Source organism: Micromonospora sp. C97, from assembly GCF_018070385.1.
GTDB lineage: Bacteria > Actinomycetota > Actinomycetes > Mycobacteriales > Micromonosporaceae > Micromonospora > Micromonospora parva.
The window spans coordinates 54,925-97,243 of the sequence record NZ_JAGPXU010000026.1; the positions used below are offsets into that span (position 1 = coordinate 54,925).

The window sequence follows — 42,319 nt, forward strand, 5'->3', positions numbered from 1 at the left end:
AGGTCGGCGACCGCCTCGTACTCGTTGTCGCCGTACGTGCCGACCAGTTGGGTGGAGCGGGGCACGTCGGCGTTCGGCACGTACTCCTGATCAGGGGAGAGACCCGGCACCGCGGCCAACAGGTGCCGCCACTGCGGACCCACCATCCGCAGCCACCCGCGCTGCTCGGCCTGGTAGGTGTACAGCACCACCTCCACCCCCTCCGCCGGGTAGGCGATGAGGGCGGCGTTCGCCGGCATCGGCAGGTCGGCGAAGTCCCTGGTGATGAACTCCGGGATGAGCTGACCGTTGCTGGGCGTGAAGCCGGTGCCCAGCACGGGAGCGCCGACCCGGTCCCGCGAGGCCAGCGCGGTCAGGCCCCGGTGCGCGGGCCCGGCCGGCACGTCGTAGTCACCACTGTCGGACGCGCGCCAGCGCAACACGTACGCCACGTCCGGGCCGTCCCGGCCAGCGTCACCATCGGTACGCAGCACCTTCGTCGTCACCGGCGTACGCAGGTGCGCCACATCGTGCTCGCGGTAGCAGAAGCCGTGCGGCAGCCAACCCCGCAGGTGACCGGCGACCTGCTGGGCCGAGAGCACCTTCACCATCCGGGTGCCCCGCCGGACCACCGCCGACGCACGCGCCATCGCCAGCACCGGGTCGCCCGCCGCCGCCGGCTGCTGGCTGAGCTGGTGCAGGTACGCCCAACCCCGCTCGCGATGGGCGGGCATCAGCAGCGGCGTCTCCGGCTCGTCGGCCGGTTCCGTCGCCCCGTGCACCGCTGTCACCTCGGTGACGTGCACGAAACGCCGCCACGGCAGGGCGCTGCCCGGGCGGGGCGCCCACTCGAAGCCGGCCACCTCGTCGGCGCTGAACAACTCGTACGCGGCACCTCGGGCGATCTCCTCGGCCGGGTACACGGCGCCGCCGAACGCCACGTGCAGTCCGGTCCGTTCGCTGGCCGTGCCGCCGGCCTGGGGGGTGACGCTCATGCCGTCGCCTCCCTGCTCGCTGGGATGGGGTCCGCACGCTGTCGCGTCCGCTCGTTGGCGACCGTAGAGTCGCGCGGCGTAGCCGAGGTGAACGTCGGGTGGCGGGCAGATGGACAGCCCCGGTGTGTGATGCTGTCGCTGATGAGCGAGCCCAGAGAATCCCGCCGTGACCGTGCCGCCCGGCGGGCCGGAGAGTTCCCGCCAGCCCCCGAGTCGTTGCCCCGGGCGGTGCTGGACAGCCACACCCACCTGGACATCACCGTCAGCGAGGCCGGGGTGCCCGGCGGGCCGGCCGACGACCCGGTGGCCGTGGCCATCGCGGTGGCCACGAAGGTCGGCGTGGACCGGCTGGTCCAGGTGGGCGTGGACGTCGCCTCCTCCCGGTGGGGCGCGGACACCGCCGACCGGTATCCCGCCGTGCTGGCCACCGTGGCGCTGCACCCCAACGAGGCGCCCCGGCTCAGTGACCTCGACGAGGCGTTGCGGGAGATCGAGTCACTCGCCGCCCGCGATCGGGTCCGGGGGATCGGCGAGACCGGAATGGACTTCTTCCGCACCGGCGACGAGGGGCGGGCCGCGCAGGAGGAGAGTTTCCGGGCGCACATCGCCATCGCCAAGCGGTACGACAAGACGTTGGTCATCCACGACCGCGACGCGCACGCCGACGTGCTGCGGATCCTCGACGACGAGGGCGCCCCGGACCGGGTGGTGCTGCACTGCTTCTCCGGCGACGCCGACTTCGCCCGCGAGTGTGTCCGCCGCGGCTATCTGCTGAGCTTCGCCGGCACCGTCACCTTCGGCAGCGCGACGGCGCTGCGCGAGGCCGCCGCGCTCACCCCGGTGGACCAGATGCTCGTGGAGACCGACGCGCCGTACCTCACCCCGATGCCGTACCGCGGCCGGCCGAACGCGTCGTACCTGATTCCGCTCACCGTCCGGGCGCTCGCCGTGACCACCGGCAGCGACCTGGACGAGCTGTGCGCGGCCATCTCCGCCACCGGCGACCGGGTCTTCGGCCCGTGGTGAGCCCGGCCCGACGGTCGGCACCGACCCCGTCGCTACGCTGCCAGCCATGACCGGTCTCCTCGGCCCGGCGGAGATCCGGGAACTCGCCGCCCGGCTGGGCGTCGCGCCCACCAAGAAGCTCGGCCAGAACTTCGTGCACGACCCGAACACGGTGCGTCGGATCGTCACCGCCGCCGGCCTGACCCCCGACGACGTGGCACTGGAGGTGGGGCCCGGGCTCGGCTCGCTGACCCTGGGGCTGCTGCCGATCGCCGGGCACGTGCACGCCGTGGAGATCGACCCGGTGCTCGCCGGGGCGCTGCCGGAGACCGTCGCGCGGCACGCCGGGGCCGATGCCGCCCGGCTCACCGTGCACCGCGCGGACGCGCTGCGCATCACCGCCGCCGAGCTGGCCGACCCGCCGCCGACCGCGTTGGTGGCGAACCTGCCCTACAACGTCGCGGTGCCCGTGGTGCTGCACCTGCTCGCCGTGCTGCCCACCCTGCGGCACGGCCTGGTGATGGTGCAGAAGGAGGTCGCCGACCGGCTCGTCGCCGGTCCCGGCTCCAAGGTGTACGGCATTCCGTCGGTGAAGCTCGCCTGGTACGCCCAGGCCCGCGGTGCCGGCAAGGTGCCGCCGAACGTGTTCTGGCCGGTGCCCAACGTCGACTCCGGCCTGGTCGCCTTCACCTGTCACCAGCCGCCCCGCGCCGACGTACCCCGGGAGCGGGTCTTCGCCGTGGTGGACGCGGCGTTCGCGCAGCGCCGCAAGACGCTGCGGGCCGCGTTGGCCGGCTGGGCCGGTGGCCCGGACCGGGCCGCCGCGGCGCTCACCGCGGCCGGCGTCGACCCCGGCGCCCGTGGGGAGTCGCTGACCGTCGAGCAGTTCGCTGCCATCGCCGCGTCGGCTCCGGTCGGTACGCCGGCCGCGAAGTAGGCTGACGCCGTGCCCGCCGAGGAGGTGTACGAGTGACCGCGCAGCCGATCGAGCCCACCGCCCACGGGATGTGGAGTCCGGATCCCGTCCGGCAGCGGCTGGCCAACCACACCATCGAGGACGTGCTGGCCCTGCCCGACGACGCCCCCCGCGTCGAGCTACGTGACGGCGTCCTCGTCGTGCTCCCTTCCCCGACCTTTGGCCATCAGAACATCGGCAACCTGTTGTGGATGTGGCTGCGGCAGCACGCTCCGGCCGAGTTGACGCCGGCCACCGCCGTCGGGGTGGCGATCAACTATCGGAACACTCTCGAACCCGACGTCGTCCTGCTGCGGCGTCCGGTGGCGGCCGACCACCACTACTTCGAGGCTGATCAAGTTGTGCTCGCCGTCGAAGTCGTCTCGCCCGGGACCCGTCGTCGGGACCGGCTGGAGAAGCCGGCCGACTACGCGGACGCCGGCATCCCGCACTACTGGCGGATCGAGCAGGACCCGCTGCACGTGTACGCGTACGAACTGGTCGGCGGCCGGTACGAGCTGGCCGCCGACTCCGCCGAGGAGCTGATCGTGGCCAAGCCGTTCGACATCCGCCTGCGCCTGCGGGACATCACCCCGTGACCGAGGCCTGGCGACCGGACGACGAGGACGAGCGACGTGGGGCCGCCGGCCCGGTGCGGGTGCGGGTGCCCGCGAAGGTCAACCTGCACCTCGGGGTGGGCCCGCTGCGCCGGGACGGCTACCACGAGCTGAACACGGTCTACCACGCCATCTCCATCTACGACGAGCTGACCGCCCGGCGCGGCGACACGTTGGCGTTGACCATGGAGGGCGAGGGCACCGGCGAGCTGGCTCTGGACGACACCAACCTGATCATCCGTGCCGCGCACGCCCTCGCCGGGTACGCGGGTGTGCTGCCGCACGCCCGCCTGCACCTGCGCAAGCAGATCCCGCTCGCCGGTGGCCTGGCCGGTGGCAGCGCCGACGCGGCCGCCGCGCTGGTGGCCTGCGACGCGCTCTGGGGCACCGGGTTGTCCCGCGACGAGCTGGCCGGCATCGCCGCCGACCTCGGCTCCGACGTGCCGTTCCTGATCTACGGCGGCACCGCGCTGGGCACCGGCCGGGGCGAGGCGGTCAGCCCGGTGCTGGTCCGCCCCACCACGTGGCACTGGGTGGTGGCGATCGCCGACGGCGGCCTGTCCACCCCGGCCGCGTACCGGGAACTGGACCGGCTGCGCGACTCCGGTGCCGCCGGGGCCCCGCTGGGCAGCACCGACGCCCTGCTGGGCGCGTTGCGTCAGAGGGACCCACGGGTGCTCGCCCGGACGCTCGGCAACGACCTGCAGGACGCCGCACTGGCCATGCGCCCGACGCTGGCCGACACCCTCAAGGCCGGCGAGGCGGCCGGTGCGCTCACCGGCATCGTCTCCGGCTCCGGCCCGACCTGCGTGTTCCTCGCCGCCGACGCGGCCAGCGCGGAGCGGATCGCCGCCGAGCTGACCACCGCTGGCGTCTGCCGGCAGGCACGGGTCGCGCACGGTCCGGTCGCCGGCGCCCGGATCAGCTGACCACGCGTCCCGCGAGCGGCTGGCACGCGGCGCGGGCCTTCGGGGCGTCCGCGTACCCTGGGGAGAGGCGTCCAGGTGCCCGCCGGCACCGGGACGCCTTGACATTGAAGGGTGGAACGTGGCGAACATCGTCAATCTGGACCGGGTGTCCAAGGGGTACGGCGCCGCCGGGCGGCTGCTCACGGACGTCTCGCTCGGCCTGGACGACGCCGACCGGATCGGCGTGGTCGGCCTCAACGGCGCCGGCAAGTCCACCCTGCTGCGGCTGCTCACCAAGCAGGAGGACCCGGACGACGGCCGGGTGACGCACCGCCGCGACCTGCGGGTGCTGTGGCTGCCGCAGCAGCTCACCCTCGCCCCCGACGCCACCGTCCGGGACGTGGTGCTCGGCACCGCCTGGCTCGACGAGGGGATGGGCGCCGAGCACGAGTGGGCCGGCGACGCCGGGGTGCGCGCCATCCTCGACGGCCTCGGCATGCCGCACCTCGGCCTCGACCAGCCGGTCGGCCCGATGTCCGGCGGCGAGCGACGGCGGGTGGCGCTCGCCGCGCTGCTCGTCCGCGACTCCGACCTGCTCATCCTCGACGAGCCCACCAACCACCTGGACGTCGGCGGTGTCGACTGGTTGGCCCGGCACCTCACCGGCCGCAAGGGCGCCCTGGTCGTGGTCACCCACGACCGGTGGTTCCTGGACGCGGTCTGCACCACCACCTGGGAGGTCGCCGACCAGACGGTCCGCGCGTACGAGGGTGGCTTCGCCGCCTGGACCCTCGCCCGCGCCGAGCGGGAACGCGTCGCCGCCGCGACCGAGGCCCGCCGGCAGAACCTGCTCCGCAAGGAGATCGCCTGGCTGCGCCGTGGCCCACCGGCCCGTACCTCCAAGCCGCAGTTCCGCATCGACGCCGCGAACGCGTTGATCGCCGACGTGCCGCCGGCCCGCGACACCATGTCGTTGCAGCGGATGGCGGTGTCGCGCCTCGGCAAGCAGGTGTACGAGCTGGACAACGTCGAGCTGCACGCCGGGCCGAAGGAGATCCTGCGCGACGTCAGCTGGCTGGTCGGCCCCGGCGACCGGATCGCCATCCTCGGGGCCAACGGCGCCGGCAAGTCCACTCTGCTGCGGATGCTCGCCGGCATCACCCGCCCCGACGGTGGCCGCCTCAACACCGGCTCCACGGTGCGGCCGGCGTTCCTCTCCCAGGAGCTTGCCGAGCTGCCCGGGCAGCTGCGGGTGCTGGAAGCGGTGGAGGAGGTCGCCCGCCGGGTGCAGCTCGGCGACCGGGAGGTCTCCGCCTCCCAGCTCGCCGAGGTGTTCGGCTTCGACGACCGGCGGCTCTGGACCCCGGTCAGTGACCTCTCCGGTGGGGAGCGCCGCCGGTTGCAGATGCTGCGGCTGCTGGCTGGCGAGCCCAACGTGCTGCTCTTCGACGAGCCCACCAACGACCTGGACACGGACACCCTCGCCGCGCTGGAGGACCTGCTCGACTCGTGGCCCGGCACGATCATCGTGGCCAGCCACGACCGGTACCTCATCGAGCGGGTCACCGACACGGCGTACGGGATGTTCGGTGACGGTCGGCTGGTGCACCTGCCGGGCGGTGTGGACGAGTATCTCGCCCGGACCGCCGAGCGGGCCGGGACCAGTCGCGCCGGTGGCACCCCGACCGCCGCGGCCACCGGGGCGACCGCGAGTGGCATGTCCGCCGCCGAGGTCCGGCAGGCCCGCAAGGAGCTGACCCGGTTGGAGCGGCAACTCGGCAAGCTCGACCAGCGGGAGACCACGCTGCTCGACCAGCTCGCGGCGGACGCCACCGACTACGCCCGGGTCGCCGAGTTGGACACCCAGCTCAAGGATCTGCGCGCCGAGCGGGAGCGGATCGAGGAGAGCTGGATGACGCTCGCCGAGGACCTGCCCGAGAGCTGACGGGCGGGGCACACCGGCACGGCCCCCGTGTGCGGCGTCACACCGCCACATGCGAGACAATCGTCCGCGACACCTCACCTCACGGCGTTGGAGACACAGACATGGCCCACACCCCCGTCAACCACCCCGCGCGGCCGATCTACCGGGCGATCGGCGGGCTGACCGGTCTGTACCTGGTCGTCTTCGGGGTGCTCGGCATCATCGCGAGCACCGGCAACGAGATCCTCGCCCAGGACGACACCCGGGTCCTCGGTCAGGGCACCAACCTCGGCTTCTCGCTGCTCAGCGTGCTGCTCGGGATCGTCGTGCTGATCGGCACCGTGCTCGGCCGCAACATCGACGTGGCGATCAACCAGTGGCTGGCGTACGGCCTCATGGTGATCAGCCTGGCCGGTCTCGCGTTCATCCGGACCGACGCCAACATCTTCAACTTCAGCATCACCACCGTGATCGTGGTGATGACTGCCGCACTGGTGCTGCTGATGGTCGGCATGTACGGCAAGGTCGGCACGGAGGACGAGGCGGAGGCGTTCCAGAAGGCTCGGCTCGTTCTCTGATCCTGTCTGTGGTTGCTGCTCTTTGGTTGCTGCTCTTTGGTTGCGGCCGTGGGTTTTCGCCGGAGCCCGAGCTGCTCCGGGCGGTCAGGCTTGATCCCTGCGCAGCTCGGGCTCCGGCGAAAACCTGACCTGGTCCAGCCTTTCGGCGGACCCTGCCGGCATTGTGGTTCTGCGGACAGTCGGCGCTGCTCTGGGCGACAATTCCCCTGAAACGGTCACATCAGGGGGTCTGGGCATGCCGCATTTTCCGGTCAATCATCCGGCTCGGCCGCTCTACCGGGTCCTCTCCGGGCTGATCGGCGTCTACATCCTGGTCTTCGGCGTCTGGGGCGTCGCCGAGACGATCGGCGACCCGCTCTTCGCCCGCAACAGCACCTGGGCCCTCGGACTCCGGACCAACCTGGCCTTCTCGCTCGCCTCGCTGATCTTCGGGGTCTTCCTGATCATCGGGGCCTCGCGGCGCACCAACCTCGGCCACTACATGAACCTCACCGCCGGTGTGGTGTTCCTGGTGACCAGCATCCTGATGATGTCGGTGCTGCAGACCGAGGCGAACTTCCTCAACTTCTCGATGTCGACGGTGGTCGTGTCGATGCTGTTCGGGCTGATCCTGCTCGGCACCGGCCTGTACGACAAGGTGGGCCCGCCGGAGTCCGCCGAGGCGGAGTTGGAGCACCGCAAGCACCCGGTGGCCGACGTGCACCGCCCCTGACCGGGGTCAGCCGCGCCGGGCGGTGATCAACGTCGGCTTCGCCTCCAGGTGCGACAACCCGTTCCAGGCGAGGTTGACGAGGTGCGCCGCCACCGTCTCCTTGCGCGGCTTGCGCACCTCCAGCCACCAACTGCCGGTCAGCGCCACCATGCCGACCAGCGCCTGCGAGTACAGCTCGGCGAGCTTGGGGTCGTACCCCCGGCTCTTGAACTCGGCGCCCAGGATGTGCTCGACCTGGTGCGCCACGTCGTTCATCACGCTGCTGAAGGTGCCCGTCGCGGACATCAGCGGCGACTCACGGACCAGCACCCGGAAACCGCTGGTCTCCTCCTCGATGTAGCCCAGCAGGGCCAGCGCCGCCTGTTCCAGCAGCTCGCGTGGATGCCCGGCGGTCAACGCCGTGGTGATCCGGTCCAGCAGGGCCCGGACCTCCCGGTCCACCACCACCGCGTAGAGCCCCTCCTTGCCGCCGAAGTGCTCGTAGACCACCGGCTTGGAGACCTTGGCGCGGGACGCCACCTCCTCGATGGAGGTGGCGTCGAAACCCCGCTCGGCGAAGAGTTGCCGGCCGGTCGCTATCAACTGCTCCCGCCGTTGGGCCGCCGACATGCGAACCCGGGAGGTGGTCTTCGGTTTTGGTGCCGGGGCCGGCGTCGACCGCCGGCCCTCGGTACCATCCTTGCTCTCGGGCATATCGCCGCCTCGCTGGCGTTCGATGACGCCCTGCCGTGGGATGGTGTCTCCGCTGTGCCCGTTCACGTCGTCGCCTCACTGGCCGGCGGTCCGACCGCCCTGCCGCGCCGTCCGACCGAACCCGGGTCAGGGCCCGGCTGCCCGGTTGCCGAGTCGTCCGGTCCCCCCGCGTCGCTCGGTCATCCGAACATCCTGCCAGGCGGCATCCCCGAGCACCGCCCGGTTTCAGTGGGGTGCGACCGGCTTCACGAGCTTGGCGGCGATGCGTTCCGGCTTTGGCCAGCGCACCTGCGTCGCCGCACCGGTCTTCTCGAACAACCAGATCACGCGGGCGGAGATGTCCACCTGACCGCGCAGCACGCCGTGCCGGGCGCTGGTCGGGTCGGCGTGGTGCAGGTTGTGCCAGCTCTCGCCGAACGACAGGATCGCCAGCGGCCAGAAGTTCGACGCGCGGTCGCCCTGGCGCATCGCGAACGGACGCTCGCCGTAGACGTGGCACACCGAGTTGATCGCCCAGGTGACGTGGTGCAGCAGGCCGATCCGGACCAGCCCGGCCCAGAAGAACGCGGTCAGCGCGCCCTGCCAGGACCAGGTCACCAGGCCGCCGATCAGCGCCGGTCCGAGCAGCGAGATGACCACCAGCGCGGGGAAGAGCCGATCGACGCGGCTGATGTCCCGGTCGGCGATGAGGTCCGGTGCGAAACGCTCCCGGTTGGACAGCTCCCGGCGGAACAGCCAGCCCACGTGGGCGTGGAACAGGCCGCGGGTCAACGCCCAGAAGCTGGTGCCGAAGCGCCACGGTGAGTGCGGGTCGCCCTCCAGGTCGGAGAAGGCGTGGTGCCGTCGGTGGTCGGCGACCCACTGGATGATCTCGCCCTGCACCGCCAGTGAACCCGCGACGGCCAGAGTCACCCGCAGCCACCGCTTGGCCTTGAACGAGCCGTGGGTGAAGTAGCGGTGGAAGCCGACGGTGATGCCGAGCCCGGAGACGACGTACCAGACCAGGCCGATGATCACGTCGGTCCAGCCCAGCCAGCCGCCCCAGGCCACCGGCACGGCGACCAGCAGGGCGACGAAGGGGATGACCACGAAGGCCCAGAGGGCGGCCAGGATGCCGGGGGACTGGCTGCCGTCGGTGAGTGGTTTGGGGCCGGGGCCAGCGGTGTGGGGATCGAGCAGAGCGGTGGACATGGGACCTCGCAGGGGGAAGATGACGATCACTAACTTACGCCTACGTCACCGTAACTTACGGCTCCGTAGATCGCACGGGGAAGTTTCGAATCACCCTCGCGAAACTGATCAAAGACGCAGGTCAGCCGAGGATTGTGGCGGGGTACGTGGGTACTCCGGCAGGCAGGCGGCCGGGGTGCGGGTCGGCCGCCCCGACGTGCCGAGCGGGTCGGTCGCCAGCCGTGCGGCGGGATGAGCGATGGCGCCCGGCGGCCGGGGCGCTAAGGTGTAGCGGCGGGATGTCCATCCCTCAAGCGACGTGCTCGCGTCGCTGATCGGCCGTGGTGTAATTGGCAACACCCGGGTCTTTGGTACCCGTATTTCAGGTTCGAACCCTGGCGGCCGAGCTGCACACCTAGGTCCGTTTTGGGGCCCAGTAGGGGTAAGCGGGGAAGGTGCCGGGCCGCGCGGCTAGCATGGCCGCGAGAGTGTCCGCCGTCCCGACGGGAGCCACATCGTGCCCCAGCCCCACCTCCGTACCGTCGTCGTGCTCGCCGCCGGTGAGGGCAAGCGGATGAAGTCGACACTGCCCAAGGTGCTGCACCCCCTGCTCGGTCGCACGCTGCTCGGTCACGTGCTGAGCGCCGCCGCCCCGCTGGGCGCGGACCGCACCGTCGTCGTGGTGGGACACGGCGCCGACCAGGTCCGGGCGCACCTGTCCGAGGTCGCCCCGGACGCCACGCCGGTGCTCCAGGCCGAGCAGCTCGGGACCGGGCACGCCGTCCGCATCGCGCTGGACGCGGTGCCGGAGGGCGCCGGCACGGTCGTCGTGATCAACGGGGACGTGCCGCTGCTGCGACCCGAGACCGTCGGCGCGCTGGTGACCGCGCACGAGGAAGCCGCCGCGGCGGCCACCGTGCTGGCCGCCGAGGTGCCCGACCCCACCGGCCTCGGCCGGATCGTCCGGGACGCCGACGGCCGCCTGGAGCAGATCGTCGAGGAACGTGACGCCGACGCGACGCAGCGCGCGATCCGGGAGATCAACGCCGGCATCTACGCGTTCGACGCGGTGCGGCTGCGCGAGGCGCTGGGCAAGCTCTCCACCGACAACGACCAGGGCGAGGAATACCTCACGGACGTCTTCGGCCTGCTGCGCTCGGCCGGTGAGCCGGTGGCGGTGCACGTCGCCGTGGACCACGTCGAGACGTTGGGCTGCAACGACCGGGTGGAGCTGGCGTCGCTGCGCCGGCTGCTGCGCGACCGGATCAACGAGGCGTGGATGCGCACCGGGGTGAGCCTGCTCGACCCCGTCACCACCTGGATCGACGTGACCGTGGCGCTGGACCGCGACGCCGTGGTCGACCAGAACACCCAGTTGCGCGGCAGCACGGTGGTCGGCGCGAGCGCGGTGATCGGCCCGGACGTCACCCTGATCGACACGGTCGTCGGCCCGGGCGCGTCGGTGATCCGCAGTCACGCCGACGGCGCCGAGGTGGGCGCGGGCGCCACCGTCGGGCCGTACGCGTACCTGCGGCCGGCCGCCCGACTGGCCGAGAAGTCGAAGGTCGGCACGTTCGTCGAGGTGAAGAACACCGAGATCGGTCCGGGTGCGAAGGTTCCGCACCTCAGCTACGTCGGTGACGCCACGATCGGCGCGAAGGCCAACATCGGCGCGGCGACCATCTTCGTGAACTACGACGGGGTGAACAAGAACCGCACGATCGTCGGTGAGGGTGCCTTCGTCGGCTGCGACACGAGCCTGATCGCGCCGGTCGAGGTCGGTGCCGGTGCCTACGTGGCGGCGGGTAGCGCGATCGCGCAGGACGTCCCACCGGGCGCGCTCGGGGTCACCCGGGCACCGCAGCGCAACATCGAGGGCTGGGTGCAGCGCAAGCGCCCCGGAACGGTCTCCGCGGCGGCTGCCGAGCGGGCGCAACGCGCCGCCGAGGGTGCGTCGGGTGTGGCCGGTGCCGCAAGCGACAGTGAGGCAATGCACGGGGGAGCCAAGAGAGTGGGCGGCACATCCGGCCCGGGAGATACTGCAACCGAATAGTCCCTGACCCACCACCACCGGGTCGGGTACCGCCGACAAAACGGGAGCAGACGGGCCCATGGGCAGCATCGTCGCCGAAAACCGCAAAAGCCTGATGCTCTTTTCCGGACGTGGCTTTCCGGAGTTGGCCAAGGAGATCGGCGAGGTGCTCGGCGTCGCGCCGACTCCGGCCGACGCCTACGAGTTCGCCAACGGCGAGATCTTCGTACGCTTCAAGGACTCGGTACGTGGTTCGGACGCCTTCGTGGTGCAGTCCGTCACGCACGGGGTGAACACCTGGGTCATGGAGACCCTGATCATGGTCGACGCGCTGAAGCGGGGGTCGGCCAAGCGGATCACCGTGGTGCTGCCGTTCTACCCGTACGCCCGCCAGGACAAGAAGCACCGCGGCCGGGAGCCGATCTCGGCCCGCCTGGTGGCGGACCTGCTGAAGACCGCCGGCGCCAACCGCATCCTCACCGTCGACCTGCACACCGCGCAGATCCAGGGCTTCTTCGACGGCCCGGTGGACCACCTCTTCGCGATGGACATCCTGGCCGAGTACGTGGAGCACAAGTACGCCGGCCGGCCGATGACAGTGGTGGCACCGGACTCCGGCCGGGTGCGGGTGGCCGAGCGGTGGACCGACCGGCTGGGCGGCTGCCCGCTGGCGTTCATCCACAAGACCCGTGACCCGATGAAGCCGAACCAGGTCGTGGCGAACCGGGTGGTCGGTGAGGTCGAGGGTCGGGTCTGCCTGATCGTCGACGACATGATCGACACCGGGGGCACGATCGCCAAGGCCGCCGACATCCTCAAGGAGTCGGGTGCCGCGGAGATCGTTGTCGCGTCCACCCACGCGCTGCTGTCCGACCCGGCCACCGAGCGGCTGAAGAACAGCTCGATCAGCGAGATCGTGGTGACGAACACGCTGCCGCTCCCGCCGGAGAAGCAGTTGGACAAGCTCACCGTGCTGTCGATCGCGCCGCTGCTGGCGCGGGCGATCCGGGAGGTCTTCGACGACGGCTCGGTGACCACCCTCTTCGGTGGCCTGAGCTGACCCCGAGCCCCGTTTCCGCCACCTGACACGCTGGCGGGGCGGGGCTGGCAAACTGGCGGAAACGGGGCCGGCGCGCTGGTGGAAGCACCACCGGCGGGCCGGTCTTGAGCCGTGATCGGGGACTGCCGGAAACCCTGGAAACAGCTCGGGTAGACTGGTGCGGTTGCCACGGCGAGGGTGCCCGGCGGGCCGCTGAAAAGCGCCGCACGGAGGCACCGTCATCGACGCGGTGCTCCGGGCAGTCGTTCATGACGCATGAGCCCCAGCGAGCCCCTCGCCCCAGCACCGTTAGACGACAAGCCGCCGCAGCGAAAAGCATCAGGAGTTTCCCCGTGTCCGAGGTAAAGATCAGCGCCGAGCCCCGTACCGAGTTCGGCAAGGGTGGTGCCCGCCGTACCCGCCGGGCCGGCAAGGTGCCCGCCGTGCTGTACGGCCACGGCGAGAAGCCCAAGCACATCGCGCTGCCGTCGCGGGAGTTCGCCGCGGCGATCCGCAAGGGCGGTGCCAACCAGCTCTTCGCGATCGACATCACCGACGGCACCCAGGTGCTGGCGCTGCCGAAGGCGATCCAGCGTGACCCGATCCGCGACACCTTCGAGCACGTCGACCTGATCCTGGTCCGCCGGGGCGAGAAGGTCACCGTCGAGGTCCCGGTCCAGCTGACCGGTGAGGCCGCCCGGGACACCCTGATCGTGCACGACCACGACACCCTCTCGGTGACCGCGGACGCCACCAAGGTCCCCGACCACCTCGAGGCCTCGATCGAGGGCCTGGAGGCGGGCAGCCAGGTGACCGCCAGCGACGTCCAGCTGCCGGCCGGCGTCGAGCTGGCTGCCGACTCGGAGATGACCGTCGCCTCGGTGACCGCCGCCCCGACCGCCGAGCAGCTCGAGGCGACGCTGCCCGAGGTCGAGGTTGCCACCGACGAGGCCGAGGCCGAGGTCGGCGAGACCACCGAGGGCTCCGAGGGCGCGGACGCCGCCCCGGCCGCCGAGGGCGACGAGAACGCCGAGGCGCGCACCGAGGCCTGATCGGTTCAAGCTCTGCGACAGGCGTCCCCGGATGTTCGGGGGCGCCTGTCGGCATATCGGGAGTCGCTGGGATGGGCGTCGGAAGGGACGGGTCGTGACGGACGAGGCGGGGCCGTGGCTGGTGGTCGGCCTGGGCAACCCCGGTCGGGAGTACGCCGGGAACCGGCACAACGTCGGGTTCATGGTGGCCGACCTGCTGGCCGGTCGGGTGGGTGCCCGCTTCGGCCGGCACAAGCGGGCGGTGGCCGAGGTGGCCGAGGCGCGACTCGGGTTCGGTGGGCCGAAGCTGGTGCTGGTCAAGCCACTGACGTACATGAACCTCTCCGGTGGGCCGGTCGCGGCGCTGGCCCAGTTCTACAAGGTGCCGACGACGCAGGTGATCGCGGTGCACGACGAGCTGGACATCGGGTTCGGTCAGGTGCGGGTCAAGTTCGGCGGCGGTGAGGGCGGGCACAACGGCCTGCGCTCGATGTCGAAGTCCCTGGGGACGAAGGACTACGCCCGGGTGCGGTTCGGCGTCGGTCGACCGCCGGGGCGGCAGGACCCGGCGGATTATGTGCTGTCGGATTTCGGCACGGCAGAACGCAAGGAGCTGGATTTCCTGGTGGACCGGGCCGCCGACGTGGTGGAGTCGGTGATCACCAAGGGCGTGGAGCCGACGCAGAACCTCTACCACGGCACCTGAGCCGGGCGGGGCGTACCGACTCGGAAACGACGGCCCGGTAGTCTGCGCCTTTCGGCGTGCCGCGACCGGCGACGCGAGTCGCGGCGGATCGGCCCGTGCGGGCAGCGCGGCGAGGCGACGGGAGCGGGCAGATGAGCAGTCCTCCGATGATCGATGGCGCGTTCGCCCGATGGTTGGCGTCCCGGGCCGGGCAGGCGCTGCTCGACCTGCGCACCGAGATGGGTTTCGCCGACACCGGCGCGCTGAAGTCGGCCGGGGACAAGGTGTCGCACGACCTGATCCGCACGGAGTTGGCGAAGTGGCGTCCGGGTGACGCGGTGCTCTCCGAGGAGGACGAGGGGTCGCGGTTGGCCTGGGCCGCGGAGGTGAACACCGGGGCGGTGTCGCGGTTGACCGCGGACCGGGTGTGGATCGTCGACCCGTTGGACGGCACCCGGGAGTTCTCCGAGGAGGGCCGCTCGGACTGGGCGGTGCACGTGGCACTTTGGGCACGCAGCGCGCCGAGTCCGCACGGGCTGGTCGCCGGGGCGGTGGGGTTGCCGGCGCAGCACCGGGTGCTGGGCACCGACTACCCGCCGGCGTACCCGCCGATGACAGTGGAGGCGGCGACTGCCGGCGAGCGGAAGATCCGCCTGGCGGCGAGCCGGAGCCGGCCGCCGGTCTTCCTGACCGACCTGGCCGAGGACGTCGGCGCGCACCTGGTGCCGATGGGTTCGGCCGGAGCGAAAATCGCCGCCGTGGTCACCGGCGAGGTGGACGCGTACATCCATGCAGGTGGGCAGTACGAGTGGGATTCGGCGGCCCCGGTCGCTGTGGCGACGGCCACCGGACTGCACGCTTCCCGGATCGACGGTTCTGCGCTGAAATACAACGAGGCGGATCCGCGACTGCCCGACCTCCTGGTCTGTCGCAAGGATCTCGCCACCCGGTTGCTTGCAGCGCTGCAGAAACATTCCGGGTAGCCTGAGCGCACTTTCTTGACATGCCCGACCGGAAAGGTCTGGAAATCGGATGAGCGAGCGAATCGAGCCGGTGTCATGACCACCCCCGCGGCGTACCAGGTCTCCCACCTGGACGCCCTCGAAGCGGAGAGCATCTTCGTGATGCGCGAGGTGGTCGCCGAGATGGAACGGCCGGTGCTGCTCTTCTCCGGTGGCAAGGACTCGATCGTCATGCTGCGGCTGGCGCAGAAGGCGTTCGCCCCGGCCAACGTCCCCTTCCCGGTCATGCACGTCGACACCGGGCACAACTTCCCCGAGGTCCTGGAATACCGCGACCAGCGGGTCGCCGAGCTGGGGTTGCAACTCGTCGTGGCGAGCGTGCCGGAGGCCCTGGCCAGCGGCATGGTCCGGGAGTCCGCCGACGGCATGCGCAACCGGATCCAGACGCCGGTGCTGCTGGACGCGGTGGAGAAGCACCGCTTCGACGCGCTGTTCGGTGGCGCCCGCCGGGACGAGGAGAAGGCCCGGGCGAAGGAACGGGTGTTCAGCTTCCGCGACGAGTTCGGTCAGTGGGACCCGAAGAACCAGCGGCCGGAGCTGTGGTCGCTGTACAACGGCCGGCACCACCCGGGCGAGTCGATCCGGGTCTTCCCACTGTCCAACTGGACCGAGCTGGACGTCTGGCACTACATCGCCCGGGAACGCATCCCGCTGCCGTCGATCTACTACGCGCACGAGCGCGAGGTGGTCGAACGGGACGGCATGTTCTACGCCGTCAACGAGTTCTTCCGCCCCCGCGCGGGTGAGGAGCGGTTCAAGGCCCAGGTGCGCTACCGCACCGTCGGCGACGCCTCCTGCACCGCCGCGGTCCGCTCTGATGCGGACACCGTGGAGAAGGTCATCGAGGAGGTGGCGGCCACCCGGATCACCGAGCGCGGTGCCACCCGTGGTGACGACCGGGTCAGTGAGGCCGCCATGGAGGACCGCAAGCGGGAGGGCTACTTCTGATGAGCACCGAGATCATGGCCTCCGCGGACGCGGATGGCCGGGCTGTTGCCGGGGCCGGGCCGGAGGCCCGGGCCATGGACCTGCTGCGGTTCGCCACCGCCGGCAGCGTCGACGACGGGAAGTCGACCCTGATCGGGCGACTGCTCTACGACACCAAGTCGCTCTTCACCGACCAGTTGGCGGCCGTGGAGGCGGTCAGCGCGGCCCGCGGCGACGAATACACCAACCTGGCGTTGCTCACCGACGGCCTGCGTGCCGAGCGGGAGCAGGGCATCACCATCGACGTGGCGTACCGCTACTTCGCCACCCCCCGGCGCAAGTTCATCATCGCCGACACCCCCGGCCACATCCAGTACACCCGCAACATGGTCACCGGAGCATCGACGGCGGACCTGGCGTTGATCCTGGTGGACGCGCGCAAGGGCCTGGTCGAGCAGTCCCGCCGGCACGCGTTCCTCTGCTCCCTGCTGCGGGTGCCGCACCTGGTCCTCTGTGTCAACAAGATGGACCTGGTCGACTGGTCGCAGGAGGTCTACGAGCGGATCGCCGACGAGTTCACCGCGTTCGCGGCGAAGCTCGACGTACCGGACCTGACCGTGGTGCCGGTCTCCGCGCTGCGTGGCGACAACATCGTGTCCCGGTCGGAGAACATGCAGTGGTACGAAGGCCCCTCGCTGCTGCACCACCTGGAGCGGGTGCACATCGCGAGCGACCGTAACCTGGTCGACGTCAGGTTCCCGGTGCAGTACGTGATCCGTCCGCAGTCCACCACCGTCACCGACTACCGCGGCTACGCCGGTCAGGTCGCCTCCGGGGTGCTGAAGCCGGGTGACGAGGTGATGGTGCTGCCCTCCGGCTTCACCAGCCGGATCGCCGCCGTGGAGACCGCCGACGGGCCGGTCGCGGAGGCGTTCCCGCCGATGTCGGTCACGGTACGACTGGCCGACGAGATCGACATCTCAAGAGGGGACCTGATCTGCCGGCCGAACAACGCGCCGGCGGTGGCCCAGGACATCGAGGCGATGGTCTGCTGGATGGACGAGACGGCCCCCCTGCGGGTTGGCGGTCGGTACGCGATCAAGCACACCACCCGGTCGGCTCGGGCGATCGTGCGCGGGCTGCACTACCGGCTGGACATCAACTCGCTGCACCGCGACGAGTCGGCCGACGAGCTGCGGCTCAACGAGATCGGTCGAGTGCGGCTGCGTACGACGGTGCCGCTGCTGGCCGACGAGTACCGCCGCAACCGCACCACCGGCGGCTTCGTCATCATCGACGAGGCAACCAACCGCACGGTAGGCGCCGCCATGATCGTCGAAGCCAGTTAACCCCTCTCGACCCCCACCCCACCAACGGCCCACGAACGCCCGCGCTGTCGCGCCCGCCCCAAGATCGCGCTCGATCCATGAAGTAGTGGCCTCGCCCACCGGGCAAGGCCACTACTTCCTTGAACAAGCACGATCTCCATCCCTACAACCCCCGGCCCAGCCCGGCCCAGCCCGGCCCAGCCCGGCCCCGGCCCAGCCCGGCCCAGCCCGGCCCAGCCCGGCCCAGCCCGGTGATCAAGAAGTTTGCGTCAGGATGCGGGCTGAAAGTGACGCAAACTTCTTGGTCAACCGGGGGGTGTGGGGTGTGGGGGTTAGCGGAGGCGGGTGGCGCCGGGGGAGGGGAGGACCGTCACGGTGGTGGGGGCGGTGAAACCCTGCGCCGCGTACGCGTCGGTCACGGCGGCGGCGACCTCGTCGGCGCGGTCGGCCTCGATCAGGGCGAGCACGCATCCGCCGAAGCCGCCACCGGTCATCCGGGCGCCCAGCGCGCCGGCCGCCAACGCCGCCTCGACGGCGGTGTCGATCTCCGGCACGGTGATCTCGAAGTCGTCGCGCATCGAGACGTGGGAGGCCGTCAGCAGCGGGCCGATGTCGCGGACCCGGGCGGCACGCAGCAGCGCCACCGTGTCGAGTACACGCTGGTCCTCGGTGACCACGTGTCGGACGCGACGCCGGGTCTCCTCGTCGTCGAGCTGAGCCAACGCGGCGTCGAGCTGGTCGATGCCCACATCCCGCAGCGCGGCAACCCCGAGCGCGCTGGCGCCGGCCTCGCAGGAACGGCGGCGGGCCGCGTACTCCCCGTCGGCGTGGCGGTGCGGTGCCCGGCTGTCGATGACCAGCACGGCCAGGCCGGCAGCGTCCAGGTCGAACGGGATGTGCTCGACCGACTCGTCGCGGCAGTCGAGGAAGAGGGCGTGTCCGGCCCGGCAACGGATCGCCGCCGACTGGTCCATGATGCCGGTCGGCGCACCCACGTAGACGTTCTCCGCCCGCTGTGCCAGCCGGGGTTGCAGTTCCGGGGCCAGCTCCAGCCCGCCGAGGTCGAGCAGGGCAGCCAGTACGGCTGACTCCAGCGCGGCCGAGGAGGAGAGCCCGGAACCCAGCGGCACGTCGGAAGCGATCGCCAGCCGGGCACCCGGCACGGGATGACCCGCCTCGCGCAGCGCCCAGACCACACCCGCGACGTACGCGCCCCAGCCGGTGACCCGGCCCGGCTCGGCGACGTCGTCCGCGCCGAAGGTGATCGTCTCGCCGGAGAGCTCGGACCAGACCGTCCAGTGCTCCCCGTCCTGCCGATCGGCGGCGACGACGGTGCGCATCGGCAGGGCGAACGGCAGCACGAAGCCTTCGTTGTAATCGGTGTGCTCGCCGATCAGGTTGACCCGACCCGGGGCCGCCCAGCGCCCGGATGCCTGCCCGCCGAACTGTGCGGAGAAGCCGGCCGCCGCCCGCTCGGCGACATCATCGGCCGGGTGGGTCACGGCGTCTCCCTTCGTTCGCGGCTGCGGGGCTCGCAAACCCGGCTCACTCCTCGCACTCACTGTTGTCTCCTTGTTCGCGGCTGCGGGGCTCGCAGACCCGGCTCACTCCTCGCACTCACTGTTGGCCCAGGATGTGCGTGCGGTAGAACGCCCAGGCATCCCCGACCATGTCGTGCAGGGTCGGCTTCTGCGGCACCCAGCCCAGCTCCTCGCGGGCCAGCGTGGACGACGCGACCAACTCGGCCGGGTCGCCCTCGCGGCGCGGGGCGACCTCGACGGGCAGTTGGTGCCCGGTGACCTCGCGGACCACGTCGACGACCTGCCGGTTGGTGAAGCCGTTGCCGTTGCCCAGGTTGTAGATCCGGTGCTGGCCGCTGGTGGCCGCGTCCAGCGCCAGCAGGTGCGCGCGGGCCAGGTCGGCGACGTGGATGTAGTCGCGGACGCAGGTGCCGTCGACGGTGGGGTAGTCGTCCCCGAAGAGTTGGAGTTTCTCCCGCCGGCCGGCGGCGACGTCCAGCGCGATCGGGATCAGGTGCGTCTCCGGGTCGTGCCGCTCGCCGAGCGCGATGTCGCCGGCAAGGTGGGCGCCGGCCACGTTGAAGTAGCGCAGTGACACGGCGGCCAGCCCGTGCGCGATCGCCTCGGAGGTGAGTGCCATGTCGACGGCGAGTTTGGTGGCGCCGTACGTGTTGGTGGGCGCCTTCACCGCGTTTTCGGTGATGGGCAGCTCGGTGGGGTTGCCGTAGACGGCGGCGGTGGAGGAGAAGACCATCCGGGGCACCCCGGCCGCCCGGACGGCGTCGATCAGGGCGAGCGTGCCGACGGTGTTGTTCCGCCAGTACAACTCTGGCTTGATCATCGACTCGCCGGCGGCGATGAGGGCGGCGAAGTGCAGCACCCCGTCGAAGCCGGCGTCGGCGGTGATGACGCGGGCGGCGTCGTGGATGGACGCCTCGACGTGGGTGGCGTCCGGGGCGAGGGCTTCGCGGTGGCCGGTGCGGAGGTCGTCCAGGATGACCACCTGGTGGCCCGCGTCGAGCAGCATCCGGGTCACCACGCTCCCGATGAAGCCGGCGCCCCCGGTGACGAGCAGTTTCACGTCGTTGCCTCCTGCCTGGCCCGCCCGGGACGTGGCCCTTTGGGTGATCACACTAGGGCGGTGGCCGGCATCCTCGCCGACACCACCGGCAACCCATTCCATCATAATCTTTCACGATTAAACAGAGCCGAACATCTGTGGCCGCTCGCCGGATGGCCGGTGCGGCGGGCCCACGGTGTCTACCATCTCTGTCATGCGGGAAGTGGCCCGTACCGGGCTCCGGCGACGCGCGCGGGCACACCCCCGCCGCGACCCCGGTCCGCTCGCCCGGGCCGTCGCCCGGGTGCTGGTCCGCGCGGCGGACGGTGCCACCCGACTCGTCACCGACCTGCTCGGGACCGGTCCGACGGCCGGCCGGGAGCGCATCTCGGAGGCCGATCTGCGGGACCTGGTCGCGGCGAACACGGTGCTCGACCCGGACGAGCGACGGATCATCGACGAGGTCCTGGTGGCCGGTGCCAGTCTGATCCGCGAGGTGATGATGCCGCGCACCGAGGTGGTCTTCCTGCCGGCGCGGCTGACCATCGGCGAAGCCGCCCGACTGGTCCGCGCCGAAACACACACCCGCTACCCGGTCACCGACGCCACCCACGACGACGTGATCGGCTTCGTACACCTCCGGGACGTGCTGCTGCGCCCGGACGCCGACCCGTGCCTCACCGTCGGTGAGCTGGCCCGGGAGGTGAAGCGGCTCCCGGGCAGCAAACGGGTGCTCGCCGCGCTGACCGAGATGCGGCGGGAGGGCCAGCACCTCGCGGTGGTGGTGGACGAGTACGGCGGCACGGCCGGGATCGTCACCCTGGAGGACCTCATCGAGGAGCTGGTCGGTGAGATCCACGACGAGTACGACGCCGCCCCGGACCCGGTGCACGCTGGCCTGCCCGCCGTGGTGGACGGTCGCCTCAACCTCGCTGACTTCGCCGAGCGGACCGGGGTGGCGCTACCCGCCGGCCCGTACGAGACGGTGGGTGGGTTCGTGATGGCCGCGCTGGGTCGGCTTCCGGTGACCGGCGACGAGGTGCCGGTGCCCGCTGAGCCCGCCGACGTCGGCGCTCCCGATCCGGCCGAGTTGCCGGCCGGCTGGCTGCTGCGGGTGCTCACGCTGGACGGCCGCCGGGTGGCCCAACTCGCCGTCTCCGCCGCGCGCGGCACCGAGCCGCGCCGCGAGTACGACGCTGTGCCGGCCTCGGCGGGCGGCCCGGAGCCGGCCGGGGAGGCGGTCGCGGGGCAGCACCGGCGGGTCACGGTCGGGTCGACGCACCGGGTTGGCGCGGGCGAAGCACGCGAGGTCAGCACCCCGGCATCGGCGGGCCGGAGCCGACCCGCCGGCCCGTCATGACGGACCGGGTTGCTTGCTGACAGAATTATCGCCATGTCCGACGTTCCCGCCCGGCCCCGCGTCTTCTCCGGCATCCAGCCGACAGCCGACTCGTTCCACCTCGGCAACTATCTGGGCGCGGTGCGGCACTGGGTAGCCCTGCAGGACACCCACGACGCGTTCTACTGCGTGGTGGACCTGCACGCCATCACCGCGGGGCACGACCCGGCGCTGCTGCGCCAGCGGACCCGGGTGGCCGCGGCCCAGCTCTTCGCGGTCGGGCTGGACCCGGAACGCAGCACCCTGTTCGTCCAGTCGCAGGTGCCCGAGCACCCGCAGCTGGCCTGGGTGCTCGGCTGCATCACCGGCTTCGGCGAGGCCAGCCGGATGACCCAGTTCAAGGACAAGTCGCAGAAGCAGGGTAACGAGCGGGCCAGCGTCGGGCTGTTCACCTATCCGGTCCTCCAGGCCGCCGACATCCTGCTCTACCAGGCCAACGCGGTTCCGGTCGGCGAGGACCAGCGCCAGCACCTGGAGCTCTCCCGGGATCTGGCCCAGCGGTTCAACTCGCTGTTCGGCGCCACGTTCACGGTGCCCGCGCCACACATCGTCAAGGACACTGCCAAGATCACCGATCTGCAGGACCCGACGGCGAAGATGTCGAAGTCGTCGTCCTCGCCGGCCGGCATCATCGACCTGCTCGAAGATCCGGCCCGGTCCGCGAAGAAGATCCGTTCGGCGGTGACCGACACCGGCCGGGAGATCGTCTTCGACGCCGAGACCAAGCCGGGAGTGTCCAACCTGTTGACCATCCACTCGGCGCTCAGCGGCCGCAGCATCGACGAGTTGGTGGCCGCGTTCGCGGGCCGAGGCTATGGCGACCTGAAGAAGGAGCTGGCCGAGGTCGTGACGGACTTCGTCCGGCCGATCCAGGAGCGCACCCGCACCTACCTGGACGATCCGGCGCAGTTGGACAAGCTGCTCGCGGCCGGCGCGGAGAAGGCCCGCGCGGTGGCCGCGGCGACCCTGCGGTCCGCGTACGAGCGGGTCGGGTTCTTCCCGCCTGTGCGCGGCGAGTAGGTCCGCGGTACAGGTGGACGGGTCGGTGGTCGGAGGGGCGGCGCGAAGCGTGGATCGCAGTGGCGGGGTGCCGCCGACCGGCGACACCATCCAGATCGGCATCGCGGTGGACATCCCCGAGCCGTGGGGTGCCCAGCTCACCCGGCGACGGATCGAGGCCGGCGATCCGCTGGCGGTGCCCGCGCACGTGACGTTGCTCGGTCCCACCGAGATCCGCACGGCCAACCTGCCTGCGGTCGAGCGGCACCTGGCCGCCGTCGCCGCCGCGCACCTGCCGTTCACGCTGCACCTGCGGGGCACCGGCACGTTCCGTCCGGTCACCCAGGTGGTGTTCGTCGCGGTGGCCGCCGGGATCAGCGAGTGCGAGTTGCTGGCCGCGGCCATCGCCGCGACGCCCGGCCTGCACCGGGAGCTCCGATTCCCGTACCATCCGCACGTCACAGTGGCTCAGGACGTGGCACCGGAGGCCCTGGACAAGGTGTACGAGGATCTCGCCGACTTCTCCGCGGTGTTCGAGGTCGGCGCGTTCACCCTCTTCTCGCACAGCGGGCAGACCAGGTGGCAGCCACGCCGGGACTTCTGCCTCGGCGACTGAAGCGCGGCGACTGAAGCGCGGCGACGCGCCGGCCGGCGAGCACGGGAAGCTGGTTGCCACGACAGCGGTGGGAGATCGGCGAGGATGATCGCGTGAACGTGATCGGCCGGATCGAGGCGGGCATCGACCGCTGGGTGAGCGGCGCGCGCCACCGGTCGAGCCTCTTCGACCACGTGTGGCGGGCCGGCGTGCTGTACGGCGAGGTGCTGGCCGGCCGGTTGGCAGCCGCCATCGCCTACTACGGCTTCTTCGCGGTGTTCGCCCTCGCCCTGGTCGCGTTCTCCGTCTTCGGCGCGATCCTGGAGGACAACGACGAGGTCAGCGCGGCGGCGGCCGACTTCCTCAAGGAGAATCTGCCGTTCCTGGACGCCGAGCAGATCGCCAACTCCAGCGGCACCGTCGGTGTGGTCGGCCTGGTCATCCTGGTCTTCACCGGGATCGGCTGGGTGGAGGCCATCCGATCCTCGCAGCGACTGATGTACCGGCTCAACCAGCAGCCGGGCAACCTGGTGGTGCGGCGGCTCGTCGACCTGGGCGTGATGATCGGCGTCTTCGTGCTGCTCGGCGTGTCGGTCGCGGCGGTCGACGCGTTGGAGTCGCTGCTGCGTTTCCTGCTCCGCAGCACCGGCTCGGTCGGTCTGACCACGATCAGCGCGGTGCTCAGCGTGCTGGTCAACACCGTGCTCGCCACCGCGTTGCTGCTCGCCGTGCCCCGGCTGCGGATGAGCCGCTCCCGGCTGCGCCCGGTGGTGTTGCTGGTGGCGATCGGTATCACCCTGCTGAACACGGTCGGGCGATACTACGTGGTGCGGACCGAGCGGAATCCGGCGTACACCGTGGTGGCCGGTGCCGTCGGTCTGCTGCTCTACCTCTACCTGCTCAACCAGTTGGTGCTGTTCGGCGCGGCGCTCCTCGCGACCAGCACCACCGGTCGGGTCGTGGATCTCGCGGAGACCCCGGCGCCGCCGAAGGATGTCGACGAGGGCATCGACCCCGGTACGCCGGGCGGGGCGGGCTGATGACGGAAGGCGGGCAGGTGCTGATCTCGGTCGATGCGGACTCGCCGGTGCCCCCGTACGAGCAGGTGCGGGTGCAGCTCGCCGAGCTGATCGGCGACGGCCGGTTGCCGGTCGGCACTCGGCTGCCGACCGTCCGGCAGCTCGCCGCTGACCTGCGGTTGGCAGCGAACACGGTGGCTCGCGCCTACCGCGAGTTGGAGACGGCCGGGCTGTTGGAGACCCGGGGACGCAACGGCACCTTCGTCGCTCCGGGGCGGGACGACGCCGTCGACCGTCTCCAGCGGGCAGCGGCCGGCTACGCGGCGGAGGCGGCTCGGCTCGGTGTGCCCCCAGCCACGGCGCTCGCCCTGGTCCGCGCCGCCCTGGACGCTGTCCGTCCCGGCTGACCGGCCGGGCAACACGGCCGTCGAGACAGCCGCCGGAACGGCCGTCGAGACAGCCGCCGAACGGCCACCGAACGAGCGCCGGAGGACCGCCGGACGGGCGACAACAGTGGAGAACCGCATCGGCGCTCGCGTTCGCGGGCCATGATGAGCCGGTGGGCGCACTCATGACACTCGACCTGCCGGCGGACTCACCGCTGCTCGGCCTGCCGTGGATCATCACCTTCGGTCCGCTCGGTGACCTCGACGAGTGGGAGCCGGTGGTCTGCGGGCCGTACGAGCGCCCCCACGCGTTGGCCCTGGCCGAGGCGGTGGTGGCCGAGGAGCAGTTGGTGGCCGTGGTGGAGCCGTTGCTGCCGGCGCTGTCCCCCGACGAGATCCGCAGCGAGATCGCCGCCGCGCAGGTCGCCGCCGAGGACGAGGCCCGTCAGGTGGAGGGGGCCGACCTGTACGGGGACTTCGAGGACGTGATCGACGAGGAGTTGGACGCGGCAGCCGACGAGGCGGGTCACGGTGAACCCGCCGAACCGCCGGACGAGGCCGAGGTGCGTGCCGGCTTCACCCGGATCGCGGCGTTGCTGACCGCGAAGTGAGGGCTCAGCGGGTCGGCGGGCGGTCCAGCACGCAGAACTCGTTGCCCTCCGGGTCGGCGAGCACCGTGAACTGTTCGGCCCCGGTCTGCCCGACGTCGACGTGCCGCGCGCCGAGGCTCAGCAGCCGCCGTACCTCGGCCTGGGGGTCCGCGTCCGCGACCAGGTCGAGGTGCAGCCGGTTCTTGCCCCGCTTGGCGGTGCCCGAGCCCTGCAACCACACGGTGGGCGCCGTGGCGGACGGCGGCCCGGGCGGCCGGAGCCTGGCGCTGCCGTCGTCGCCGCGCTCGACGTCGTAGCCGAGGGCCGTCGACCAGAACGCGACCATCACGTCCAGGTCCTCGACGTCGAGCGTGCACTGGGCGATCCGTACCACCATGGGGCACCTCCGTAACGACGGTGCCCAATTCCGTACCCGCGGCCCCTGCGGGCCACACCACCGGCCGGCTACGGACACCGGCGCCACGCGGAGCGGACTCCGCGCGGCGCCGGTGGCACCTCACCCCCCACCACAAGGGGTCGGTAGCCCAGTCGCCCGCCGGCGCGGGGCACGACGAACGACCAGGTCGAGAACGAGTTACCCGTTCAGCGCTGTTCCAACCAGACTGCCGCGTCAATTGGCAGCAGATGACCGGTGCCCTGCTCGGTGAGCTCGTCGCTGGCGACGAGCGGCTGGCCGTACCCGTGGATCAGGACCGGTGCACCGCTGAGGTTGACCACGCAGGTCAGCACGGTTGTGCCGGCGGTACGGGAGAAGGCCAGCACGCCCGGTTCGCTCTCCCGCCAGGTGACCCCGTCGGCGTCGAGGGCGAGCGCGGGATGGTCGTGCCGGATCCGCAGTGCCGCCCGGTACAGCTCCAGGGTGGAGCCGGGCACGCCGGTCTGCGCGGCGACGGAGAGCGTCTGCCAGAGGGCCGGGGCGGGTAGCCAGCTCAGCTCGCTGCCGGCCGGCCCGAAGCCGTACGGGGTCAACTCGCCGCTCCACGGGATGGGCACCCGGCAGCCGTCCCGGCTCTCGCCGGTGCGCAGGAACGCCGGATCCTGGCGTAGCTCGTCGGGGAGGTCGAGAACCTCGGGCAGGCCCAACTCCTCGCCCTGGTAGAGGTAGGCGCAGCCGGGCAGGGCGAGCATCAGCAGGCTGGCGGCGCGGGCTCGGCGCAGTCCTTCGGGGCCGTCGCCGTATCGGGTGACGTGCCGTTGCTTGTCGTGGTTGGACAACACCCAGGTGGTGGGCGCCCCGACCACTGTCGCCTCGGCCAACGCGGTGTCGATCACCTTGCGGAACGAGTCGGCCGACCAGGTGGCGTCGAGGAAGTCGAAGCTGAACGCCTGGTGCAACTCGTCCGGGCCGATGTAGCGGGCCAGCCGCTGCGGCGTCTCGGCCCATGCCTCGGCGACCGCCATCCGGCCGCCCGGGTAGCTGTCCAGGATGGGCCGCCAGGCGCGGTAGATCTCGTGCACCTCGTCCTGGTCGAAGTACGGCAACCGGCCCTTGCCGAGCAGTTCGACCTGACGCTGGCCGGTGGTCATCGAGCTGAAGCCGACGTCCGGCAGCCCTTCCGCCTTGATCATGCCGTGCGCCACGTCGATGCGGAATCCGTCCACGCCCCGGTCCAGCCAGAACCGCAGCACGTCCTCGAACTCGGCGCGGACCTCCGGGTGGCGCCAGTTCAGGTCGGGCTGCGACGGGTCGAACAGGTGCAGGTACCACTGACCGTCAGCGATCCGCGTCCAGGCGGGGCCGCCGAAGATGCTCTCCCAGTCGTTCGGGGGCAGCTCGCCGTGCGCGCCCCGGCCGTCGGCGAAGAGGTAGCGGGCCCGCTCCGGTGAGCCGGGGCCGGCGGCAAGCGCGGCGGTGAACCACTGGTGCGCGCTGGAGGTGTGGTTGGGCACCAGGTCGACGATGATCCGCAGGCCGTGGGCGTGCGCGTCGGTGATCATCGCGTCGAAGTCGTCGAGGGTGCCGAACATCGGGTCGACGTCGCGGTAGTCGGCCACGTCGTACCCGCCGTCGATCATGGGCGAGGTGTAGAAGGGGGTCAGCCAGAGCGCGTCCACCCCGAGGTCGCGCAGGTACGGCAGGCGCTGCCGGATGCCCTGGAGGTCGCCGATGCCGTCGCCGTCGCTGTCGGCGAAGCTGCGGACGTACACCTGGTAGACGACCGCGGAACGCCACCAGTCGTCGGCGGCGGGCGGTGGGGTGGCGGCGCTGATCATTCGAGCAATATGCCGGCCGGCCGCTGCAAGAGTCAAGCAGATCTTGCGTAAGAAAGGCGTGCGGAACTCGGTGCGACAGCCGTGGAGCCGCGGACCACCAGCTCCGGGCGGAACAGGTACTCCGAATGCGGGGCGCCGTGCCCGTTGATCTCGTCCACCAGTGCCCGGACGGCGGCCACCGCCATCGCGGTGACCGGCTGCCGCATGGTGGTCAGCGGCGGGTCGGTGAAGGCCATCAGCGGTGAGTCGTCGTAACCCACCACGGAGAGGCCGTCGGGCACGTTGAGGCCGCGTTGGCGGGCGGCCCGGACCGCGCCGAGCGCCATCAGGTCGGAGCCGCAGACCACACCGGTGACGCCGCGGTCCAGCAGTCGCCCGGCCGCCGCCTCGCCACCCTCCACTCCGAACAGTGACAGCTCGGCGAGTGGGCCCAGGTCGGCTTCGGCGACGCCGGCCAGTCGGGTCATCGCGGATCGCCAGCCGGCGACCTTGCGCTGCACCGGGACGAACCGGTCCGGGCCGGTGATCAGGCCGATCCTCCGATGTCCGAGCGCGACCAGGTGGGCGACGGCGAGTTCGGCCGCCTCCCGGTCGTCGCAGGACACGAAGGGTGCGCCGATGCCGGGCACGTACCCGTTGATCATCACGACCGGCAACGGCCGGGCGAGCAGCGCCCGGTAGCGGTCGTGGTTGGCGGCGGTGTCGGCGTGCAGGCCGGAGACGAAGACGATCCCGGAGACCTGCCGGTCCAGCAGCATCTCCACGTACTCGTCCTCGGTCACCCCGCCGGCGGTCTGGGTGCAGAGCACCGGGGTGAACCCGCTCTGCGCCAGGGTCGACTCGATGACCTGGGCGAAGGCGGGGAAGATCGGGTTGTCCAGCTCCGGTACCACCAGGCCGACCAGGCCGGCGCTGCGCTTACGCAGTCGGGCCGGGCGCTCGTATCCGAGCACGTCGAGGGCGGTGAGGACGGCCTGGCGGGTCTCCGCTGCCACGCCGGGGCGGTCGTTGAGCACCCGCGACACCGTGGCCTCGCTGACTTCGGCCTGCTGGGCGATGTCGGACAGTCGAGCGCGCATGGCGGCACTTTAGCCCACCGGCAAGTTCTTGCGGAGTGCTTTGCAAGCCCTTCCATAATCTGCAACGTCTTGCTAACGTCCCCGCAACATGCGCGAGCAGCGGCGCAACATCATGCGTCGGTTGGCAAGAACTTCCAAACTTTCCACTGGCCGGCCGCCCTCCCCCGGCGGACCCGCCATGACGACAGGAGCACCGATGCGCATCCGTACCGCGGGTGTGGTCGCCCTCTTCGCCCTGGCGCTCGCCGCCTCGGGCTGCGGTGGCGACAGCGACGAGCCGGCCGCGAAGGACACCCCCAAGGCAGCCGGCGGCAAGATGGTCATCTGGGCGGACGACAAGCGGACCGCCGCCCTCAAGCCGTTCGCCGAGAAGTTCGGCCAGGAGAACGGCGTCACCGTCGAGGTCCAGGCCGTCAGCAAGGACCTGCAGACCAACTTCGTCACCGCGTCCCAACAGGGCAGCGGGCCGGACGTCGTGGTCGGCGCACACGACTGGATCGGTAACCTGGTGCAGAACGGCGCCATCGACCCGGTGCAGCTCGCCGCCGACCAGAAGAGCGCCTTCAACGCGACAGCCGTCAAGGCGGTCACCTTCAACGGCCAGCTCTACGGCGTGCCGTACGCGCAGGAGAACCTGGCGCTGATCCGCAACACCGAGCTGGCCCCCGAGGCGCCGAAGACCATTGAGGACCTGGTCGCCAAGGGCAAGCAGCTCACGGCGTCGAAGAAGGTCACCGAGACGCTCTGCCTCCAGGTCGGCCAGAACGGCGACGCCTACCACATCTACCCGCTCTACAGCTCGGCCGGCGGATACCTCTTCGGCACCGGCGCCAACGGCGACTACGACCCGAAGGACCTGGGCGTGGGCAAGCCCGAGTCCATTGAGGCCTTCAAGAAGATCGGCGCGCTCGGCGAGAAGGGCGCGGGTGTGCTCAAGCGCTCCATCGCGGACACCAACTCGATCGCCACCTTCACCGGCAAGAAGTGCGCGTACCTGGTCTCCGGACCGTGGGCCGTGGCCGACGTCAAGAAGGCCGGCATCTCGTACGACATCTCGGCGATCCCCGGCTTCGCCGGCGGCAGGGAAGCCCAGCCGTTCGTGGGCGTGCAGGCGTTCTACGTCGCGGCCAAGGGCACCAACAAGGCGCTGGCCCAGGAGTTCGTGGCCAACTACACCACCACGCCCGAGCTGGCCGTCGCGCTGTACAACGCCGAGCCCCGGCCGCCGGCGTTGACCGCCGCCCTCGACCAGGTCAAGGGCGCCGACGCGGACCTGGCCAAGTTCCAGGAGGCGGGCAGGAACGGGCAGGTGCTCCCGGCCATTCCGGCGATGGCCGCGATCTGGGACCCGTTCGGCAAGGCCGAGGCCGCCGTCATCGGTGGAGCGGACCCGACCAGCACCATCACCGCCGCCGGCAAGACGATCTCCGGCCAGATCAAGTAATGAGTACGCCGCTGTCCGGCCCGGGGTCTGCCACGCAGGCCCCGGGCCGGGAGCCCGCCGGCTCCCCACCCCCGCGCTCCCGTGCCACACGTGACCACGCGCCGATCACCCTGACCGGACTCGCCGGCAAGGTGCTCCTGCTCGGCCTGACCGCCGGTGTCGCCGTCTGGGCGGCGTTCCCGCTCGTCGCCGCCGAGATGTGGGTCGGCCTGGCGCTGCTGGTGGCGTCCACCGCCGGGCTGTTCTACCTGTACCTCACCCGTCGGCACGTCCCCGCGAAGTACCTGGTCCCGGGAACCCTGTTCCTGATCGCCTTCCAGGTCATCCCGGTGCTCTACACCGCCAGCACCGCCTTCACCAACTTCGGGGACGGGCACCGGGGCAGCAAGGACGACGCGATCGTCGCCATCGAGTCCTCGTCGGTCACCCAGGTACCCGGATCCGCCGAGTACGCCCTGACGATCGCCACCACCGGCGACCCGGCCACCGGTGCGCTGGTCTTCCTGGTCACCGACCCGGGCACCGGCGCGGTCTCCGTCGGTGACAGCGACGGGCTGCGCCGACTCGACAGTGCCGACGTCACGGTCGCCACCGGCGGGAGGGTCACCGCCGCCGCCGGTTACACAGTGTTGAACATCGGCCAGGCCAGCTCCCGCAGCAAGGAGATCACCGACCTGGTGGTGCCCACCCCCGGTGGCGCGCTGCGCTCCAGCGGCCTGTCCCGCGCGTACGAGGGCAAGGCGGTGCGGGCGTACGACGCCGCCTGCGACTGCGTCCGCGACGCCGAGACCGGGCGGACCTGGACCGCCGACGACGAGGCGGGTGCCTTCGTCGCCGCCGACGGTGAGCGGCTGGCCCAGGGCTGGAAGGTCAACGCCGGGCTGACCAACTTCACCCGTGTGCTCACCGACAAGAACGTCTCCGGCCCCTTCCTCAGCACCCTGATCTGGAACTTCGCCTTCGCCATCGGCTCCACCGGTGGGACGTTCCTGCTCGGCATGCTGATCGCGGTCGCGCTGCACTCGGCCCGGATGCGCGGCACCAATCTCTACCGGGTGCTGCTGGTCCTGCCGTACGCCATGCCGTCGTTCGCGATGCTGCTGGCCTGGCGGGACATGTTCAACGCCGACTTCGGGCTGATCAACAACCTGTTCGGGCTGGACGTGGACTGGTTCGGTCAGGCGTGGACGGCCCGCTTCGCGGTCATCCTGGTGCAGCTCTGGCTCGGGTACCCGTACATGTTCCTGGTGGCCACCGGTGCGTTGCAGGCCATCCCGCGCGAGCTGACCGAGGCCACCTCGGTCGACGGGGCGTCACCCTGGCAGTCCTTCCGCGCGGTCACCCTGCCGCTGTTGCTGGTAGCGCTCTCGCCGCTGCTGATCTCGTCGTTCGCGTTCAACTTCAACAACTTCAACGCGATCTACCTGACCACCGACGGTGCGCCCTTCCCCGCCGACAACCCGACGAACGGCGCCACCGACCTGCTGATCACGTACACCTATCGGCTCGCCTTCGGCGGCCAGGGGGCGCAGCTCGGCTTCGCCGCCGGCATCTCGGTGTTCATCTTCGCCATCGTCGCGGTGGTCTCCGCGGTCGGCTTCCGGCGGACCCGCAAACAGGAAGAGGTGTACGCGTGACAACCCTCAACCTCAACCAGGCCGGCCGGCGGCGTGGCCGCTGGTTCGCCCAGGTCGGCTGGCGGCACCTGGTCGCCGTGCTCGCCGTGTTGTTCAGCCTGTTCCCGATCGTGTTCGTGGTGTCCGCGGCACTCAACCCGCTCGGTACGTTGTCCACCACCGAGTTGGTGCCGACCGGCGGGGTGTCGCTGGACAATGTCGGTGGGTTGTTCGAGCGGACCGCTTTCGGGAGGTGGTTCCTCAACTCGTTGCTGATCGCCGGGGTGGCGGCGTTCGCGTCGGTGTTCCTCTCGGCGCTCGCCGCGTACGCCTTCTCCCGGATGCGGTTCCGCGGCCGCCGGGTGGGGCTGCTGTCGCTGCTCCTGGTGCAGATGTTCCCGCAGTTCCTGGCGATCGTGGCGATCTACCTGATCTTCGGCACGATCACCGACCTGTGGCCGTCGATCGGTTTCAACACTCCGTGGGGTCTGCTGCTGCTCTACCTGGGTGGCGCGCTCGGGGTGAACACCTGGCTGATGAAGGGTTTCTTCGACACGTTGCCGCGGGAGTTGGACGAGTCGGCCACCATGGACGGTGCGTCGCACGCCCAGGTCTTCTTCCGGATCATGCTGCCGCTGGTGGCGCCGATCCTGGCGGTGGCCGGGCTGTTGGCCTTCATCGGCACCATCAACGAGTTCCTGATGGCCAACGTCTTCCTCACCAGTAGCGACTCCAAGACCCTGGCGGTGGGGATGTACGGCCTGTTGGAGGGCAACGAGCGCAACAACAACTTCGGCATTTTCGCGGCCGGCACCCTGCTCACCGCGATCCCGACGGTGCTGGTCTTCCAGTTTCTCCAGCGGTACATCGTCTCCGGGCTGACCTCGGGAGCCGTCAAGGGGTGAGACCGGGGGCGGTCGATCTCCGGTGGCGCGCGGTAGGGTGCTCCGGCGCCGTGCTGACGTTGCTCAGCGAGAGCGGGCCAGCGAACGTGTGGCGCTTTTGTTTCACTGGCCGCTGGTGGCCCGCCGCCCTTCATCCGCCGTCCGGTGCTGTTCCCGGGGAGACTCTCGTGCAACTGTCGATCTTGATGCCGGTCTACAACGAAGCGGAACGCGTCGGGGAGGCCCTGAAGCAGGCCCTCGCCGTGCAGTACCCGTGCGAGATCGAGATCGTGGTGGTCGACGACGGCAGCACTGACGAGACCGCCGAGATCCTCGGTCGGATGGATGACGCGCGGCTGCGGGTCGTGACCCACCCGCGCAACGCGGGCAAGGGCGCGGCGATCAGGACCGCTGTGGACAACGCCCGGGGCGAGTACATGGTGATCCTGGACGCCGACCTGGAGTACGACCCCCAGGACATCCCTCAGCTGTTGGCGCCGGTGTTGGAGGGGCAGGCGACAGTCGTCTACGGCAACCGCACCTTCGGCAGCCACAGTGCCTACAGCTTCTGGTACGTGGTCGGCAACCGCGGCGTCACCACGGCGGCGAACATTCTTTTCAATTCCTACATCGGCGATGTGGAGACGTGCTTCAAACTGATGCCGGTGGAGCTGTTCCGGTCGTTGAACATCCGGTCGCGCGGGTTCGGCATGGAGGCCGAGGTGACCGGCAAGCTGCTGCGCCGGCAGATCCGCCCCTACGACGTGCCGATCACCTATCGGGCGCGGGGCCGCGCGGAGGGCAAGAAGATCACCTGGCGGGACGGCATCGAGGCGTTGTGGATCCTGGGCCGGGAACGAGCCCGGCGTCGTCCCGGCGGCATCCCCGCCAAGACCCTCGCTGACCGATGACCAGCACGAAGCGCCGGGACCCGACCACGATCGCCCGGGTCGTCGTGGCGCTCGTCGGTGTGGGCTGCCTCCTGCTGACCGCCCAGGGCGCCGTGCAGGCCACCGGCCGTGGCGTCGCCTTCATGACCGACCGGGAACACGACCTTCCGGCCCTCCAGCATCAGGTGGATCTGGAGACGCTCTGGCAGCAGTTCGTCGAGCAGGTGCCCGCCGGCAGCCGGATCTCGCTCACCCCGGCCCGGGCGAACAAGGACCTCTGGCAACAGCGGTTGAGTGAGCTTGCCGTGCTGCGCGGATGTGTGGTCGTCCAGGCGGGTCCTCGGGACTACTGGGTGGGCGTGACCACGGTGCAGCGGAAGCGGCCGACCAGCCCGGGCGTGCGGCTGGTCGTCCGGAAGGTCGGCTGACGACATGGCTCCCACCTCGATGCTCGCCGTGCTCGCCCTCCTCGCCGCCGGTTTTCCGCTGGCCTTCGCGGTGCTGCGCAGTCCCTTCCTCGCAGTGCTCTTCGCGCCGGTGACGGCGGCGCTCCTGAGCACTGTCGCGGTGGTCCTGATGCTGGTCGTCGGCGGTCCGCTGTTGCTCTGGCTCGCGCTGGTGCTGGTCGCCGGGGCGGCCGGCGCCTGGTGGCTGTCGCGCCGCCCCGGCGAGTCGGCACCGTACGGGGGGTGGTCGCACGCCCTGCTGATCGCGCTGCCACTGCTCCCGCCGTGCTTCATGATCTTCGAGCCGGCCTTCCAGTGGGACGCCCACTCCATCTGGTGGCTGCACGCCGGCTACTTCGCCAACGGCAGCGAGTACGCGCGGGCGACGATCGGCAGCCCCGCCTTCGTCTTCTCGCACACCGACTACCCGCCGTTCGCCTCGGCGCCCGTCGCCGCCGTGTGGAGCGTCGTCGAGCCGGACTTCCGTACCGCGCAGCTCGTCGGCACGTTGGTCACCGTCTCGGCGGTCGCGATGCTGGTCTACCTGGTCCGGCGGGCGCTGAACCGGGTGTCCGCGCGGGTGGCCTGGGCGCTGGCCATCGCGGTGGGCCTGGCAACCTGGGCGAACGTCCCGTACGCAGTGACCGGTGGTCTCGCCGACGCGCTCTGGTCCACCGCCTTCGCCGGTGCGGCGGTGGCGCTGCTGCTCGGTGCGGATCCGCTGCGCCGACCCGCGGTGCCGCTGGTGCTGTTGACCGTCGCGGCGCTCAGTAAGAACGAGGGGCTGATCGCCGTCGCGGGCCTGGCCGTGCTGGTCACCGTGCGGGGCCGCGCCGACCTGCGGAGGGCGGCGCTGGTGTGGCTGCCGGTGCTGGCCGGGGGTGCCTGGGCGGTGCTGGCCCGCCTGTTGGACGCCCAGTCGGACATCACCAGCGGCACCTCGGATGCTCGGGACGCGGGGGTGGTGGAACGCTTCCAGTTCACCGTCGCGGCGTTGTGGGACGTGGTTGGTCCGCTGCTGGTGGGCGCCGCGGTGGTGGCGTTGATCGGCACCCTCTTCCTGCGGGGGCGGCGTCATGCCGCCGGGCTGGCGGCGGACGGCTGGGTGTGGGCGGCCAACGGCTACTACCTGGCGGTTCTGATCGGGACCTACCTGTCCGGCCCGAACGAGATCCAGTGGTGGCTGGCGACCTCGGTGAACCGGGTGACGCTGCCGGTGGTGCTCCTGGCTGCGGTGAGCCTTGCCGGATGGGTCGCCGTCGCGTTCGGCGGTGACAGCCGAGCCGGGTCGCAGACGGTGCTCGACCAGCCGCGCGAGCCGGCCATGTCCGGTTCCACCCCGGGAACGACCGGTTGATCGACTGATTCGCGCCTGTCGGCGGATCCCGCTACTACGATCCGTCGTTCATAGGGGAGTATGGCGAGCGTGGAAGCTCTCAGACTCATCCTCCTCTACGTCCATCTGATCGGGTTCGCCCTGCTGCTCGGCGGCTCGATCGCCCAGTACGCCAGCGGTCGGCTGCGGATCAACCAGGCCATGCTCTGGGGCGCGGTGATCCAGTTGCTGACCGGGCTGGGCCTGTCCGCGCCGCTACGCGACGGCGACGAGCCGGCGCCGGCGAAACTTGTGACGAAGTTGGTGATCGCGCTGCTGATCTTCGTCATGGTCTTCTTCTCCCGGAAGCGGGACGTGGTCAACCGTGGTCACTTCCTCGCGATCGTCGGCCTGACCCTGGTCAACGCGGCGGTAGCGGTCTTTTGGCGGTAACGTCCGGGGAGGGTGAGCGCCTCCAGGAAACGGACGTTGCGGACACCTTGGCGCTCGGCTACCAGCACGAAGAGTGACTTGCCCCACGCAAGGGTTACACCCGGGTAACAGGCGCTCAACAGTCGTGCACGATTGTCGGCCGGTGGGTGGACGCGGGCGTACGCTCCCGTCCGTAACGTGGGACAGCCGGCGGCACACCCGCAGGCCGGCTGATGGGCTGCCACCGCACAAGGCGCGGTGAGCAATGGGAAGGAGACGTCTTGCGCTCGGTGCGTGGGATGCGGATCGCCTCGATCTTCGCGGTGGGTGGGCTCGCGCTCACCGCCGCCGCTTGTGGCGAGGCGCCCAAGGATGACAACAACGCCGGCAGTGGCGCCAAGAAGTTCAGCGCCTGCATGGTGACCGACGTCGGCGGCATCGACGACAAGTCGTTCAACGCTTCGGCCTGGAAGGGCCTGCAGGAGGCCAAGGCCGCCAACGACAACATCGACATCAAGTACGTCGCGTCGAAGGCGGAGGCCGACTACGAGCCGAACCTGACGCAGTTCGTCAACCAGAAGTGCGACTTCATCCTGGCGGTCGGTGGCCTGATGGAGAACGCCACTAAGAAGATCGCGGCGGCGAACCCGAACCAGGTGTTCGGCATCGTCGACGCCAACCCGGGTGTGGACAACGTCTACCCGATGCAGTTCGACACCGCGCAGGCCGCGTTCCAGGCCGGTTACCTGGCCGCCGGAATGACCAAGTCCGGCAAGGTGGCCACCTACGGTGCGGTGCCGATCCCGCCGGTGACGATCTTCATGGACGGCTTCGTCGACGGCGTCGCGCAGTACAACAAGGCCAAGGGCAAGAACGTCCAGGCGCTGGGCTGGAACAAGGAGACCCAGAAGGGCTCCTTCTCCAACGCCTTCGACAAGCAGGACGAGGGCAAGAAGGTCTCCGACGCGCTGGTCGCCCAGGGCGCGGACATCATCATGCCGGTCGCCGGCGGCTCCGGCCTCGGCACCACCGCCGCCGCCAAGGCCTCGGGTGGCAAGTACAGCACCATCTGGGTGGACGTCGACGGCTGCGAGAGCACCCCGGACTGCTCGGCGATCATCACCACCGTGGTCAAGAACATCCCGGACGCCGTCAAGGAGGCCGTGGTGAAGGCTGCCGCCGGTGACAAGCTTCCGGCCAACCCGGGCTTCGTCGGCACCCTGGCCAACAACGGTGTCTCGATCGCCCCGTACCACGACTTCGACAGCAAGGTTCCGGCCGAGCTGAAGGCTGAGGTCGACAAGATCAAGGCTGACATCGCCGCTGGCACCATCACCGTCACCTCGAAGGCTCAGCCGACCAAGTGACAACCGCACGGCTCCTCCGGTGAGATCATCGGGGAGGTCGGCGGGGGACAGGTACGACCGATCGGCCGCTTCGGCCCTGCGGGTGACCGTGGGGTCGGAGCGGCCGATCGCGCACCACGTCAGCCGGGCCGCTCCGGCCGGGTTGACGGCAGCTAGGCTGCACCATCGCTCGCACTCCAGGAGGTTGCGCTGAGACTCGAACTGCGCGGCATCACCAAGCGGTTCGGTGATCTGGTCGCCAACGACCACATCGACCTGACGGTGGAGCCTGGAGAGATTCATGCCCTGCTCGGCGAGAACGGCGCGGGCAAGTCGACCCTGATGAACGTGCTCTACGGGCTCTACCAGCCCGACGAGGGCGAGATCCTGGTCGACGGCAAGCCGTTGAAGCTGAAGGGCCCGTCCGACGCGATCGGTGCCGGGATCGGCATGGTGCACCAGCACTTCATGCTGGTGCCGGTCTTCACCGTCACCGAGAACATCATGCTCGGCGCCGAGCAGGTCCGAGGCGGCATCGCCGGTTTCCTGGACCGGCGGCGGGCCCGGCGCGAGGTCACCGAGGTGTCCGAGCGCTACAACCTGCGGGTCGACCCGGACGCGGTGATCGAGGACCTGCCGGTCGGCATCCAGCAACGCGTCGAGATCGTCAAGGCGCTCACCCGCGACGTCGACCTGCTCATCCTGGACGAGCCGACCGCGGTGCTCACCCCCCAGGAGACCGAGGAACTGCTGACGGTGATGCGGTCCCTCAAGGCGGCCGGCAAGTCGATCGTCTTCATCACCCACAAACTTGGCGAGGTCAAGGCCATCGCCGACCGGATCACCGTGATCCGACGCGGAAAGACGGTGGGCACCGCCTCGCCGGAGGCCAGCCGGGACGAGTTGGCCGCGCTGATGGTCGGGCGCAACGTCCGGCTCACCGTCGACAAGACCCCGGCCACTCCGGGCGAGCCGGTGCTGGAGGTGTCCGGGCTCGTCGTCGACGACGACCGGCAGATCCGCGCCGTCGACGGCATCGACCTGACCGTGCGGGCGGGTGAGGTGCTCGGCGTGGCGGGCGTCCAGGGCAACGGTCAGACCGAGCTGATCGAGGCGATCATGGGCCTACGCCCGGTGCTCGGCGGCACGGTCAGCCTGGTCGGCGACCGGATCAACGGCTGGAAGCCCAAGCGGGTGCTCCGGGCGGGCGTCGGCTACGTGCCCGAGGACCGCAGCGTGGACGGCCTGGTCAAGGAGTTCAGCGTCGCGGAGAACCTGGTGCTGGACATCTACGACCGGCCGCCGTTCGGTGCCGGGCTCGCCCTCAAGCCGGACGCGATCGCCGCCTCGGCGAAGGAGCGGATCGAGCAGTTCGACGTCCGCACGTCATCGGCCGACGCGGCGGTGGGCACTCTCTCCGGCGGCAACCAGCAGAAGGTGATCGTGGCCCGGGAGCTGTCCCGGCCGCTGAAGCTCCTCATCGCCGCCCAGCCGACCCGTGGCGTCGACGTCGGGTCGATCGAGTTCATCCACAGCCAGATCATCCACGAACGGGACGTCGGCACTGCCGTCATGGTGGTCTCCAGCGAACTCGACGAGGTGATCGGGTTGGCCGACCGGATCGCGGTGATGTACCGCGGTCGCATCATCGGCATCGTCGGCCCGGACACCCCGCGTGAGGAGATCGGCCTGCTGATGGCCGGCATCACCCCGGACTCGGCGAACGAGCGCAACACGGACGCCGCGCCCGGCGACGGGCCGGCCACCGACGGGAGCCCGGCGAGCGACCCGGGCTCCGCGAGCGAGGACGAGGCATGAGCGAGCGGCAGCGAGTGAATCGGTGTTGCAGGGCGTTGGTGCCTCATGGCGTCACGCAGCGAAGCGGAGTGACGGCATGAGCGAGCGGCAGCGAGTGAATCGGTGTTGCAGGGCGTTGGTGCCTCATGGCGTCACGCAGCGAAGCGGAGTGACGGCATGAGCGACTCACCCAACCCGCAGTCCGGCTCGCCGGACAAGGAGCCGGCGAGCGAGGCGCAGGCGGCGCAGAACGCGCTCGGCAACACCGAACGGGCCGAGGTGGCGACCGAGCCGGACCGCCCGGCGGCGAAGCCGGAGCCGGGGTCGAAGCCGAGCCTGGGTCGGCTGTTCCTGGACAACCTCTGGGCGGCCAACACCTTCACGGTGACCCTGCTGTCGCTGGTGTTGGCGATCGTGGTCGGCGCGGTACTGATGATCATTTCTGATCCCGATGTGCTCTCCACGTACTCGTACATCACCTCCCGCCCGTCCGACGCGATCAACTCCAGCTGGACGCTCGTCAGCGAGGCGTACGCGAACCTGTTCAAGGGCTCGATCTTCGACCCCGAGGCGTTCTCCGGCTGGCTGGACGGCGCCAACGGCTGGCAGGCGGTGCTCGCGCCGATCTCGGAGACGCTGACCTACGCGGCGCCGCTGGTCTTCACCGGTCTGTCGGTGGCGTTGGCCTTCCGTGGCGGCCTGTTCAACATCGGCGCCCAGGGCCAGGCCACCATCGGCGTGATCATGGCGGCGCTGGCCGGCTTCTTGCTGCCGCTGCCGCCGGGCCTGCACCTGCTGGTGGCGGTGCTGGCCGGCGCGCTGGGCGGAGCGATCTGGGGTTTCATCCCCGGCATCCTCAAGGCCCGGGCCGGCGCGCACGAGGTGATCAACACGATCATGCTGAACTACGTCGCCACGTACTTCCTCACCTGGTTGATCGTGCAGAACGGCGTGCAGGACCCGACCCGTACCGACGCGATCAGCAAGGCGGTGGACACCTCCGCCCAGCTGCCCCGACTGCTCGGCGACAACCTGCGGGTGCACGCCGGCATCCTGCTCGCCGTGCTGGCCACCTGGGCGGTCGCCTGGCTGCTCAACCGCTCGACGCTCGGCTTCGAGCTGCGTGCGGTCGGTGCCAACCCGGACGCCGCCCGGACCGCCGGCATCAGCGTCACCCGGACGTACATCCTGATCATGGTCTTTGCCGGCATCCTGGCCGGCCTCGGCGGCTCGAACATGGTGCTCGGCTCGACCGCCAGCGCGTTGACCCCGCTGGTGGTCGCGCAGATCGGCTTCGACGGCATCCTGGTGGCGCTGCTCGGGCGGGTGAAGCCCTGGGGGGTGTTGCTCGCCGCGCTGCTGTTCGGGGCGCTGCAGGCCGGTGGTAACCGGATGCAGTCGTACTCCGGGATCTCGCTGGAGCTGGTGACGGTGCTCCAGGCGCTGATCGTCATCTTCATCGCCGCGCCGGCCCTGGTGAAGGCGATCTTCCAGCTCCGGGCCGCCCGCGCCGCCCGGTTGCAGACGAGCCTGGCGAAGGGCTGGTAACTGATGTCCACCATGGCTGTCCCCGACATCGCCGTCGCCCCGGTAGACGAGGGCTTCTGGACCCGCAGCCGCAAGGTCGGCCTCACGCTGCTGGGGCTCGGTCTGCTGTCCGCGGTGCTCTTCGGCGCGCTCGCCACCGACCAGCAGGCCCGGTTCACCCTCAGCGACGACGCGGCCGGCGCCGCGTTGGAGATCAACGGCACGATCGGGGCGATCCTGTTCGGGATCATCGCGATCGCCGCCGGTGCGGCGCTCCTCGCCGGGGTGCCGAAGCGGTGGTTCCTTCCCGTGCTCGCCGTCGGGCTGGTCGGTTTCGTGCTGTCGTTCCTCTGCTGGCAGATCTCCGCCGCACCGACCGGGCAGAACTTCATGCCGCTGGTCAACATCATCCGGGGCACCTTCATCCTGGCCCTGCCGTTGATCTTTGGCGCGCTCGCCGGTGTGCTCTGCGAACGCTCCGGCGTGGTCAACGTGGCGATCGAGGGTCAGCTGCTGATGGGCGCGTTCAGCGGCGCCCTCTTCGGCAGCATCTCCGGCAGCGTCTGGGTGGGCCTGGTCGCCGCCGCCATCGGCGGCGCGTTCATCTCGCTGCTGCTCGCCGTCTTCGCCATCCGTTACCTGGTCGACCAGGTCGTCATGGGCATCGTGCTGAACCTGTTGGCGGTCGGCGTCACCGGCTTCCTCTACGAGCGGCTGATGCAGACCGACGCCGCGAGGTACAACAGCGCGCCCCGCTTCAGCAACTGGGAGATCCCGCTGCTGAAGGACATCCCGGTGCTCGGGCCGGCGTTGTTCCGCGGCAACATCTTCCTCTACCTCGGGCTGCTCCTGGTCCTGGTGATCCACATCGCGTTGTTCCGCACCCGGTGGGGGCTGCGTACCCGGTCCGTCGGCGAGCACCCGATCGCGGCCGACACGCTCGGCGTCAAGGTGCTGCGGGTGCGCTACCGCAACGTCCTGCTGGCCGGTGTGGTCGCCGGCATCGGCGGCGCGTCCTACACGCTGGCGCTCTACTCGTTCACCAAGAACATGATCGGTGGTAAGGGCTTCATCGCCCTGGCCGCGCTGATCTTCGGCCGGTGGAACCCGACCGGCGCGCTGCTCGCCGCCCTCTTCTTCGGGTTCGCCGACCAGCTCGCCACCTACCTGGGCGCGATCAGCAGCTCGATCCCCAGCCAGTTCCTGGCCATGCTGCCCTACCTGGCGACCATCCTGGCCGTCGCCGGGCTGGTTGGCCGGGTCCGGGCACCGGCCGCCGACGGCAAGCCGTACATCAAGGGCTGACCACCATCACCACAGACCGCTGCGGGCAGGGCCGGGGACCCGGCCCTGCCCGCTTCTGACCTGGGCTACTTCGGCAGAATGATGACATGACCGACATTGACTGGGCGCAGTTGCGCGCTGCCGCCACCGAAGCGATGCGGCACGCGTACGCGCCGTACTCGACGTTCCCGGTCGGCGCCGCCGCGCTGGTCGACGACGGCCGGGTGGTGGTCGGCTGCAACGTGGAGAACGCCGCGTACGGGGTGACGCTCTGCGCCGAGTGCGGGGTCGTGTCCAGCCTGCACGCCACCGGTGGCGGTCGGCTCGTCGCGCTCTCCTGCGTCGACGCGACCGGCGAGCCGTTGATGCCGTGCGGCCGGTGCCGGCAGCTGCTCTGGGAGCACGGCGGGCCGGAGTGCCTGATCGAGAGCAAGACCCGGCCACTGCGGATGGCCGAGCTGCTGCCGCACGCCTTCGGCGTGGAGGACCTGGAGGCCGTCACCGGTGAGACGCCGGTGCCGGTGGTCCCGGAGCGGCTCGCTGCCTGGCGCGGGCGCGGCACCGTCTTCGTGCACCCGGACATGTCCGCTGGTCAGCAGGTCTGGACGGCGTACTGGGAGCGGTCGGCCGGAGACGACGCCGGTGCCGAGACCGGGGTGCTGGAGGAAGCGCCGAGCTGGGACCAGCCGGCCGAGGCGATCACCTGGGGTCTGGCCCGGACGCCCCGGGTGGTGGTGGTCGACGAGACCGGCACGATCTTCTGGGCTGGTGAGGGTGAGCCGCCTGTGGAGATCCCGGTGCGGTGGTCTTGAGTGTTGCGGTTGGGGGCGGGGGCCGACCGTGCCCGGCTCCGGGC

39 protein-coding genes, 1 tRNA gene and 1 pseudogene (1 of these 41 cut by a window edge) are annotated in these 42,319 nt (G+C 70.6%); 33 read left to right on the plus strand and 8 right to left on the minus strand.

Annotation, left to right across the window (positions count from 1 at the left end):
- A protein-coding gene (locus tag KBX26_RS25890) for a hypothetical protein (RefSeq protein ID WP_030329130.1) crosses the window boundary here: on the minus strand, window positions 1–974 show its 5' portion. 274 nt of this gene lie to the left of the window's left edge; 974 of the gene's 1,248 nt are visible here — the first part of the coding sequence; it begins with the start codon at window positions 972–974; the stop codon falls past the left edge of the window.
- Window positions 975–1,103: 129 nt separating this feature from the next.
- Here KBX26_RS25890 and KBX26_RS25895 point away from each other — a divergent pair, with 129 nt between their 5' ends.
- From KBX26_RS25895 to KBX26_RS25925, 7 genes are all read left to right on the plus strand, one after another.
- The gene (locus KBX26_RS25895; RefSeq protein ID WP_210866610.1) at window positions 1,104–2,000 is read left to right on the plus strand and encodes a TatD family hydrolase; all 897 of its coding nucleotides are present in this window, start codon (window positions 1,104–1,106) and stop codon (window positions 1,998–2,000) included.
- A 46-nt stretch (window positions 2,001–2,046) separates the two neighbouring features.
- A complete protein-coding gene (rsmA, locus tag KBX26_RS25900) occupies window positions 2,047–2,916 on the plus strand; it encodes a 16S rRNA (adenine(1518)-N(6)/adenine(1519)-N(6))-dimethyltransferase RsmA (RefSeq protein WP_030329126.1) in 870 nt (289 codons plus the stop codon).
- 32 nt (window positions 2,917–2,948) lie between these two features.
- Window positions 2,949–3,533, plus strand: a complete 585-nt coding sequence (locus tag KBX26_RS25905) for a Uma2 family endonuclease (protein ID WP_307857908.1) — start codon at window positions 2,949–2,951, stop codon at window positions 3,531–3,533.
- Complete coding sequence (locus KBX26_RS25910; RefSeq protein ID WP_030329121.1) at window positions 3,530–4,480, plus strand: 4-(cytidine 5'-diphospho)-2-C-methyl-D-erythritol kinase; 951 nt, start codon at window positions 3,530–3,532, stop codon at window positions 4,478–4,480. The genes KBX26_RS25905 and KBX26_RS25910 overlap by 4 nt, the downstream gene beginning before the upstream one ends.
- Window positions 4,481–4,598: 118 nt before the next feature.
- Complete coding sequence (locus KBX26_RS25915) at window positions 4,599–6,404, plus strand: ABC-F family ATP-binding cassette domain-containing protein (RefSeq protein ID WP_210866611.1); 1,806 nt, start codon at window positions 4,599–4,601, stop codon at window positions 6,402–6,404.
- Between the two features lie 101 nt (window positions 6,405–6,505).
- A complete protein-coding gene (locus tag KBX26_RS25920; protein WP_030329117.1) occupies window positions 6,506–6,961 on the plus strand; it encodes a DUF4383 domain-containing protein in 456 nt (151 codons plus the stop codon).
- Window positions 6,962–7,196: 235 nt separating this feature from the next.
- Window positions 7,197–7,673: a DUF4383 domain-containing protein gene (locus tag KBX26_RS25925; protein ID WP_030329115.1), complete on the plus strand. Its 477-nt coding sequence runs from the start codon at window positions 7,197–7,199 to the stop codon at window positions 7,671–7,673.
- 6 nt (window positions 7,674–7,679) lie between these two features.
- On the opposite strand, the gene KBX26_RS25930 is transcribed toward KBX26_RS25925, so the two are convergent.
- Window positions 7,680–8,366 carry a TetR/AcrR family transcriptional regulator gene (locus KBX26_RS25930; protein ID WP_210866612.1) on the minus strand — a complete coding sequence of 229 codons (687 nt, stop codon included), beginning with the start codon at window positions 8,364–8,366 and terminating at the stop codon, window positions 7,680–7,682.
- 225 nt (window positions 8,367–8,591) lie between these two features.
- Window positions 8,592–9,557, minus strand: a complete 966-nt coding sequence (locus KBX26_RS25935; RefSeq protein ID WP_210866613.1) for an acyl-CoA desaturase — start codon at window positions 9,555–9,557, stop codon at window positions 8,592–8,594.
- Window positions 9,558–9,871: 314 nt separating this feature from the next.
- On the opposite strand from KBX26_RS25935, the gene KBX26_RS25940 reads away from it, so the two are divergent.
- From KBX26_RS25940 to KBX26_RS25975, 8 genes are all read left to right on the plus strand, one after another.
- Window positions 9,872–9,943, plus strand: a tRNA-Gln gene (locus KBX26_RS25940).
- Window positions 9,944–10,050: 107 nt separating this feature from the next.
- Window positions 10,051–11,589 carry a bifunctional UDP-N-acetylglucosamine diphosphorylase/glucosamine-1-phosphate N-acetyltransferase GlmU gene (gene glmU, locus KBX26_RS25945; protein ID WP_156057333.1) on the plus strand — a complete coding sequence of 513 codons (1,539 nt, stop codon included), beginning with the start codon at window positions 10,051–10,053 and terminating at the stop codon, window positions 11,587–11,589.
- Between the two features lie 58 nt (window positions 11,590–11,647).
- Window positions 11,648–12,628 (plus strand): ribose-phosphate diphosphokinase, encoded by a 981-nt coding sequence (locus KBX26_RS25950; RefSeq protein ID WP_030329105.1) that lies wholly within the window; start codon window positions 11,648–11,650, stop codon window positions 12,626–12,628.
- A gap of 332 nt (window positions 12,629–12,960) precedes the next feature.
- Window positions 12,961–13,659, plus strand: coding sequence for a 50S ribosomal protein L25/general stress protein Ctc (locus KBX26_RS25955; RefSeq protein WP_030329103.1), 699 nt, complete (start codon window positions 12,961–12,963; stop codon window positions 13,657–13,659).
- Between the two features lie 94 nt (window positions 13,660–13,753).
- On the plus strand, window positions 13,754–14,344 hold the full coding sequence (gene pth / locus KBX26_RS25960) for an aminoacyl-tRNA hydrolase (RefSeq protein WP_210866614.1): 591 nt from the start codon (window positions 13,754–13,756) through the stop codon (window positions 14,342–14,344).
- Window positions 14,345–14,475: 131 nt separating this feature from the next.
- Window positions 14,476–15,306 (plus strand): inositol monophosphatase family protein, encoded by an 831-nt coding sequence (locus tag KBX26_RS25965; RefSeq protein WP_210858678.1) that lies wholly within the window; start codon window positions 14,476–14,478, stop codon window positions 15,304–15,306.
- 75 nt (window positions 15,307–15,381) lie between these two features.
- Complete coding sequence (gene cysD / locus KBX26_RS25970; protein ID WP_030329095.1) at window positions 15,382–16,293, plus strand: sulfate adenylyltransferase subunit CysD; 912 nt, start codon at window positions 15,382–15,384, stop codon at window positions 16,291–16,293.
- Entirely contained in the window at window positions 16,293–17,621 is a 1,329-nt protein-coding gene (locus KBX26_RS25975) for a GTP-binding protein (protein WP_030329093.1), read from the plus strand. The genes cysD and KBX26_RS25975 overlap by 1 nt, the downstream gene beginning before the upstream one ends.
- A gap of 311 nt (window positions 17,622–17,932) precedes the next feature.
- Here the strand turns inward: KBX26_RS25975 and galK are convergent, their stop codons facing one another.
- Both galK and galE read right to left on the minus strand, forming a co-directional pair.
- A complete protein-coding gene (galK, locus tag KBX26_RS25980; protein ID WP_210866615.1) occupies window positions 17,933–19,102 on the minus strand; it encodes a galactokinase in 1,170 nt (389 codons plus the stop codon).
- Window positions 19,103–19,217: 115 nt separating this feature from the next.
- The gene (gene galE / locus KBX26_RS25985; protein ID WP_245233550.1) at window positions 19,218–20,147 is read right to left on the minus strand and encodes a UDP-glucose 4-epimerase GalE; all 930 of its coding nucleotides are present in this window, start codon (window positions 20,145–20,147) and stop codon (window positions 19,218–19,220) included.
- Between the two features lie 247 nt (window positions 20,148–20,394).
- On the opposite strand from galE, the pseudogene KBX26_RS25990 reads away from it, so the two are divergent.
- The 6 genes and pseudogenes from KBX26_RS25990 to KBX26_RS26015 all read left to right on the plus strand — a co-directional run.
- Window positions 20,395–21,414, plus strand: a pseudogene (locus tag KBX26_RS25990) (hemolysin family protein); the annotation flags it as partial.
- Window positions 21,415–21,573: 159 nt separating this feature from the next.
- Window positions 21,574–22,599, plus strand: a complete 1,026-nt coding sequence (trpS, locus tag KBX26_RS25995; RefSeq protein ID WP_030329086.1) for a tryptophan--tRNA ligase — start codon at window positions 21,574–21,576, stop codon at window positions 22,597–22,599.
- A 25-nt stretch (window positions 22,600–22,624) separates the two neighbouring features.
- Window positions 22,625–23,194, plus strand: coding sequence for a 2'-5' RNA ligase family protein (locus tag KBX26_RS26000; protein ID WP_209444494.1), 570 nt, complete (start codon window positions 22,625–22,627; stop codon window positions 23,192–23,194).
- Window positions 23,195–23,286: 92 nt separating this feature from the next.
- Window positions 23,287–24,213 (plus strand): YihY/virulence factor BrkB family protein, encoded by a 927-nt coding sequence (locus KBX26_RS26005; protein WP_030329082.1) that lies wholly within the window; start codon window positions 23,287–23,289, stop codon window positions 24,211–24,213.
- Entirely contained in the window at window positions 24,213–24,599 is a 387-nt protein-coding gene (locus tag KBX26_RS26010) for a GntR family transcriptional regulator (protein ID WP_210857655.1), read from the plus strand. Before KBX26_RS26005 ends, KBX26_RS26010 begins: the two co-directional genes overlap by 1 nt.
- A 152-nt stretch (window positions 24,600–24,751) precedes the next feature.
- Window positions 24,752–25,189: a hypothetical protein gene (locus KBX26_RS26015; protein ID WP_030329078.1), complete on the plus strand. Its 438-nt coding sequence runs from the start codon at window positions 24,752–24,754 to the stop codon at window positions 25,187–25,189.
- A 4-nt stretch (window positions 25,190–25,193) separates the two neighbouring features.
- Here KBX26_RS26015 and KBX26_RS26020 read toward each other — a convergent pair whose 3' ends face one another.
- From KBX26_RS26020 to KBX26_RS26030, 3 genes are all read right to left on the minus strand, one after another.
- A complete protein-coding gene (locus KBX26_RS26020) occupies window positions 25,194–25,565 on the minus strand; it encodes a VOC family protein (RefSeq protein WP_210857654.1) in 372 nt (123 codons plus the stop codon).
- 206 nt (window positions 25,566–25,771) lie between these two features.
- Window positions 25,772–27,403: a glycoside hydrolase family 13 protein gene (locus KBX26_RS26025; protein WP_210866617.1), complete on the minus strand. Its 1,632-nt coding sequence runs from the start codon at window positions 27,401–27,403 to the stop codon at window positions 25,772–25,774.
- Window positions 27,404–27,435: 32 nt separating this feature from the next.
- Entirely contained in the window at window positions 27,436–28,482 is a 1,047-nt protein-coding gene (locus KBX26_RS26030; protein WP_030329071.1) for a LacI family DNA-binding transcriptional regulator, read from the minus strand.
- 196 nt (window positions 28,483–28,678) lie between these two features.
- On the opposite strand from KBX26_RS26030, the gene KBX26_RS26035 reads away from it, so the two are divergent.
- From KBX26_RS26035 to KBX26_RS26090, 12 genes are all read left to right on the plus strand, one after another.
- Window positions 28,679–29,926 carry a maltose ABC transporter substrate-binding protein gene (locus tag KBX26_RS26035; protein WP_030329069.1) on the plus strand — a complete coding sequence of 416 codons (1,248 nt, stop codon included), beginning with the start codon at window positions 28,679–28,681 and terminating at the stop codon, window positions 29,924–29,926.
- On the plus strand, window positions 29,926–31,563 hold the full coding sequence (locus tag KBX26_RS26040) for an ABC transporter permease subunit (RefSeq protein ID WP_030329066.1): 1,638 nt from the start codon (window positions 29,926–29,928) through the stop codon (window positions 31,561–31,563). Before KBX26_RS26035 ends, KBX26_RS26040 begins: the two co-directional genes overlap by 1 nt.
- A complete protein-coding gene (locus KBX26_RS26045; RefSeq protein WP_210866618.1) occupies window positions 31,560–32,447 on the plus strand; it encodes a sugar ABC transporter permease in 888 nt (295 codons plus the stop codon). The genes KBX26_RS26040 and KBX26_RS26045 overlap by 4 nt, the downstream gene beginning before the upstream one ends.
- A 167-nt stretch (window positions 32,448–32,614) precedes the next feature.
- Window positions 32,615–33,337 carry a glycosyltransferase family 2 protein gene (locus tag KBX26_RS26050; RefSeq protein ID WP_030329062.1) on the plus strand — a complete coding sequence of 241 codons (723 nt, stop codon included), beginning with the start codon at window positions 32,615–32,617 and terminating at the stop codon, window positions 33,335–33,337.
- Window positions 33,334–33,744: a hypothetical protein gene (locus KBX26_RS26055; RefSeq protein WP_210866619.1), complete on the plus strand. Its 411-nt coding sequence runs from the start codon at window positions 33,334–33,336 to the stop codon at window positions 33,742–33,744. Before KBX26_RS26050 ends, KBX26_RS26055 begins: the two co-directional genes overlap by 4 nt.
- Before the next feature lie 4 nt (window positions 33,745–33,748).
- Window positions 33,749–35,119: a hypothetical protein gene (locus KBX26_RS26060; RefSeq protein WP_210866620.1), complete on the plus strand. Its 1,371-nt coding sequence runs from the start codon at window positions 33,749–33,751 to the stop codon at window positions 35,117–35,119.
- 69 nt (window positions 35,120–35,188) lie between these two features.
- Complete coding sequence (locus tag KBX26_RS26065) at window positions 35,189–35,530, plus strand: hypothetical protein (RefSeq protein ID WP_210857649.1); 342 nt, start codon at window positions 35,189–35,191, stop codon at window positions 35,528–35,530.
- A 278-nt stretch (window positions 35,531–35,808) separates the two neighbouring features.
- Window positions 35,809–36,876, plus strand: a complete 1,068-nt coding sequence (locus KBX26_RS26070) for a BMP family protein (RefSeq protein ID WP_210857658.1) — start codon at window positions 35,809–35,811, stop codon at window positions 36,874–36,876.
- Between the two features lie 249 nt (window positions 36,877–37,125).
- The gene (locus KBX26_RS26075; RefSeq protein WP_307857910.1) at window positions 37,126–38,673 is read left to right on the plus strand and encodes an ABC transporter ATP-binding protein; all 1,548 of its coding nucleotides are present in this window, start codon (window positions 37,126–37,128) and stop codon (window positions 38,671–38,673) included.
- Window positions 38,674–38,829: 156 nt separating this feature from the next.
- On the plus strand, window positions 38,830–40,200 hold the full coding sequence (locus KBX26_RS26080; RefSeq protein WP_210857648.1) for an ABC transporter permease: 1,371 nt from the start codon (window positions 38,830–38,832) through the stop codon (window positions 40,198–40,200).
- A 3-nt stretch (window positions 40,201–40,203) separates the two neighbouring features.
- The gene (locus tag KBX26_RS26085; protein ID WP_030329048.1) at window positions 40,204–41,484 is read left to right on the plus strand and encodes an ABC transporter permease; all 1,281 of its coding nucleotides are present in this window, start codon (window positions 40,204–40,206) and stop codon (window positions 41,482–41,484) included.
- Window positions 41,485–41,570: 86 nt separating this feature from the next.
- On the plus strand, window positions 41,571–42,275 hold the full coding sequence (locus tag KBX26_RS26090; protein WP_030329045.1) for a cytidine deaminase: 705 nt from the start codon (window positions 41,571–41,573) through the stop codon (window positions 42,273–42,275).
- Window positions 42,276–42,319 lie beyond the last annotated feature (44 nt).

Bases quoted from the DNA above. Each gene is read 5' to 3' on its own strand.
- KBX26_RS25925 (WP_030329115.1), top strand. From the start codon at position 7,197: ATGCCGCATTTTCCGGTCAATCATCCGGCTCGGCCGCTCTACCGGGTC.
- KBX26_RS26030 (WP_030329071.1), bottom strand. From the start codon at position 28,482: ATGCGCGCTCGACTGTCCGACATCGCCCAGCAGGCCGAAGTCAGCGAG.
- KBX26_RS25935 (WP_210866613.1), bottom strand. From the start codon at position 9,557: ATGTCCACCGCTCTGCTCGATCCCCACACCGCTGGCCCCGGCCCCAAA.
- KBX26_RS26020 (WP_210857654.1), bottom strand. From the start codon at position 25,565: ATGGTGGTACGGATCGCCCAGTGCACGCTCGACGTCGAGGACCTGGAC.
- KBX26_RS26070 (WP_210857658.1), top strand. From the start codon at position 35,809: ATGCGGATCGCCTCGATCTTCGCGGTGGGTGGGCTCGCGCTCACCGCC.
- KBX26_RS25975 (WP_030329093.1), top strand. From the start codon at position 16,293: ATGAGCACCGAGATCATGGCCTCCGCGGACGCGGATGGCCGGGCTGTT.
- trpS (WP_030329086.1), top strand. From the start codon at position 21,574: ATGTCCGACGTTCCCGCCCGGCCCCGCGTCTTCTCCGGCATCCAGCCG.
- KBX26_RS26010 (WP_210857655.1), top strand. From the start codon at position 24,213: ATGACGGAAGGCGGGCAGGTGCTGATCTCGGTCGATGCGGACTCGCCG.
- KBX26_RS26090 (WP_030329045.1), top strand. From the start codon at position 41,571: ATGACCGACATTGACTGGGCGCAGTTGCGCGCTGCCGCCACCGAAGCG.
- galE (WP_245233550.1), bottom strand. From the start codon at position 20,147: ATGCTGCTCGACGCGGGCCACCAGGTGGTCATCCTGGACGACCTCCGC.
- KBX26_RS25965 (WP_210858678.1), top strand. From the start codon at position 14,476: ATGAGCAGTCCTCCGATGATCGATGGCGCGTTCGCCCGATGGTTGGCG.
- KBX26_RS25930 (WP_210866612.1), bottom strand. From the start codon at position 8,366: ATGCCCGAGAGCAAGGATGGTACCGAGGGCCGGCGGTCGACGCCGGCC.
- KBX26_RS26040 (WP_030329066.1), top strand. From the start codon at position 29,926: ATGAGTACGCCGCTGTCCGGCCCGGGGTCTGCCACGCAGGCCCCGGGC.
- KBX26_RS25895 (WP_210866610.1), top strand. From the start codon at position 1,104: ATGCTGTCGCTGATGAGCGAGCCCAGAGAATCCCGCCGTGACCGTGCC.
- KBX26_RS26055 (WP_210866619.1), top strand. From the start codon at position 33,334: ATGACCAGCACGAAGCGCCGGGACCCGACCACGATCGCCCGGGTCGTC.
- KBX26_RS26085 (WP_030329048.1), top strand. From the start codon at position 40,204: ATGTCCACCATGGCTGTCCCCGACATCGCCGTCGCCCCGGTAGACGAG.
- KBX26_RS26060 (WP_210866620.1), top strand. From the start codon at position 33,749: ATGGCTCCCACCTCGATGCTCGCCGTGCTCGCCCTCCTCGCCGCCGGT.
- KBX26_RS26080 (WP_210857648.1), top strand. From the start codon at position 38,830: ATGAGCGACTCACCCAACCCGCAGTCCGGCTCGCCGGACAAGGAGCCG.
- rsmA (WP_030329126.1), top strand. From the start codon at position 2,047: ATGACCGGTCTCCTCGGCCCGGCGGAGATCCGGGAACTCGCCGCCCGG.
- KBX26_RS25920 (WP_030329117.1), top strand. From the start codon at position 6,506: ATGGCCCACACCCCCGTCAACCACCCCGCGCGGCCGATCTACCGGGCG.
- KBX26_RS25950 (WP_030329105.1), top strand. From the start codon at position 11,648: ATGGGCAGCATCGTCGCCGAAAACCGCAAAAGCCTGATGCTCTTTTCC.
- cysD (WP_030329095.1), top strand. From the start codon at position 15,382: ATGACCACCCCCGCGGCGTACCAGGTCTCCCACCTGGACGCCCTCGAA.
- KBX26_RS26035 (WP_030329069.1), top strand. From the start codon at position 28,679: ATGCGCATCCGTACCGCGGGTGTGGTCGCCCTCTTCGCCCTGGCGCTC.
- KBX26_RS26025 (WP_210866617.1), bottom strand. From the start codon at position 27,403: ATGATCAGCGCCGCCACCCCACCGCCCGCCGCCGACGACTGGTGGCGT.